At 63.5% G+C, this 57671-nt stretch carries 41 protein-coding genes (1 of these 41 running past the window's edge); 26 read left to right on the top strand and 15 right to left on the bottom strand.

What is annotated here, in order from left to right; translation table 11 throughout:
* Window positions 1-40: 40 nt before the first annotated feature.
* Window positions 41-877 (top strand): helix-turn-helix transcriptional regulator, encoded by an 837-nt coding sequence (locus OO12_RS07535; protein ID WP_034158066.1) that lies wholly within the window; start codon window positions 41-43, stop codon window positions 875-877.
* 18 nt (window positions 878-895) lie between these two features.
* On the opposite strand, the gene OO12_RS07540 is transcribed toward OO12_RS07535, so the two are convergent.
* Window positions 896-1633, bottom strand: a complete 738-nt coding sequence (locus OO12_RS07540) for an IclR family transcriptional regulator (protein WP_034158067.1) — start codon at window positions 1631-1633, stop codon at window positions 896-898.
* A 93-nt stretch (window positions 1634-1726) separates the two neighbouring features.
* Between OO12_RS07540 and OO12_RS07545 the strand changes: the two genes are divergently transcribed.
* Genes OO12_RS07545 through OO12_RS07570 form a run of 6 tightly spaced genes read left to right on the top strand, consistent with a single transcriptional unit; the run spans window position 1727 to window position 9068 of the window.
* Window positions 1727-2644, top strand: a complete 918-nt coding sequence (locus OO12_RS07545) for an SDR family NAD(P)-dependent oxidoreductase (protein WP_034158068.1) — start codon at window positions 1727-1729, stop codon at window positions 2642-2644.
* A gap of 11 nt (window positions 2645-2655) precedes the next feature.
* A complete protein-coding gene (locus tag OO12_RS07550) occupies window positions 2656-3837 on the top strand; it encodes an acyl-CoA dehydrogenase family protein (protein WP_034158069.1) in 1182 nt (393 codons plus the stop codon).
* A 6-nt stretch (window positions 3838-3843) separates the two neighbouring features.
* Window positions 3844-5055: a CoA transferase gene (locus OO12_RS07555; RefSeq protein ID WP_034158070.1), complete on the top strand. Its 1212-nt coding sequence runs from the start codon at window positions 3844-3846 to the stop codon at window positions 5053-5055.
* Window positions 5052-6263, top strand: coding sequence for an acetyl-CoA C-acetyltransferase (locus tag OO12_RS07560; RefSeq protein WP_034158071.1), 1212 nt, complete (start codon window positions 5052-5054; stop codon window positions 6261-6263). The genes OO12_RS07555 and OO12_RS07560 overlap by 4 nt, the downstream gene beginning before the upstream one ends.
* Window positions 6260-7858 (top strand): acyl-CoA dehydrogenase family protein, encoded by a 1599-nt coding sequence (locus tag OO12_RS07565; protein WP_034158072.1) that lies wholly within the window; start codon window positions 6260-6262, stop codon window positions 7856-7858. Before OO12_RS07560 ends, OO12_RS07565 begins: the two co-directional genes overlap by 4 nt.
* Before the next feature lie 34 nt (window positions 7859-7892).
* On the top strand, window positions 7893-9068 hold the full coding sequence (locus OO12_RS07570) for an acyl-CoA dehydrogenase family protein (protein WP_034158073.1): 1176 nt from the start codon (window positions 7893-7895) through the stop codon (window positions 9066-9068).
* A gap of 9 nt (window positions 9069-9077) precedes the next feature.
* On the opposite strand, the gene OO12_RS07575 is transcribed toward OO12_RS07570, so the two are convergent.
* From OO12_RS07575 to OO12_RS28480, 4 genes are all read right to left on the bottom strand, one after another.
* A complete protein-coding gene (locus OO12_RS07575; protein WP_034158074.1) occupies window positions 9078-9932 on the bottom strand; it encodes an FAS1-like dehydratase domain-containing protein in 855 nt (284 codons plus the stop codon).
* A 443-nt stretch (window positions 9933-10375) separates the two neighbouring features.
* Window positions 10376-10693, bottom strand: a complete 318-nt coding sequence (locus tag OO12_RS07580) for a DUF3325 family protein (RefSeq protein WP_034158075.1) — start codon at window positions 10691-10693, stop codon at window positions 10376-10378.
* The gene (locus OO12_RS07585) at window positions 10683-12287 is read right to left on the bottom strand and encodes a PepSY-associated TM helix domain-containing protein (protein WP_052215639.1); all 1605 of its coding nucleotides are present in this window, start codon (window positions 12285-12287) and stop codon (window positions 10683-10685) included. Before OO12_RS07585 ends, OO12_RS07580 begins: the two co-directional genes overlap by 11 nt.
* The gene (locus OO12_RS28480) at window positions 12284-12538 is read right to left on the bottom strand and encodes a hypothetical protein (protein ID WP_052215640.1); all 255 of its coding nucleotides are present in this window, start codon (window positions 12536-12538) and stop codon (window positions 12284-12286) included. Before OO12_RS28480 ends, OO12_RS07585 begins: the two co-directional genes overlap by 4 nt.
* 202 nt (window positions 12539-12740) lie before the next feature.
* Between OO12_RS28480 and OO12_RS07595 the strand changes: the two genes are divergently transcribed.
* Complete coding sequence (locus OO12_RS07595; RefSeq protein WP_160296757.1) at window positions 12741-15029, top strand: TonB-dependent siderophore receptor; 2289 nt, start codon at window positions 12741-12743, stop codon at window positions 15027-15029.
* A gap of 45 nt (window positions 15030-15074) precedes the next feature.
* Here OO12_RS07595 and OO12_RS07600 read toward each other — a convergent pair whose 3' ends face one another.
* The 6 genes from OO12_RS07600 to OO12_RS07625 all read right to left on the bottom strand — a co-directional run bounded on the left by OO12_RS07600 (window position 15075) and on the right by OO12_RS07625 (window position 24356).
* Window positions 15075-17525, bottom strand: a complete 2451-nt coding sequence (locus tag OO12_RS07600) for a TonB-dependent receptor plug domain-containing protein (protein ID WP_160296758.1) — start codon at window positions 17523-17525, stop codon at window positions 15075-15077.
* Between the two features lie 111 nt (window positions 17526-17636).
* A complete protein-coding gene (locus OO12_RS07605; protein ID WP_034158078.1) occupies window positions 17637-18053 on the bottom strand; it encodes a hypothetical protein in 417 nt (138 codons plus the stop codon).
* Between the two features lie 112 nt (window positions 18054-18165).
* Window positions 18166-20136 carry an SUMF1/EgtB/PvdO family nonheme iron enzyme gene (locus tag OO12_RS07610; RefSeq protein ID WP_034158079.1) on the bottom strand — a complete coding sequence of 657 codons (1971 nt, stop codon included), beginning with the start codon at window positions 20134-20136 and terminating at the stop codon, window positions 18166-18168.
* A gap of 55 nt (window positions 20137-20191) precedes the next feature.
* Entirely contained in the window at window positions 20192-21022 is an 831-nt protein-coding gene (locus OO12_RS07615) for a LysR substrate-binding domain-containing protein (protein ID WP_235364707.1), read from the bottom strand.
* 32 nt (window positions 21023-21054) lie between these two features.
* On the bottom strand, window positions 21055-23490 hold the full coding sequence (locus tag OO12_RS29085; RefSeq protein ID WP_052215641.1) for a sodium:solute symporter: 2436 nt from the start codon (window positions 23488-23490) through the stop codon (window positions 21055-21057).
* Window positions 23487-24356, bottom strand: coding sequence for an HpcH/HpaI aldolase/citrate lyase family protein (locus OO12_RS07625; protein ID WP_034158080.1), 870 nt, complete (start codon window positions 24354-24356; stop codon window positions 23487-23489). Before OO12_RS07625 ends, OO12_RS29085 begins: the two co-directional genes overlap by 4 nt.
* A 297-nt stretch (window positions 24357-24653) precedes the next feature.
* Between OO12_RS07625 and OO12_RS07630 the strand changes: the two genes are divergently transcribed.
* From OO12_RS07630 to OO12_RS07665, 8 genes are all read left to right on the top strand, one after another.
* Window positions 24654-26843: a TonB-dependent receptor gene (locus OO12_RS07630; protein WP_034158081.1), complete on the top strand. Its 2190-nt coding sequence runs from the start codon at window positions 24654-24656 to the stop codon at window positions 26841-26843.
* Between the two features lie 13 nt (window positions 26844-26856).
* Complete coding sequence (locus OO12_RS07635) at window positions 26857-27843, top strand: ribokinase (protein WP_052215642.1); 987 nt, start codon at window positions 26857-26859, stop codon at window positions 27841-27843.
* Complete coding sequence (locus tag OO12_RS07640) at window positions 27840-29999, top strand: formylglycine-generating enzyme family protein (RefSeq protein ID WP_052215643.1); 2160 nt, start codon at window positions 27840-27842, stop codon at window positions 29997-29999. The genes OO12_RS07635 and OO12_RS07640 overlap by 4 nt, the downstream gene beginning before the upstream one ends.
* Window positions 30000-30021: 22 nt before the next feature.
* Window positions 30022-31863: a glycoside hydrolase family 127 protein gene (locus OO12_RS07645; protein WP_034158082.1), complete on the top strand. Its 1842-nt coding sequence runs from the start codon at window positions 30022-30024 to the stop codon at window positions 31861-31863.
* Window positions 31864-31868: 5 nt separating this feature from the next.
* A complete protein-coding gene (locus OO12_RS07650; RefSeq protein WP_200887410.1) occupies window positions 31869-33041 on the top strand; it encodes a CaiB/BaiF CoA transferase family protein in 1173 nt (390 codons plus the stop codon).
* Window positions 33042-33280: 239 nt separating this feature from the next.
* Window positions 33281-35542 (top strand): TonB-dependent receptor, encoded by a 2262-nt coding sequence (locus tag OO12_RS07655; RefSeq protein WP_082006402.1) that lies wholly within the window; start codon window positions 33281-33283, stop codon window positions 35540-35542.
* Between the two features lie 25 nt (window positions 35543-35567).
* Window positions 35568-36770 carry a Ca2+-dependent phosphoinositide-specific phospholipase C gene (locus tag OO12_RS07660; RefSeq protein ID WP_034158084.1) on the top strand — a complete coding sequence of 401 codons (1203 nt, stop codon included), beginning with the start codon at window positions 35568-35570 and terminating at the stop codon, window positions 36768-36770.
* An 89-nt stretch (window positions 36771-36859) separates the two neighbouring features.
* Complete coding sequence (locus OO12_RS07665; RefSeq protein WP_082006403.1) at window positions 36860-38176, top strand: MFS transporter; 1317 nt, start codon at window positions 36860-36862, stop codon at window positions 38174-38176.
* Between the two features lie 6 nt (window positions 38177-38182).
* On the opposite strand, the gene OO12_RS28895 is transcribed toward OO12_RS07665, so the two are convergent.
* Window positions 38183-39367: a TetR family transcriptional regulator gene (locus tag OO12_RS28895; protein WP_052215644.1), complete on the bottom strand. Its 1185-nt coding sequence runs from the start codon at window positions 39365-39367 to the stop codon at window positions 38183-38185.
* 437 nt (window positions 39368-39804) lie between these two features.
* Here OO12_RS28895 and OO12_RS07675 point away from each other — a divergent pair, with 437 nt between their 5' ends.
* Genes OO12_RS07675 through OO12_RS07685 form a run of 3 tightly spaced genes read left to right on the top strand, consistent with a single transcriptional unit; the run spans window position 39805 to window position 44822 of the window.
* A complete protein-coding gene (locus tag OO12_RS07675) occupies window positions 39805-41091 on the top strand; it encodes an MFS transporter (protein WP_034158086.1) in 1287 nt (428 codons plus the stop codon).
* 43 nt (window positions 41092-41134) lie between these two features.
* Window positions 41135-42337: a M20 aminoacylase family protein gene (locus tag OO12_RS07680; RefSeq protein WP_034158087.1), complete on the top strand. Its 1203-nt coding sequence runs from the start codon at window positions 41135-41137 to the stop codon at window positions 42335-42337.
* Between the two features lie 13 nt (window positions 42338-42350).
* The gene (locus OO12_RS07685) at window positions 42351-44822 is read left to right on the top strand and encodes a penicillin acylase family protein (RefSeq protein ID WP_034158088.1); all 2472 of its coding nucleotides are present in this window, start codon (window positions 42351-42353) and stop codon (window positions 44820-44822) included.
* A gap of 33 nt (window positions 44823-44855) precedes the next feature.
* On the opposite strand, the gene OO12_RS07690 is transcribed toward OO12_RS07685, so the two are convergent.
* Window positions 44856-45761, bottom strand: coding sequence for a LysR family transcriptional regulator (locus OO12_RS07690; RefSeq protein WP_034158089.1), 906 nt, complete (start codon window positions 45759-45761; stop codon window positions 44856-44858).
* Window positions 45762-45862: 101 nt separating this feature from the next.
* Between OO12_RS07690 and leuC the strand changes: the two genes are divergently transcribed.
* From leuC to chrA, 7 genes are all read left to right on the top strand, one after another.
* On the top strand, window positions 45863-47299 hold the full coding sequence (gene leuC / locus OO12_RS07695; RefSeq protein ID WP_034158090.1) for a 3-isopropylmalate dehydratase large subunit: 1437 nt from the start codon (window positions 45863-45865) through the stop codon (window positions 47297-47299).
* A complete protein-coding gene (leuD, locus tag OO12_RS07700; RefSeq protein ID WP_034158091.1) occupies window positions 47299-47916 on the top strand; it encodes a 3-isopropylmalate dehydratase small subunit in 618 nt (205 codons plus the stop codon). Before leuC ends, leuD begins: the two co-directional genes overlap by 1 nt.
* The gene (locus OO12_RS07705; RefSeq protein WP_034158092.1) at window positions 47913-48806 is read left to right on the top strand and encodes an alpha/beta fold hydrolase; all 894 of its coding nucleotides are present in this window, start codon (window positions 47913-47915) and stop codon (window positions 48804-48806) included. Before leuD ends, OO12_RS07705 begins: the two co-directional genes overlap by 4 nt.
* A gap of 380 nt (window positions 48807-49186) precedes the next feature.
* Window positions 49187-51400, top strand: coding sequence for a TonB-dependent receptor (locus OO12_RS07710; RefSeq protein ID WP_034158093.1), 2214 nt, complete (start codon window positions 49187-49189; stop codon window positions 51398-51400).
* A 171-nt stretch (window positions 51401-51571) separates the two neighbouring features.
* A complete protein-coding gene (locus tag OO12_RS07715) occupies window positions 51572-53617 on the top strand; it encodes a S9 family peptidase (protein WP_034158094.1) in 2046 nt (681 codons plus the stop codon).
* A 297-nt stretch (window positions 53618-53914) separates the two neighbouring features.
* Window positions 53915-54745: a chromate resistance protein ChrB domain-containing protein gene (locus OO12_RS07720; RefSeq protein WP_034158095.1), complete on the top strand. Its 831-nt coding sequence runs from the start codon at window positions 53915-53917 to the stop codon at window positions 54743-54745.
* Window positions 54742-56139 (top strand): chromate efflux transporter, encoded by a 1398-nt coding sequence (chrA, locus tag OO12_RS07725; protein WP_034158096.1) that lies wholly within the window; start codon window positions 54742-54744, stop codon window positions 56137-56139. The genes OO12_RS07720 and chrA overlap by 4 nt, the downstream gene beginning before the upstream one ends.
* 102 nt (window positions 56140-56241) lie before the next feature.
* On the opposite strand, the gene OO12_RS07730 is transcribed toward chrA, so the two are convergent.
* Both OO12_RS07730 and OO12_RS07735 read right to left on the bottom strand, forming a co-directional pair.
* Complete coding sequence (locus OO12_RS07730) at window positions 56242-57588, bottom strand: sensor histidine kinase (RefSeq protein ID WP_034158097.1); 1347 nt, start codon at window positions 57586-57588, stop codon at window positions 56242-56244.
* A protein-coding gene (locus OO12_RS07735; protein WP_034158098.1) for a response regulator transcription factor crosses the window boundary here: on the bottom strand, window positions 57588-57671 show its 3' end. Its footprint extends 591 nt past the window's final position; only the last 84 of its 675 coding nucleotides appear in the window; its start codon lies beyond the right edge, outside the window — the gene reads right to left on this strand; it ends in the stop codon at window positions 57588-57590. The genes OO12_RS07730 and OO12_RS07735 overlap by 1 nt, the downstream gene beginning before the upstream one ends.

The following is a 57671-nucleotide window of genomic DNA, read 5'->3' on the forward strand; positions in this document are numbered from 1 at the left end:
GTAGTGATCTTATCATGGTATAATGAATAACAGGACCAGAATGCCCAACGACACCGACAATCTGCTGGGGATTTATCTGAAAGATCGCCGCACGCGCCTCGATCCGGCCGCCTTCGGTATCCCCGCGACGCGCAGGCGCACGCCGGGGCTGCGCCGGGAGGAGGTCGCCCAGCGCGCCCATATCAGCCCGACCTGGTATACATGGCTGGAACAGGGACGGGGCGGCGCGCCCTCGGCGGACGTGCTCAACCGCATTTCCGGCGCGCTGATGCTGACCGATGTGGAGCGCGAGCATGTCTTCCTGCTTGGGTTGGGGCGCCCGCCGGAAGTCCGCTACAAGGCGGCCGAGGGCGTCACGCCACGGCTGCAGCGCTTGCTCGATGTGCTGGACGCCAGCCCGGCGCTCATCAGGAGCGCCACATGGGAAGTCGTCGCCTGGAATGCCGCCGCGGCTGCGGTGCTCACCGACTATGGCGCGCTCCCGCCGGGGCAACGCAACATCCTGCGCCTTATCTTCGGCAACTCTCAGGTGCGGGCCGCGCAATATGACTGGGAAAGCGTGGCGCGGTTCGTGGTCGGCGCGTTCAGGGCCGATGCGGCGCGGGCCGGTGCGGTGTCGGAGGTCAGTCAATTGGTCGACGAACTCTGCACGCTCAGCCCCGAATTCGAGACCTTGTGGCGCGACAATAATGTCAACGTCCATGGCGAGGGGTTGAAGCGTCTCCGCCACCCGATCGCCGGGCCGATCGCGTTCGAATATTCGGCTTTCGCGGTTGATGGCCGCCCCGATCTCAGCATGGTCGTCTACAATCCGGCCACGGAAGAGGATGCGGCAATTGTCCGGTCGCTCGTCGCCACGCGGCAGAATCGGCGCTGAGCGCCGGGGTTCCTTTGCTCATGACCGCAACTGGTCCAGTTCGTCTGCCAGGTCCCGCAAGGCCTGGACGGCCCGTTGAATGACCGCATCTGTCCGCGCCGAAGAGAAGATTGATGCCGATACCAGGGCGTCGATCGGGGCCTTTACGGTCAGCGCCACCGCGATCGAACAGACCCCCGCATGCCCGAAATCATCGTCGATCGCATAACCCATCGCGGCAGCCTGGCTGATCTGATCGGCATAATCGGACAATGTCAGCGGCTGCTCCCAGCGTACCCCGGCATAGCGCCGGGCGATCTCATCCCGATCGATATGCTGACTTGCGGCCAGGGCACGGCCGGCGGCGCCGCTGCCGATCGGCTGGCGCTGGCCTTCGGTCATGTGGATCCGGGTCGTCGCGGCACTTTCGCCCAGCGCGGTAAGGTGCAGCCTGTCTCCTTTGGCGACGCGCCACAGGCCGATCACCATATTGTGATCGATCGCGCATCGGGTGAGCAGGGGCCGTGCCAGTGCGGTGAATTTCGCATCGCCATGGAACAGGGCGCCCGGCAGCACGGACCAGCCCGGTGACCAGGCGTAACGCTTGTCGACACGTATCTCGAGCACGCCCTCGGCGACGAGCGTCTTCAGCAGCCCGTGGCAACTGGAAGGGCTGAGGCCGCACAGGCGGGCGATTTCCGACAGGCTGAGCGCATGGTTCTGCGGGAGCATGCGCAGGATCGAAAAGGCGTGGGAGACGGATTTTACCAGGGCCATCGGCCCAGTGTATTTTTCATCATACTGAAAAGCAATTCGCTATATTGAATATCTCGGGAATCCCTTTAGGCGTGTGGCTATCGGGAGAACAACATGACGGGCATCCTGGAACACAAGGTCGTGGCCGTAACGGGCGCGGGACGCGGCATTGGCCGGGAAATCGCCTTGCTTTGCGCGCGCGAGGGGGCGGCGGTTGTCGTCAATGATCCCGGCGTGGCCGGTGATGGCGCAGGATCGGAGGCCGCTCCGGCAGAGCAGACCGTGGCGGACATCCAGGCGGCGGGCGGTCGCGCAATTGCCAATTTCGCCAGTGTTGCCGATCCCGCCGGCGCGGCGTCGATCATCGCGGATGCGGTGACGCATTTCGGCCGGATCGATGTGGTCGTGAACAATGCGGGAATCCTGCGCGACGCGATCTGGCACAAGATGAGCCATGAGGATTGGCGGGCGGTGATCGACGTGCATCTGAACGGCGCCTTCAATGTGTCGAAGGCGGCGACACCGTATTTCCGCGAGCAGCAATCGGGCAGTTTCGTCCACTTCACCTCGACCAGCGGACTGATCGGCAATATCGGCCAGGCCAATTATTCCGCGGCGAAGCTCGGCATCATCGGCCTGTCACAATCGATCGCGCTGGATATGGCGCGGGTCGGCGTCCGATCGAATTGCGTCGCCCCCTTTGCCTGGAGCCGGATGACCGGATCGATTCCGGCCGAAACGCCCGAGCAGAAGCGGCGGGTCGAGCGATTGCAGGCGATGAGCGCGGACAAGGTCGCGCCCCTGGTGGCGTTCCTTGCGTCGGACCTGTCGCGGGACGTCACCAACCAGATCTTCTCGGTGCGCAAGAATGAGATCATGCTGTTCTCCAAGCCACGCCCGATCCGCTCGATGACCAGGATGGAGGGCTGGACACCGCAGGCGATCGCCGACGAACTGGTGCCGTCATTTCGGCCCAGCTTTGCCCGCGCGGACGAAGTGTCGGCGCATGTCTTTCCCTATGATCCGATTTGAAAGCGCACGCGATGTCGACGATCAATTCGGGCATGGATGCCGAAACCTTCGATCAGTTCATCGATCAACTGCGCCGCTATGTGCGCGAGCGGCTGGTGCCGGCCGAGCGCGGCATCGTCGCCACTGACGATATCCCGGCCGAGATCGTGCAGGAAATGCGCGACATGGGCCTGTTCGCGCTGACCATGCCGGAGGAGTTTGGCGGCGCGGCGATGAACATCGCGCAATATGTCCGCACCATCCGCGAGCTGAGCTACGCGATGCCCTGCTTCCGATCGATCATCTCGATCAATATCGGCATGGTCGGATCGGCGCTGAAAACCGCGGGCACCGACGCACAGCGTACCGAATGGCTGCCGCGCCTTGCCGCGGGGGAGATCGCGGCATTCGGGCTGACCGAGCCGGGTTCGGGGTCGGATTCCGCGGCGATGCAGACCAGCGCGGTGCGGTCGGGCAATGGCTGGGTGTTGAATGGCACGAAGCGCTACATCACCAATGCGCCCCAGGCCGATGTGGCGCTGATCATGGCACGCACGTCGAAGGAACCCTTGCCGAAGAACGCCCATATCTCGGCATTCATCGTGCCGATGCGGACGCCCGGCGTGTCGGTCGGCAGCTCGGACAAGAAAATGGGTCAGGCCGGCAGCCATATCGCCGACATCATCATGGAGGATGTGCACCTTCCCGCCGACGCCTTGCTCGGCACCGAGGAAGGCAAGGGGTTCGTCACCGCCATGCGCAGTCTCGACAATGGCCGGCTGTCGGTTGCCGCCGCCGCCACCGGTTATGCCCGGCGCGCGCTCGACTCAGCGATCACCTATGCCAATGAGCGCAAGGCGTTCGGCGAGCCGATCGCCAATTTCCAGCTGATCCAGCAGATGCTCGCCGAAAGCGATATCGAGATCTACGCGGCGACCTGCATGCTGGAGGATGCCGCGCGCCGCGCGGATGCGGGCGAGAATGTGCTGCGCAAGGCCGCCGCCGCCAAGGTCTTCGCCTCGGAGATGTGCGGCCGCGTGGTCGATCGCTGCGTGCAGATTTATGGCGGTGCCGGCTATCTCGCCGAATATGAAGCGGAGCGCTTCTTTCGCGACGCGCGGATCTATCGCATCTACGAAGGCACGACGCAGATTCTTCAATTGCAGATCGCCAAGCATATGCTGCGCGACTTCACTGCCGGCGGAACGGCCTGAACGCCGATGTACGACCTCCTTTCCGGACTGTCGGTGGTCGAGGCTTCGTCCTTCGTCGCATCGCCCAGCGCGGGTCTGTACTGCGCGCAAATGGGCGCCGAAGTCATCCGGGTCGATCAGATCGGCGGTGGTCCGGACTTTCGGCGCTGGCCGGTCACGCCCGCCGGAGACTCGCTCTATTGGGAGAATCTCAATCGCGCGAAGAAATCGGTCGCGCTCGACCTGGGCCGGGCGGAGGGACGCGAACTGCTTCAGCGGCTCATTCGCGCGACCGGGCAATTGATCACCAACTTCCCCGCCACCGGCTTCCTCGCCCATGAGACACTGGTGGATGGCTGTCCGCAACTGGTGACGGTGCGGGTGATGGGCTGGGCGGACGGCAGCCCGGCATTGGATTATACCGTCAACAATGCGGTCGGATATCCGCTGCTGACCGGCACCGGGCCCGACCCCGTCAATCACGTCCTGCCTGCCTGGGACCTGCTGACCGGTTCCTATGCCGCCTTCGCGCTGCTTGCCGCGCTGCGTCGGCGCGACCAGGAGGGCCGGGGCGGCGAAGTGCGTATTCCCCTGTCCGATGTGGCGATCGGTACAGTGGCGAATCTGGGCGGCATCGCGGAATTCCTCCATGCACAACAGCCGCGCACCCGGCTTGGCAATACGGTCTATGGTCTGTTCGGGCGGGACTTTGTCACGCGCGACGCGGTGCGCACGATGATCGTTGTCGTCACCCCGCGACAATGGGCCAATCTGATCGCGCTGCTCGGCCTGACCGCATCGATCGCCCGGGTCGAGGCGGAACGCGGCGTGGATTTCGCGCGCGACGATGGCGTGCGCTTCACGCATCGCGACGCACTGTTCCCGCTGTTCGAGGCGGCGATTGGCGCGCGCGATCATGCCGACCTGGCGGCGGCGTTCGACGCCGGCGGCATTGTTCATTCCGCCTATCGCACGATGGAGGAAGCGATCGCCGATCCGCGGCTGGTGAGCGATAACCCGATCTTCGCCCGCGCCGACAATCCGAGCGGGATGGAGTATCCCGCGGCGGGGGCGTTCGCCACGCTGCCCGGCCGGAACCGCGGTGCACCGCAGCCCGCCCCACGCAACGGCCGGCATAGCGAGGAGATACTCGCCACGCGGCTCGACCTTTCATCGGGCGAGATTGCCCGCCTCATCGACACCGGCATTGTCGGTACAGCAGGAACCAGATCATCATGACTCTTCGCCGCGCCGCCATCGTGTCGCCGATCCGCACTGCCGTCGGCAAGTTCGGGGGTAGCCTTGCGACTCTGACTGCCGGCGATCTTGGCGCGGTGATCCTGAAGGCGCTGGTCGAGCGGAGCGGGATCGACCCCGCGCGGGTCGATGATGTCGTCTTCGCGCAGGGCTATGGCAATGGCGAGGCGCCCGCGATCGGGCATTGGTCCTGGCTGGCGGCGGGACTGCCGCTTGAGGTGCCGGGCTATCAGCTCGACCGCCGCTGCGGGTCGGGGCTGCAGTCGGTGATCAATGCGGCGATGATGGTGATGACCGGCGCGTCCGATGTCGTCGTTGCCGGCGGTTGCGAAAGCATGTCGAACGTCGAGCATTACACCACTGACCTGCGCGGCGGGGTGCGCATGGGCAATGTGACGCTGCACGATCGCTTGTCGCGCGGACGAGTCATGTCGCAGCCGGTGGCGCGGTTCGGGGTCATTTCCGGCATGATCGAGACGGCGGAGAATCTCGCAAAGGATTACGGCATCACGCGCGATCAGGCCGATGCCTATGCCGTCCGGTCGCACCAGCGTGCCGCGGCGGCGTGGGACAAGGGACTGTTCGACGATGAGCTCGTCGCGGTGCCGGTGCCGCAGAAGCGCGGCGAGCCGATTCCGTTCGTTCATGACGAGGGCTATCGCCGCGACGCCAGCATGGACACGCTGGGCAAGCTGAAGCCGATCGAGGGGGGCGTTGTCACGGCGGGCAATGCCAGCCAGCAGAATGATGCCGCCGCCGCCTGTCTCGTCGTCGCCGAAGACAAGCTTGCGGCGCTGGGTCTTGAGCCGATCGCATGGTTCCATTCCTGGGCGGCGGCCGGGTGCGATCCGTCGCGCATGGGCATTGGGCCGGTGGCCGCCGTCGAACGGCTGTTCGCGCGCAGCGGCCTGTCCTGGTCAGACATCGATCTGGTCGAGCTCAACGAGGCGTTCGCGCCGCAAGTGCTGGCCGTGCTCAAGGGCTGGGGATGGAGCGATGACGATTCCCGCCATGACATCCTCAACGTCAATGGATCGGGGATTTCGCTTGGACACCCGATCGGCGCGACCGGCGGGCGCATTCTCGCCAATCTGACGCGCGAACTGGTGCGGCGCGACGGCCGCTACGGGCTGGAGACGATGTGCATTGGCGGCGGGCAGGGCATCGCCGCCATTTTCGAGCGCGCATGACAGGCTCGCTGGACTTCGTGGCGGCTCTCGATGCCGCGCGGCGCTATGGCGCGGCCGCGCGCGCGGCGCTCGCGAAGCGGCTTGCTGACCGTCACATCGACGAGGAACAGCGCGCGGCGCATGGCTTCGCCTGGGTCGCCACGACCATTGCGGCGCTGGAGGCGGTGAATGATTGGGCCGGTGCGGACGCGGCGCGAGAGGTCGATCTGCTGGTGCGGCGGCTCGCATTCGCCGAACTGCTGGCACAATTGGTCGGCGGATTGCCGATGGGCCAGAATGAAATCTTCCGGCCCGCCGATCTCGGGCTCGGCGATGCCGCGCGCGATCTCGCCTCGACCTGCGCCGATCTGATCGAGGTCGATCTTGCTGCCGAACGCCGCACCCTGGCCGGGGCGCTGGCGCGCGGCGACTGGCCAGGCGAGAGCCTGGGCGACGCAGAGATCGACGCGGTCCGCGAACAGTTTCACCGTTTCACCGAAGCGGAGATCGTACCGCACGCGCATGGCTGGCATCTCACCAATGCGCTGATCCCCGATGCGACGATCGCCGCGATGGCTGACCTTGGCACGTTCGGTGTCTGCATCCCCGTCGAATTTGGCGGTCTCGGCCTGTCGAAACTGGTGATGTGCGTCGTCACGGAGGAATTGTCGCGCGGCTGGATCGGCGCGGGTTCGCTCGGCACGCGCTCGGAAATCGCCGGGGAGCTGATCGCCAGCGGCGGCACGCCGGCGCAAAAGGCCGACTGGCTGCCGCGCATCGCCAGCGGCGCGGTGCTGCCCGTCGCGGTGTTTACCGAGCCCGATACCGGCAGCGATCTCGGCGCGCTCCAGACCCGCGCGCGCCGCGACGGTGATGGCTGGGTCGTCGATGGCGCGAAGACCTGGATCACCCATGCCAGCCGCTCCGACCTGATGACATTGCTGGCGCGGACATTGCCCGATCGCAGTGGTTATGCCGGACTGTCGATGCTGCTGGTCCCCAAGGTGCGCGGCACGGTGGACGATCCATTCCCGACTGATGGGCTGTCGGGCAGCGAGATCGAGGTGCTGGGCTATCGCGGCATGCGCGAATATGCGCTGTCGTTCGATGGCGTGCGTGCGCCCGGCGATGCCCTGCTCGGCGGCGAGGAGGGGCAGGGGTTCAAGCAATTGATGCGCACCTTCGAAGGCGCGCGCATCCAGACCGCGGCGCGCGCTGTCGGTGTCGCCAGACGGGCGCTGGAGCTGGCGCTCGGCTATGCGCTCGACCGCAAGCAATTCGGCAAGGCGATCATCCATTTTCCCCGTGTCGCGGACAAGCTGGCGGCAAGCCTGGTCGACATGATCGTTGCGCGCGAACTCACTTATGCCGCCGCGCGGGCCAAGGATCGCGGCAAGCGTTGCGACATCGAAGCCGGCATGGCCAAGCTGCTCGCGGCGCGCGTCGCGTGGAGCAATGCCGACGCCGCGCTGCAAGTGCATGGCGGCAATGGCTATGCGCTGGAATTCGAAATCAGCCGCATCCTGTGCGATGCTCGCATCCTCAGCATCTTCGAGGGCGCGGCCGAAATCCAGGCGCAGGTCATCGCGCGCGGTTTGCTCGAAAGCCGGAATTGATGATGCGATTTGCGGCAGGGGAGTCGAAACGGGCATGAGCAAGCTGGACCGGCTGCAAGGCACGGATTTCCCCGATATTCGTGACGGGGTGGCGAAGCTGTGCGAGGCATTTCCCGACCCCTATTGGCGTGCGCTCGACCAGGAGCGGCGCTATCCGACCGAATTCGTCCAGGCACTGGGCGATGCCGGTTACCTGGCGGCGCTGATCCCGGAGGCATATGGCGGATCGGGGCTGCCGCTCGCGGCGGCGGCGGCGATCCTCGAGGAAGTCCAGCGTGCCGGCTGCAACGGCTCTGCGGGCCACGCGCAGATGTACATCATGGGAACGCTGCTGCGTCACGGCAGCGAAGAGCAGAAGCAGCGTTACCTGCCGGGGATCGCCAATGGCGCGTTGCGGCTGCAGGCGTTCGGCGTCACCGAACCGACCAGCGGCACCGATACCAGTGCGCTGCGCACGACCGCGGTCCGGCAGGGCGATCGCTTCATCGTCAATGGTCAGAAAATCTGGACGTCGCGCGCCGAGCATTCCGATCTGATGCTGTTGCTGGCGCGGACCACGCCGATCGATCAGGTCGTGCGGCGGACCGATGGTCTGTCGATCTTCCTGCTCGACATGCGCGACGCGATTGCCGCCGGTGGTCTGACGATCCGGCCGATCCGCACGATGATGAATCATTCGACCACTGAGATATTCTTCGACAATGTCGAGGTCCCCGCTGAAAATCTCATCGGCGAGGAAGGCAGCGGCTTTCGCTATGTCCTGTCGGGCATGAATGCGGAGCGGATCCTGATCGCCGCCGAATGCATTGGCGACGCGAAGTGGTTTACGGCGCGATCGGCGCGCTATGCGTCGGAACGCTCAGTGTTCGGCCGGCCGATCGGCCAGAACCAGGGGATCCAGTTTCCCATCGCCAAGGCCTATGCCGATATGCGCGCGGCGGAACTGATGGTGCATCAGGCGGCGGCTTTGTACGATGCGGGCGAACCGGTTGCCGAGCAGGCGAACATGGCGAAAATGCTCGCCGCCAACGCATCCTGGGCCGCAGCGGAAGCGTGCGTCCAGACGCATGGCGGTTTCGGCTTTGCCGAGGAATATGACGTCGAGCGCAAGTTCCGCGAGACCCGGCTTTATCAGGTCGCGCCGATCTCGACCAACCTGATCCTCAGCTATGTCGCCGAACATGTGCTCGGCATGCCGCGATCCTATTGATCGCGCGCGTCATACCCATCGGGCCTCCGCCTGCATCGCGACAGGCCCGTCGGGTGAGGCTGTCCAGAGCGGCATGATACCGTCCGCCAGATGACCGGCATGCAAGTGCAGCATCGTGCCGTCCGAGAGCGACGATACGCTACGGAAGTCGAAGGCGACGGGTATCGCTCCCCCGGCCTGATGGACCGCGTGATGGAAAAGCAGCGTGGCTTGCAGCGGGCCATGCACGACCAGCCCGGGATAACCTTCGACCTCCGTCGCATAGGGCCGGTCATAATGGATGCGGTGCGTGTTGAAGGTCAGCGCCGAATAGCGGAACAGCAGCGCGGCGCTCGGGTCGATGATCGAGACCGCTTCGCCTTGCGGCGCGGCCGGTGCGGCCGCCGGTGCGGATGTGCCGGCATCGAGCGTGCGATAGACGATCGTCTGGCGCTCCTGGACCGGGCAGCGATCACCCACCTCGAAACGATGGTCGACGGCGACGAAGCACAAGGTGCCGGACTTGCCTTCCTTGACGGTCAGGTCGGCGATCACCGATCGCCGGCGCACCAGATCGCCGACGTACAGGTTGCCGGTGAGGCGAAGGCTGCTGCCCGCCCACATGCGTCGCGGCAATGGCACGGGCGGCAGGAAACCGCCGCGTCTGGGATGGCCGTCGGTGCCCAATCCCGACATCGGCACCGCGGGCTGGCCCAGGCAGAAATGGATCAGGCCGGGCGCGATCGCCCCCGGCTCGGGCGGATCACCCGGCAGGCCCAGCGTTGCCTGGAATTTGCGCACCAAGTCGATCGTCAGCAGATCGTCGACGACGTCTTCGCGCCCGATCCATGATTTCAGATGCTCGATATCTAGTGGCTCGCTCATGCTTGTCTCGTACGATATCGAAGAAGGATCAGGGAAGAAATCTCTCCAATTCCCGCTCGTCCCGAAGCGCCGCGCATTTGGTTGGATTGGTTCAGTCCGATCGGAGATCGCGTAACGGCCGGTGAGGTTGGATACTCAATCAACTATATGATATATAATAATATTATATAAATCCTCGCCGAGGTCGCGGCAGAAAAGATACGTTACATACCGGTGTAACATATCTCTCGCCGCCAAACCCTTCAGCCTCCGTTCCCTCAACCCCGTCATCGTCACCGTCGGCGATTCAACCGTCACAGCGGATCGGGCAGGGCATCGCCTGCCGGATGGCGATCGGCGCGCTCTTTCTCACTGTCGGAAAACAGCATGGCCGCGGCACGACGCGCAAGATCCTGCGCGTGACCAGAGCCGCGATCAGCGCGTTCGACTGGGCGCTCGATGCTCTAGAAGAATGCCAGCGGCAGCGAGACGATCAGCGCCGGCAGCCAGGCTTGCAAGGCGCGGTCCGGCCAGCGCGACATTGCCAGGACCAGCAGGATGCCGCTGAGGCTGAGCAGGCCGATCCACGCAACACTGCCCTGGAACGGGCCGAAGCGCATGAATGCCGCGATGCACGAAGCGACGATCAACGCCCAGCCTGTGATACGTGCCGACAGCGGTGAGGTCAGCGGGCCGCGCGACGCGATATGACGGTGCCGCTGGCTCGCCCGCGCCAGACTGGCGAGGCCGGCATAGCCGAGACAGGCGATCTCAAGCGGCATCGACCATCTCCCGTGGTGCAGCGGCCTTCGGTCCGGACACGCGGCGTGTGCGTGACGCCGGAAGGGGTTTGCGTGCGGCGTGCCACGCAGCGAAGCCGAGCAGCGCGGCGGCGCACAGCATGACCAGGTCGACCGCGATGAACAGCCCATCGCCGACCATGATCGAATGTATCAGCCCGCGTCCCGTGGTCAGCGCATTGACCAATGGCACTGCCGCGCAAATGGCGGCGGCGATCGCCAGCGTCTCGATCCATGCCCGCCGTACCGGACGCAGCAGCGATGCCGCCGCCAGCCCGAACCACATCCAGAACATCGTGGAGACTTCCAAGTCAGCGCGGCCGGGCAGCGTGGCGGGGATCAACCGGTTGGCGAGCAGGAATGCGGCCATGCCCGCGGGCAGGCACGCGATGGCGCCGATATTGAGCCGTTGTACCAGGCGATAGCCGAAAAAGGGCATTGCGCCGGGCTTGCCGCGCTTGGCGGTCCACAGCATCAGCCCGGTGGCGACCATCGCCGCGCCGGTCAGTCCAAGCAGAAAATAACACCAGCGCAGCACCGGGCCGGCGAACCAGCCCATATGCAGGCCCAGCATCACGCCCGCGGTCGTGATCGCCGGACCAGGGGCGGGCGAGGCGGACAGCCGGTGTCCGTCGACTCCGGAATAGGTGATCGATTGCCCGCGCGCGTTAAGCGTGTCGGCGCCATCGCGGATAATGGCGACTGTCGCGGCCGCATCATTGGGATTGCGCACCACGATCCGCCCCGGCCGGCCGCCATGCCACTCGGCGGCGGCGGCGCGCGCCAGCGGCCCGATATCGGTCAATGGCGCGGGGCGTCCCGATGCCTCGGTCTCGTCCTCGCGGCCATAGGCATCGGCGGCGAAGGCGCTGGGCGGCTTGTAGTTCGCCGCGATCGGCCAGGGCATGTACATCAGCACCAGCGTGATCAGCCCGGTATAGGTAATCATCGCATGAAATGGCAGCGCGAGCACCGCCGAGACATTGTGCGCATCCAGCCAACTGCGCTGGCCTTTTTTCCAGCGCAGCGTGAAGAAATCGACGAAGATGCGTTTATGCGTGATCACGCCCGAGACGATCGCCGTCAGCATGAACATCGCGCACAGCCCGGCCAGCCAGCGGCCCCAGGGATGCGGAATCTGCAACTGGAAATGGAAGCGATAGAAATGCTCGCCGCCCCGCGTCTCGCGGGCGTTGAGCGTTGCACCGGTGGCCGGATCCAGCCGGATTTCGGGTGTGCGCGGGGGACGGGGCGCCTTGGGATCGGGGTTGTCGCGGGCGCGGGTGAAGATCCGCGTCGCGGTGGTCCGTTCGTCGGGCAGGTAGATGGTCCATTGCTCGTCGCGCGGGAACGCCGCTTGCATATGCGCGATCGCGGTCTGCGCGGCGTGTTCGGGCGAGACCCGCGACAGCGCGATCTCCGGCTGCATCCAGCGGGTGATTTCGGGCCGGAAATAGCTCGCCGTTCCCGTGAGGAACATGGCGAACAAAATCCATCCAGCCAACAGCCCGAGCCAAGTGTGGATCCAGGCCATCGACCGGCGCAGGCCGCTTTCCTTCGCCGCCGCCGGCGTCATGGCCGCACCCCAAGCAGCACTGCCGCGCCGATCGACAGGAGCGCCATTCCCCAGACGATTGCCGCCACGCGCCACAACCGCGCTTCGTGGAAACACCACAGGCCGATCACCGCATAGAGCAGGAAGGACAGGATCATCGCCCAGCCGGTTGCTTCCGCGCGTGCGATCGGCAGCAGCCGCGCGGACAAGGTCGCAACCCCAGCCGCCGCGGCATAGCCGCCGATCAGGGCCGTCAGGCAGCGCGCGGCCATTGCCGATCCGCGCCGGGCGGATGGTTGCCGCGCTTGCGCGCGCGATGTTCCGGCGTTCGTCAAAGCTTCGCATTCCCCATGGTTTCGACTCTTGCGCCGCGCGCCAGCCGGCCCTAGCAGCAATTGCGAATCGTTAGCAATAATAGGGTTGCCCCACATGATCACTAAATCCGATCGTCTCCGTCTGGCCGGAAATCTCTGCATGTCGCTGCTTATGGCCTCGGCGCTGTGCGCGCCGGTCGCCGCGCTGGCGCACGAGTCCGGCGATGCGACCGAAGAAGCGGAAAGTGATGATGCGATCGTGGTGACGGGGGTGCGCGAGAAGCAGACGGGCGCAGGGACCAAGACCGACACGCCATTGCTGATCACGCCGCAAAGCATCACCATCATCGATCGCGAGGAACTCACGCGCCGCAACGTCCAGTCGATCAACCAGGCGCTCGGCTATGTGGCGGGGGTCTCGCCCAACCAGCGCGGCGGCATGGTGACGCGCTACGACCAGCTGATCCTGCGCGGCTTCTCCCCGGGCGTCTATCTTGACGGAATGCGCTTGATCGCCGGCCCCTATTCGACGCCGCAGATCGACTTCAACCGCATCGACCATATCGATGTGGTCAAGGGGCCGGCCTCGGTCCTTTACGGTAACTCCACCCCCGGCGGCCTGGTCAATCTGACCAGCAAAACGCCCGAAGCCACCGCCTCCGGCCGGTTCGAGCTTCAGGGCGGAAACTTTGATACATGGCGCGCATCGGGTGATGTCAACCAGCCGCTCGATAGTGATGGCCGTATCCTCGCGCGGATCGTTGGCGGCTGGCAGAAAGGCGACGGGCTGACGTCCGGCACCTTTGCCGAGCGCTGGCATGTCAGCCCGATGCTGACCTTCGCACCCGATCCGGCGACCAGCCTGACGCTGATCGCTACCTATCAGCGGTCACCCAGCGGCGGCGGCTATTCGGGCGTGCCGGCCTATGGTTCGGTGCTGCCCAACCCCAAGGGCCAGTTGCCGCGCGACATCAATACCGGTGATCCGGGTTATGAGCGGTACGACCACCGCGCCAAATCGGTCGCGATGTTGTTCCGCCACGACTTCAACGAGCATCTATCCTACCGTTCGAGCGCGCGGTTCCAGAACAATCAGCTGAGCTATCGCCAGCTTTATATCGCGGGCTTCGCGACGACGGGCACGGATGCCGCGCGCAACAGCGATTTTGGCACGATCATTCGCGGCGGCGGCGGCGCGGACGAGGATTTCAACACGCTGACGCTCGACAACAGTCTCAATGCGAAGTTCGAAACCGGACCGCTTCGCCACAACATCCTGGTCGGAGTCGATTACCAGCATATTGCGGGCGAGAATGTTCAGCAGTTCAATACCGGCGTGTCGGCGAATCCGCTGACCAGCATCCCCAATCTCAGCCTGTTCGCGCCGGTTTATGGCCAGGCGCTGCCCAGCTTCGATCTGACCAAGCTCTCGCCTGCTTATGTCAACACTTTTGGCAAGCGCGATCAGGTCGGCATCTATCTCCAGGACCAGATCGCGATCGGCCGGCTCCAGCTCATCGCGAGCGGCCGTTACGACTGGTACGATCAGACGACGCTCAACAAGAATCCGACAACGGCGGCTGCCCGCGCCGCGCCGGTCACGACGCTGTCGCAGACCGCCTTCACCATGCGCCTCGGCGCGCTCTACGAATTCCCCTTCGGTGTCTCGCCTTATGTCAGCTATTCGGAATCGTTCGAACCGCAAGCGGGCACGACCTATCTCGGCGTGCCCTTCAATCCGGTGACTGGCCGGCAATATGAAGCAGGAATCAAATATCGGCCCGCCGGCACCAATGCGATCTTCACGCTCTCCGCTTATGATTTGAAGCGGCAGAACGTGCCGGTCGGCGATCCGCGCGCGGGCACTGGCGGGATTCCGACCAACGCCCAGATCCAGATCGGCGAGGTCCGCGTGCGCGGTGTCGAGCTGGAAGGGCGGGGTGAAATCGTCCCGGGCTTCACCGTTGTTGGCGCGCTGACCTATACCGACGCGATCATCACTCAGGGTACGCCGGCCATTGCGCCGACTGCGACCAATAGCGGCACGCCGACCACCACCGGCACGCGTCAGCTGGGTACGCCGAAATGGCTGGCCTCGTCGTTCCTTTCCTATGATTTCGGCAAGGGCGGGAATGTCGCCGGGGCGCTTGCCGGTCTCACGCTGGGCGCCGGCGCGCGTTATGTCGGGGCATCGGATGGGACGACCAATTATGCGGTGATCAGCAACGTCACCACCTTCCAGCGCTTCACCACGAAAGGCTTCATGCTGATCGACGCGCTGATCGGCTATGACCTTGGCCGCGCCGTGCCGTCGCTCGACGGCGTCACGCTGGCGGTCAATGCCGCGAACCTGTTCGACAAGCGCCATGTCAGCGCCTGCCCGTTCAACAACAGCTGTTATTTCGGCTCCGCGCGGACGGTGATGGCATCGGTGCGCTATGCCTGGTGACGCGCTCGCCCCACGCCGATCGCGGCGTGGGGCGCGTGCCTCGACTCAGAAGCGCTTGCTCAGGACCACGCCGATCGTGCGGGGATTGGGCGGGTTGTTGTAGGGATCATATCCGACCACCCCGTCGATGACGCGGGGTGGTTGCTTGTCGAAGACATTGGCGATGATGAACTGCACGTTGCTGCCGGCCAGCCAGGACGCCGATGACAAATGTCCCAGGTCGAAACCGAGGAACAGCGAAGCGGTCGTGAACGACCCGATCTCCCGGTTTTGCACGCCGGGCCGATCATCGGTGAAGCCATCGACATAATTCACTACCGAACCGATCGAAAAGCCGTCGCGTCCCCAGGCGACGGTGCCGTTCAGGCGCAAATCGACTGGCTTCGCATAGCCGTCGAGCCGCGAAATCGCGGTCGATCCCCCGGCTTTGAGCGTGAGGTTCAGAATATATTGGCCGGTCAGGTTGACGCTCGCCGTGCCGCCGAACAACTGGCCGCGATAGGCCAGGTCCAGGTCGAGGCCATCGGTGGATTCCACCGCGAAATTCTGTGCCCTGATATCGGCGATCAACTGCACCTGGGACAACAGGCTGGCGGGTACCTGGCCCGCATTGTCGAAGAAGGTCAGGTCGCCGTTATTGATCGAGGGGACTTCCGCGAACCGGCGGAAAACGTCCGGATTGTCGATGACTTGCCGCACCTGCGCCGAGCTGGGGTGGGCGGTGTTGAAGACTTGCAGATCGCTGACCGACAGGCTGTCGTCCGGCGATGGCGTGCCGACGCGGCCGGAAATCTTGATCCGGTAATAACCGGCCTTGATCGTCAGATTCGGAATGAAGGTCGGCGTGAAATCCATGCCGATCGTGAAGGTGTCGGCATTCTGGGTCTTGAGATCGGGATTGGCGCCGGCACGAAACATCACCAGCGCCTTGCCCGCGGGAAGTGCGGGATTCTGATCCTTCGGATCGAGGAATTTATAGTCATAGATTCCGAACGACACTTGTTCGGCAATACCGATCGTACTGCGGAATCGGGGCACGAGGAACGACCGGGCATAGGTTCCGCGCAACGCGATGGACCGGTCGATCTGCCAGCGGATGCCGATCTTGGGCGACAGCGCCGTGTCGAACCCCAGATCCTCATAGCGCGCCGCAGCCGACAGGGTCAGCGACCGTATCAGCGGTACGGCCTGGTCCGGCCCGACGATCGGTATATTCACCTCGCCGAAGACCGATTTGGCCTTTCGCGTACCGCCATTGCGGTTGAAGAAGATCGTCGCATCGGTACGCAGCGTCTCGGCGCGATATTGGACGCCGCCCGCCACCAGGATCGGTCCGGCCGGCAATGTCGCCAGCGCGGTCTGTCCGCGCAGCTCGGCGACGAAAAGGGTGTTGGTTTCCTGGCGCGTGCTGGGCGGGCGGGCCATCCGGCTGGAACTGCTGTCGGTGCGGTTGCGATGATAATCGACCGTCAGGTCCAGCGCGGTGCTGCCACTGCCTTGCCAGTGAACGCCATTATAGACTGACACCCCGGTGGTGCGGGTCCTGAAGACGCGGTTGAATGCGGGTTCGTCGAGGTAAATCTGCTTGGAATCCCGGTCGCGCTGAAAACGGGAGGCATCGATCGAAAAAGTGAAATCGCCGATTTCCTGCTGCCCGCCGGCATAAAAGCCGGTGAGTCGCTCGTTGGGAAGCTGCGTGATCTGCAGCGCCTCGCCCGAGACGTCGACCGGCGCGCCGACAAAGGGCGCGCGCTTCTGGTACATCGCCATGCCATAGACGCTGCCGCTACCCCATGAATGGCCGGCCAGCGCGCTGGCCTGCACATCCTTCTTGCCCGTCCGGGTCGCGGTCGCGCCGCGCACTTGCAGCTCAAGGCCATGGGTGGGCTTGCGCGTCACGATGTTGACGACCCCGGCGACCGCATCGGCGCCATAGGTCGCGGACGCGCCGTCCGGGATGATGTCGATTCGCTCGATCAGCATCGATGGAATGACCGACACGGTCGGGGCTTCGGTCATGCCGACAGAGGGCATGCGCCGGCCGTTGAGCAAGGTCAGCGTGGCGTCCGACGCAAGGCCGCGCAGCGCAAAACCCGAAAAGCCGTCGAACTGGTTATAGGTCGTCGCGTCGCCGAGCGGGCTGCCGATCCCCGCACCAGTGGTCGCGAACTCGCTCAGGTCGCCGGTGAAATTCTGCGGTATCGTCAGCATATATTCCGACACCGAACCCGATCCGGATTGCACGATGTCCGCCTGGCTATGGGAGAAGACCGGGCTGGCGACATATTCCTTCGGCAAGCCGCGGATCAGCGAACCGGTGACGACGATATCGCCTTTTTCCTTTTCGGTATCGCGCCTGTCACTGCGCTCGGCGCTGTCCGACAAAGCCTTTTCGTCGGTTTGGTCCGCCGGCGATATTTCCTGGGCGGCTGCGTGCGATGTGCAGGCCCCAACCAGCGCGACGACGGCAAACCCCTTGATAGCCGAATATTGCAAAACCATTCCCCCGATTTGATATGTTACACCATCACATAACCGGGCGCTCCTATTGGCGGCGGTTGGGGGTGTCAATCTTGCAGGGATGAACGTTTCGGCTTCGCCGCCCGCTTATGCTGGCCGTGGCGGCTGCGGGAACGGCATGACGACGCTTGCGGCTTCGCTTGCGACCGATAGCAGCATGATCCGCATCGACCGCAGCGCGATCCGCATCATCATGGCGAGGTTGGGCTGGAATGGCTCGGCCGGCGGTGCGGCGTCGTCATCTTCCAGCATGTCGAGCAAATGAAGTTCGTCGCGCGTGAAGGCGACATCCGATGGCCCGCCCGCCTGAAACCGTCGCCCGAACCGTGCCTCGAACAAGGTCATCAGGCTGTCGAGAACGGGGGCCAGCAAACCGGCGCCCAATGTTTCAAGGCGCTTGTACAGACTCTCCTGCACCGGTTCACCGGCATCGCGCGCGATGCGCCAGCTCCGTGCGCCTTCGATGATGGTCCAGACGGCGGAGGGGGCGGATGCGACACGCATGGGGAAGCCTTTGTTGACATTCCCCTTCAGCTGACTCGCTTTTTGCGACTTATTCTCAGACGATAGACCGGCTCTGTGACACCCGCAAGACAGAATGGCGGCATTTTCGTGCTCAACGCAGGTCTGTCGCGCTGCGAAAGCCGATATAAGGGGAGCGATTGAGTCCCGCGCCGCATTGCAACAGCTTCACCGCAAAATCCGCTGTGCGCGGACCCGATTCCACATACCAGTCGGAGGGGCTGGGCAGCGGTTCGCACCCGCCCTTGATGATATGGAAGCGGCTGCGGCCGTCATTATGCTCGCTGTCGGTCAGCTCCCACACCAGCGGCTGAGCCCGCTCGATCGCGCCGGCAAGTCCGGCGATTTGCCACTCGTCCTCGGTTGGTAGACGCACGCCGGCCCATGCCGCATAGGCTCTGGCGTCGGCCAGCTCGACACAGGTCACTGGCGCTTCCTCGCTGCCCGGTACCGGAAGGCCGTTCCGGAAATGCATGAGGAAGCGCTCGGAATGAACCGGCTGGTAAGAAGTGGCCGCGATGAAGCGGGCGAACTGAGCGTTGCTGACCTCATGTCGATCGATCGCGAAGCGACTGGCGCCGACATGGCGGATCACCTGTGCGCTCTGGTGCAGCCGTGGGGGCAGGGGCTTCCATTCGTCGACGAACGGCGCCTCGCCATAAAGGCCGGTTTCCCGCAGGCGATGGAGGATGGTGAGATCCCCACCCTTCCAGTCGACTGCGACCATCCCTTCAGGCGCGACTCCATGCGTTGAACGCGGGCCGGCCACGCGAACCGCGACGCGTTGCGGGAATGTGGAAGATGGCGGCGCGATCGGCGACGGGATCGATAGTTTGGCCTCGCCTGCGGTGCGAACGACCGCAGCGATAGCGCCCGATGGCAGCAAACCACCGACGGCGACTCTGTCGTCACCGCACATTTTTGTGCGCAGCATTTCTCCCGAAACTAGGTCGACGAAACCATCGTCCGCCGTGCCATCGACGACCAGCCAGTCGCCGTCTCGATCCATGCCGCGATTGACGACGCTCCACAATGGCGTGCCATCATGCGTCCAACGCGATGCGAAGATCGCCGCTGCATCGGGAGCCTGATCGGCAAGCGGTGTCCAGTCATCGCTTACGAACCAGTCGGCATGGCTTTGATAAATTCGCCGCATCGCCCGAAGCGTATCGCGATCTCGCTCGGTCCAGCCGACCCAGACGCCGAAGACAATCTCCCAGACCAGCACACCGGTACCGTTGAGCCAGGCCGAATGGAGTTCGTCGATATGGCTGCGGTTCCACCGCCTGACATGATGCAGTTCGTGGCGGCGTTCGAGCCATTTTGTGCGCAGCACGCCCGGTACCGCGCTGTCGGCAAACCATTGTGCCCATGACATTGGCTGGTCCGCGACGCGACCCAACGGCACGCGCGACTCACCCTCCAGTGTCAGCGTCGGATCGACCGTGTCGAGCGCGGCACGCAAGGCGGTGCTGCCTTCCTTGCTGCTGTCGAGGAAGACGCCATCGACGCCGAGCTTGCCAACCAGCCCCATCACCGTGCCGATCGCTTCGTCACCGATGCCGGTTTCCCACGGATAATAGCTGAGATAGACCCGCACGCCGCGCCGCTGAAAGGCCGCGACCAGATCCGGCAGGTCGGGAACGTCTTCGAAAAAGGCGAAGTGATTGCGTTCGTCGATGCCCAGCACCGGGTAAGCGTTCCACAGTGTCACGCCGTCAAAGCCGCCGAAATCGGCCTCGGCGGCATCGAGATAACGGTCGACCGTGAAGATGCCGCGCGCATGGTCGTAGAGCAGCTCGTCCCATAACCAGGCAATGTTCATGACACGCGCCAGCCGTCGGGGATCGGCATAGCGGTGCGCATCATAACCGATCCTGTGGCGGACTTCGCTACGCCAACGAGTCAGCGCCCCACGCCACGCCGGCCAGTCGGCGGGATCGTCGGGCGCCGCGAAGATCTTCGCCTCGTCGAGCACCGAAAGATCGGCATCGGGCGCGAGCGGCACGGCCATGGGCAAATCGATTGGCCGCGGCACATAAGGATTGAAGGCCAAGGAGAGCATGGGCGCCTTTTTGCGGATTGGAGGTGAGTAGCGGACTGGGAGCTGCCGTTCGGTCTCAGGCCTCGACAGGCGCACAGGCCGCCGCGCTTTCGTCAAGTAGCACGCTGACCAGACCCATGCGGATGGTGGCGCGCGACCAGACGATGCCGATGCGGCGGGCGACGCAGGGCGTGGGCAAGGGCAGCCGGACCAGATCGAGACCTTCGGGCCAGGGCGCGGCCCAGTCGGGAACGAGCGACACGCCCAGTCCGCGATTGACCATCACCGCGATCGGATTGAGCGCGTTGAGCTCGAACCGCTCCTGCGGTTTGATGCCGGCCTTGCGCAGATATTCTTCCGCCCGGCGGCCGCCCCATTGGTTGCGGTCATATCGGATCAGCGGCTCGTTCTCGAGCAGGTCGTGCGGGTGGCGATGGGCCAGGCGTCGGGGTGCGAGCAGGATCAGCAATTCCTCGCGCAGCATCGTCCAGTCGCACGTCTTGGGCAGCAGATAGGGTGCCTCCAGCACGAATGCCGCGTCGAGGTTTCCCGCTTCGACTTCGGCATAGAGCTGCGCCGAATTGCCCGACTGGATGTGGACGTTGATCTGCGGGCACTTGCCGCTCACGCGCGCCAGAATCTCCGGCAGCATCCCGACCAGTGCGGTCGTGCAAGCGCCCAGCCGCAACTCGCCGCTGAGTTCGTCGCCATTGGCGATCCGGCGCAGATCGTCGGCATCGCGGAGCAGCTGGCGTGCCTGATTCAGAATACGACCGCCCGGCTCGGTCATGCGAACGGTGCGGCCGACCCGGACGATCAGTGGTGCGCCAAGCTCGCGCTCGAGCGCGTGAAGCTGTTGCGCGATCGCCGATGGGCTGAGGTTCAGCGCACGCGCCGCCGCCGCCATCGATCCCTGATCAACTACGGCGACGAACGTCTTCAGGAAGTTGATGTCGATCGTCCCGCCTCCTGGTTTGCCGCGTCCTGGTCGCGCCCGGTGAAGATCGTCAGGCCTTGCAGCGAAACCTGAGGCGGCGGAAAGAACAGGCTCGCGGCATAACCAACCACGATCGACATCACGATCGCAATGGCCAGATAGAAATAGGGGTGAACCAGGCCGAGCGTCCAGGCGGCGAGCGTCACCAGCGACGCCGTGACGATGCCGATCGCGACTCCCTGCCAATTGGCGCGGCGGGTGAACATGCCGAGCGTATAGGCGCCGGCGCAGCTCCCTCCCAACAGGCCGAACAGTTCGATCGTCAGGTCGAGCAGCGAATGAATGTCGAGCGTCGACAGGATGATCGCGATGCCGATGCCGACCAGACCGATCAGCACGCTCATCCATTCGGCGAAGCGCACGGTCTTCTTCTGCGTCACGTTGCTGCCGAGCTTCTCGTAGAAATCAACCGACAGCAAGGTCGCGACGCTGTTGATGGTGCCCGAGAGCGAACCCATCGCCGCGGCGAACAGTCCGGCGATGATCATGCCGGTCACGCCGTGCGGCAGCTCAGTCCCGATAAAGGCGGGAAAGACCGCGTCGATCGGCAACAGCGGATCGAGCCGACCCGGATTCGCCCGGTAATAAGCGAACAATACCGTGCCCATCAGATAGAAGATGAAACCGCCGGGCAGCAGCACCGCACCAAACAGCCAGATCGACCGGCTGGCCTGCTTCGCCGAGGATGTCGACAGCGCGCGCTGCATCAGTACCTGATCCTTGGGAAAGGTCAGCACGGTATCGAATAGAATCAGGATGATGAAACCCCAGATCGTCGGCTGAGTGAAATCGAAGCTGACATTCACCAGATGCGTCTTGTCGAACTGCATTGCGGTTTCGTAGATCGGCATGACGCCGAGCGAATGGACGATATAGCCGATCGCGAAGATCGCCCCGCCCATCAGCACGATCACCTGGAAGAAATCGGTCCACACCACTGCCCGCATCCCGCCGAGCGCGGTATAGATGATGGTGCAGATGCCGAGGACCAGGATGCACAGCGCAACGTTGGTGCCGGTGATTGTGCCGATCGCGAGCGCGGGAAGGAACAGCACGATCCCCATCCGACCGCCGACATGCATCAGGATGCTCAGCGCACTGACCAGCATGCGGATTGCCGGGTGGAACCTCAGTTCAAGATAGTTGAACACCGATACCAGGTTCAGCCGCCGGAAGATCGGGATGACCCAGATCGCCACGAAAATGAGGCCCGCGACCGTGACGATCTTGGACATCATATATTCCCAGTTCGTATCGAACGCCTTCGCCGGAATAGCGAGATAGCTGATCGAACTGGTATTGACGGCGAACATGCTGACCCCGGCCGCCCAGAAGGGGATCGTGCGGCTGCCGAGGAAGAATTCGGTGGCCGAGCCCTGTTTTGAGCGGCGATAGAAATAGAAGCCGACCCCCAGCATCGCCACCAGATACAGGCCGATGACGGCCCAATCGAGCGGCGCCAGCGCGCGCCGTTTCAGCTGCAATTCGGCTGCGGCGAATTGCAGCCGGTCGCCGTGCCGCCAAGCCGAGAGCACGCCATTGCCGAATGGGAGCGTGGCGATCGCATTCCCTGCCTGGCGATGATCGAGCCGCGCCCAGGCGTCGGTTATCATGTTGTAGCTGTAGAGGTTTGTGCTGCCCGGTCCGTCGCCCAGCAGGTAAAGCATATTGGCCTGGCTGATCGGCCGTCCCGATCCCGCCATGACCGGACCAGGTGCCGGGGCACGCGATTGCCAGCCGTCCTTGGCGGTCCAGCGTAATTGGCGGCCGCCATGATCGAGCGCGAGGAACAGGCTGGTTCCTTGCGCGATCAACGTCACGGGCGCGCCCGTGCCGGGCCATGCCGGCCGCTCGACCCAGCCGGGAGACACGTCCGAAAGCGTCAGTCGAAGGAGTCGCGCTGCGCCGCTTCCGGTACGTCCGGCAACAAACAGGACGTCGCCCTGAATAGCGCCCTGTGCCGAGGACAATGGGACGGGAAGGGAAGGCAGTAGCCGCGCGCGCAATGCATTGCCGTCCAGCCGCAGCAGGGCGGCGCGATCGGCCCGGCCCGCCTGGTTGCCGAGCAGGAGCACCGAGCGCCGTCCGTCGGTAAAGCTGCCCGCGATCCGCAGGTCATGGCCGAGCTGGCGTCGGTCGAGCACAACCCATCCGCTTCTATCGTCTTTCAACACATGTGCCGATTTGTGCTGGATCACCACCGGACGGCCATCTTGCGCAACGAGTACCGCACCGGCTTCGCCACCTGACAGCGATGGGAAGCGTGCGCCGTGTACGGATGGGGCTTGCTCCGCGGCCCAGACCGGCGCGGCGGTGCAGGCGAGCGACAGCAAGCCGATGGCGATCAGCCGGTGGATGGCGCGGGTGATCGCCATCATTGCTCGCGCTCCACGTCAACGCTGTTGGCCAGCATGGCGCGCGCCTGGGTGATCGCCGGCTGGTCGATCATGCGTCCATCGAGCAGAAAGGCTCCCTTGCCCTCGGCGGCGGCCCTTTGCGCTGCGGCGACGATGCGCCGTGCCGCAGCGAGTTCCGCGCCGGGCCGCTCGAACACTGCGTTGGCGATCCCGACTTGCCGGGGATGGATGCAGCTCTTCCCAATGAAGCCCATGCTTCGTGCGAGTTCCGCTTCACGCCGGAAGCCCTCTTCGTCGGCAAGATCGGCATAGGCGCTGTCATAAGCGAAACAGCCGGCCTGGGCGCTCGCCAGCCGGACTGTCCAAAGCGCGGCATGGACATGGCTGATTTGGGCGCGATCGATCCCCAGTGGCTCGAACAGGTCATTGAGCCCGATCTGCAGTCCCGCGACAGTCGCATGCGCGCGGGCGATCTCGGCGGCACGGGCGAGTGCTTGCGGCGTCTCGATATTGACCAGCAGGCTGAGTGGTTCGGTGCGGCCGTTGCGCTTTCCGGCGGTATCGATCGCGCTGGCGGCGGCCCGCACATGGTCGGCTCGTTCGGCCTTGGGCACGTTGATGAAATCCACCCCGGGTGCAGCAATGGCAGCGATGTCGGCCGCGAAGTGCGCGGAGGCAAGGGCGTTTACCCGCACGATGATGCGTTTGTCCGGTCCGGCTCGCATCGAGTCCGAGGCGAGGAACTCGACCAGGCGTGCACGCGCCTGGTCCTTGCCGTCGTGGGGAACCGAATCCTCAAGGTCGAACGAAATGGCGTCGGCATCGCCGGCCAGCGCCCTGGCGAAGAATTCCGGGCGCGAGCATGGAACGAACAGCTTGCTGCGCATGGACCGATCCCCTTTTCTCCCCACGCTCTGGCGGCAGGGTGCGGGACTCTGATAGCGCCGGACGGCGCGCTTGGCCGCTGTCTTCAAACCACAGTAAATCTTCGGTCCCACGCGAATGCCGCCGATGCGCCGTGCACAATCGGCGGTTCTGGGAATGCGGGAGTTTATCGCCGGAAAAGGGGAGGAATGAACCGGAAACCACAAAAGCTGACGTCTGAACGCAGCACTGGGCCAATTTTATCGCGCCGTCGGTGGCCATTATTATTGGAGAGAAAATAACCGATAAGGGAGGGGAGAATGAGCAATCTTGCTCGCATGACGCTGGGGTCATTGTTACTGTGTTCCATGAGTGGCGCCGCTTATGCCCAACAGGCTGCGCCGGCTGAGCCTGTGCCGACCCAGGACATGACGACCGCCGATGCGCCCGACGAGAGCGGGGCCGATGTCATCGTAACGGCAACGCGCACTGCCAAGGCCGTCGACCGGATTCCCGGAGCGATCACGATCATCTCACCGGCCGAAGTCCAGCGGACGCTGGCGCTCACCGAAGATGCGACGGCGGTACTGGCGCGCATCGTGCCGGGTTATTCCGAATCGAACCAGTCGCTGAACACGCTTGGCGAAACAATGCGCGGGCGCACCGCGCTCTATCTGTTCGACGGCATCCCGCAAAGCACGCCGCTGCGCGACGGCAGCCGCAATGCGACCTTCACCGACATGTCGACGGTCCAGCGGATCGAAGTGATCGGCGGGGCGTCCGCTGCCGAGGGCATCGGTGCGGCAGGTGGCATCATCAACTATATCTCGAAGCGCGCGACTGAAACGGGCCTGCATTTCGGCGCGACCGGCCGCATCGGCAGCCAGTTCCGCGACGACAGCGAAGTGTGGAAGATCGGCGGCACCGTGGCGTACAAGCAGGGCGGCTTCGACGCATTCCTCGCCGCGGCTTATGTCGATCGCGGCATCACCTATGACGCGAGAGGCCGCCGTATCGGCCTGAGTATTTCGAGCTCGCTCGCCGATTCCACGCAACGCAATGTCTTTGCGAAGATCGGCACCAATTTCGGTGAGGGCGACACGCAGCGGCTCGAACTGGTCGGCAGCTATTTCAGGCTCGCGAGCAAGGGCAATTATCATTACGTCGCAGGGAGTCGGGCGCTTGGCATCCCTGATACCGCCGAGGCCGGTCCACCGCTCGGCACCGGTGGCGTGTCGCTCGCCGGAACCGAGTTCAACGATTTCAAGCAAGTCGCCCTCAACTACAGCAATACCGAGTTGCTGGGCGGCAGCCTGGTTGCGACCGCTTACTGGGCGCGGCAGGCGATGCGTTTCCCGGGCGATAACAGTGCCGACCGCCAGGATCCGGCGATCGCGCCGATCGGCCAGCTGGTCGATCAATCGGAAATCCTGTCGAAGAAATATGGCCTGCGCACCTCCTGGTCGCGGCCCGATTTCCTGCTCAAGGGGCTCGAATTGCGCATCGGAATCGACGCGGTGCATGACAACACGCAGCAGCGGCTGGCGCTGACCAACCGCATCTGGGTGCCGCCTTTGGATTATACCAGCTTCGGTCCTTACGCCCAGCTATCCTATGATATCGGCCCGGTGACGCTGACCGGCGGCTTGCGCCACGAGGACGGCAGAGTGAAGGTCGATGACTATACCACGACCTATTTCCGCAACGGCGTGGCGGTGAAGGGCGGTACGCTGAAGTACAAGAACGACCTGCTCAATGCCGGCGCGATCTGGCGCATCGGCGGCGGTTTTTCGGTGTTCGGGTCGTATAATGAAGGCTTCACCCTGCCCAATGTCGGCATTCCGCTGCGCAATGTGAACGTGGCGGGCAAGACGGTCGAAGGCCTGCTCGACCTGAAAGCGGTGATCTTCGAAAGCCGCGAGGCCGGGTTCAACTGGCGCGGCAAATGGGGTAGCGTCGGCGCATCCTATTATGTGTCGAAATCGCAGCTGGGTTCGACTCTGGCGATCGATCCGGTCACGCGCGATTATATCCTGAACCGGCGGCCGATTCGTATCGAGGGTATCGATTTCACTGCGGAGTTCCGTCCAACCTCGACCGTGAAGCTGACCGCGCTCTATTCGCACGTCAAGGGAACCACGACGGCGGCCAATAACGTCACGTCCCCGCTCGACGTGACGCTCGGCACGGTGAATATCAGTCCCGACAAGATCAACGGGGCTGTGGAATGGCGGTTCGTACCGAATGGTTCGGTGACGCTGGGCGCGAGTTCGATCCTCAGCCGTCATATCAACGAGGGCAAAGGGGCTCTCGAGGAGCGCACGCGCGGCTACACGCTGTTCGACCTGACGGTGAACTACAAGCTGGAGAATATCGGGAGGTTCGCGCTGGGCGTGGAGAATCTGACCAACCGGTTCTATTTCCTGTCCTCGTCGCAGGTCGACATCTTCCAGAACTATTTCGCGGGACGTGGGCGGACGGTGTCCTTGACCCTGCATCGCGATTTCTGATGATCGGCGCCGGATGACGATCGCCAGATCCCATGGTTCGGTGCTCGTTGCCGGTTCCGCCAATGTCGACTTCCTCGTCCGCGCGCCGCACATCCCGGCGCCCGGCGAGACGGTGCTGGGCGGCGACCTCGCGGTGGTGCCCGGTGGCAAGGGCGCCAACCAGGCAGTGGCGTGCGCGCGCGCTGGCGGTGCCGCAACCGCCATGCTGGTCGCGCTCGGCGGCGATCTGTTCGCGCCGCTGATCGAGCAGTCGTTGCGGGAAGCGGGGGTCGCGCTGCACATCGTGCGATCGGCGCGTCCGACCGGGGCGGCGCTGATTTGCGTTTCAGAGGATGCCGAGAACGCGATCACGGTCGCACCCGGCGCCAACATGGCATTGGCGCCGGACGACCTTCCCGATCTTGCTGGTATCGGCTGCCTGGTCCTGCAGCTCGAAACCGCATTGCCGACGGTTATCGCCTTTGCCAACGCCGCCCGCGCCGCGGGCGTACGGGTGATCCTCAATGCCGCACCCGCGCAGGCGCTTCCGGCGGAATTGCTCGGTGCGGTCGATATATTGGTCGCCAATGAAGAGGAGCTGGCCGCGCTCACCGGCCGCAACGGAACAATCGCGGATCAGCTCAGGGCAATCGGCGTGCCGGTTGCGGTCGCGACCTTGGGTGGGCGCGGCTGCTGCGCGTTGGCGGACGGCGCTTACTGGCTGCAGCCAGCGTTCCCGGTGACGCCGGTCGATACGACTGCTGCGGGAGACACTTTTTGCGGTGTCCTTGCCGCTGCCTTGTGCACAGGGGCCACACCGCCCGACGCATTGCGCAGAGCCAGCGCGGCGGGCGCGCTGGCGACCACCAGGCTCGGCGCACAGTCGAGTGTACCTAGGCGCGACGAGGTCGATGCCCTGCTTGCCTCATCCAAGCGGGATGAAGCTGCGCTGGTTCGGCTCGCTGCCTATTGCGGCTTGCCCGTGCCTCGCGCCCCGGACGATATTCTTCAGGACAAATGACCACCGAAATGAGCCAATCCCCGATCCGAACGAACAGCGCATATAAGGTTTCACACGCGCTGACCGGCCCCTATCTGCCGACTCCGGGCAAGGTGCCCGGCTGGCCCTTCGCCGAGATGGGGCGATGGAAGATCGACGTGAACGGCGCCGCCGACGACTGGATTCGCGGCTTCACTGAATGGCGGCACGAACATCTGATCAGGATCGGCTTCGACGACACGCTGTACCGGCGTCCCGAGCTCGCCTGGGCGCAGCGCAACTTCGTGCATGCGTTGTTGATGGTCGAGGATCGTTATTTCTTCGATCCGGCGACAGGCCGCTACACGGTCGATCGTTACCTCGACGATCTGGAGGCGCGTTTTGGTGGCGTCGACAGCGTGCTGATCTGGTATATCTATCCCAATATCGGGATAGACGACCGCAGCCAGTTCGACCTGATCGAGGCGTTGCCCGGCGGGATCGAAGGCGTGAAGGGCGCGGTCGCCGACTTCCATCGCCGCGGGGTCAAGGTGTTCCTGCCGACCATGCCTTGGGACAATGGCACGCGGGCGGATGATCGTCCTGACTGGGAACGGATGGCGGCGCTGGTCAAGGCGACCGGTGCCGATGGCATCAATGGCGACACCTATAGCGGTGTGCCGCGTGCGTTTCGGGACGCGTGCGATGCGCTTGACTGCCCGGTCGTGCTGCAGCCCGAAACGACATCGCAGGCCGGCGACCATATCCTGTCGTGGAACCTGCAAAGCTGGACCAAGCGCGTTCCCAATGAATCGATCCCGACCGTCCTCAAGCTCAAATGGCTCGAGCCGCGTCATATCATCAACATCGAGAATCGCTGGAGCCGCGACCGCAACAACGACCTCCAGCACGCCTTCTTCAACGGCGTCGGCTATACCGCCTGGGAGAATGTCTTCGGATTGTGGAATCAACTGACCGAGCGCGATGGCGAGACATTGCGCCGGGTCGCATTGGTCCAGCGGCGCTTCGCCGCGCTGATCGTCAGCGCCGACTGGCGACCCTATGAAATCACGCTGCAGGCCGGGGTCTTCGCCAGCCGTTTTCCCGGCGGCGGGACGACGTTGTGGACGTTGATCAATCGCAACGAATATGCCGTCGAGGGCGAGCAGCTCGCAGTGCCGCATGTCGATGGGTCGGATTATTTCGACGCCTGGAACGGCACCAGGCTGGAGCCGCGCATCGACGGCGATCGCGCGATTTTCACGATGGGTCTTGAAGGGCACGGGTTCGGCGCGATCTTTGCGCGTGAGCCAGGCGCACAGGTGGGCGACCTCCAACCCTTCCTCGATCGGATGCGCAACCTCTCGGCAACGCCGCTCAACGCATACTCCGCGGTTTGGACATCGGCGCAACAAGAGCTTGTGCACATTGGAAAGACCCTTCCACGAGCAGCGCTGCCGGAGGATATGATCGCGATTCCCGGCGGCGATTTCGACTTCGCCGTTCGCGGTCTGGTGATCGAAGGTTATGCGACCGACGGCGTCGATGTCCAATATCCCTGGGAGACGAGCGCGCGCCGAAGCCACCACCGGCGCATGTGGATCGATGCTTTCTGCATCGATTGTTTTCCCGTCACCAATGACCAGTTCAGGATATTCCTCGAAACCAGCGGCTATCGGCCTGATGATGCCGACAATTTCCTGCGCCATTGGCAAGGCGGTGCCCCCCCGGTCGGTTGGGAGAACAAGCCGGTCATCTGGGTGTCGATCGAGGATGCCCGCGCCTATGCCGCCTGGGCCGGCAAGCGCCTGCCGCGCGAATGGGAATGGCAATATGCCGCGCAGGGCACCGATGGCCGCTGCTATCCCTGGGGTAATGACTGGGATCCCCGTGCCGCGCCCGAACCCGGTTGCGACCGTGAAATGCCCGCACCAGCCGATGTCGATGCTCATCCTTTGGGCGCGAGCCCGTTCGGCGTCATGGATCTGGTCGGCAATGTCTGGCAGTGGACCGACGAATATGTCGACGCGCATCTGCGCGCGGCAGTGCTGCGCGGCGGCAGCAACTATCAGCCGCAAGGGTCGCACTGGTATTTCCCGCAAGCCTATCGGCTCGACGAGCATGGCAAATATCTGCTGATGGCGCCCTCGAAGGACCGCTCTGCCGGCATCGGATTTCGCTGTGCCGCTGACCTCTGAAACGCTCGAAACCCAACCGGTAATGCGTTTTCCCGATGCCGCCGCGGTCCGGCTGGGCGGGGTATTGGGCGAAGCGCTTGCAGCCAATCTTCGCGGGCGACTGTCGCACTTCATCGTCGATGAAACGAGCCCGGCGATCGCACTGTTCGCCCCCGATGTCGTGGCGCATAATCACGCCGGGGACTGGTATGGCGAACATGCCGGCAAATGGCTCGTCGCGGCGACACGCGCGGCGGTTCGGGCCGATGATGCCGAGCTGTTGTCACATGTGCGGCGCGTTGCCGATTATCTGGTCGACCTGCAGGGCGCGGACGGTTATCTCGGCAACTACGCCCCCGACCGCCGCTTCATGCACCAGCAACCGCCCAAGCCGCAGAGCTGGGATGGCGCGCCGGCCGAGCGGACCTGGGATATCTGGACGCATAGTTATTTGATCCTCGGGCTGGTCGAGTTGCACCGGCATGTCGGCGAGGACCGCTATCTGGCGGCGGCGCGGCGCATCGGCGATTTGTGCTGGCGGACGCTGACCGAGGGCGGGATCGACATCACCGATCTCGGCAATCATTTCGGCCTGTCCGCGACCGTGCTGATCGATCCGGCGATCGAGTTGTATTTCGCGACCGGCGACCAGCCTTATCTCGACCTTGCACTGCTGGTGCTGGAGCAGGCCGAGCGGGAACCGCGAAACGCATTGCTGTCGGCGGCGCTGGCCGGTGCGGATCCTTCGGAGATCGCGACCGGCAAGGCCTATCAGCTCCTCTGGAATCTGGTGGGGATCGCGAAGCTCTATCGTGCGACCGGTGAACCCCGTTTCCTCACTGCGGTTCGCAATTTGTGGAGCGCGGTCCGCGCGCATCATTTGACATTAGGCGGCGGCCCCTGGGGCGGGGTCGCGCATCGTTCGCGCGAAGTCTTCAATCCCGGCCATGTGTTCAGCCCGCAGGGCTATGTCGAGACCTGCTCGACCATGGCCTGGGTGCAATTGAACCGTGAGCTGTTCGCGATCCTGGGCGATGCCGACTTCGCGCAGGAAATCGAGCGCAGCGCCTATAATGACCTGCTCGGGGCGCAGGCGCCGAACGGCGAGGATTGGTGCTATTATTCCTTCCCCAATGGACGGCGCACGCACACGACCTATTGGCGCTGCTGCAAGTCGAGCGGCGCGATGGCCCTGGAGGAGTTGCCGGGGCTTGCCTATTCCCTCACGCGCGACGGCGGTATCGCGATCAACCTGTTCGGACCGTCCGAAGCCGATCTGGTCTTGCCCTCAACCGGCGCGGTTCGGATCGAGCAACAGACCGGCTATCCCTTCGATGGTGCCGTCGCGATCACGGTGACGCCTGGCGCCATCGCGTCTTTCCCGATCGACCTTCGCGTGCCCGATTGGGCTGAAGGTGCGAGCCTTAGGCTCAACGGTGCCGAGCATATCCCGGTGGCGCAGCCGGGTCGCTATGTACGGATCGAGCGCGTTTGGCAGTCCGGTGATGTTATCGCCCTCGATTTACCGATGTCGCCGGTCCTCCACCGCGCCATCGCGCGCAACGTCCAGGAATCATTTGCGCCCGATGGCGAACTGATCGCCCAGGAAGTCATGCATGCCGATTACCTGGCGGTCAGCCGCGGCCCGCTGGTCTATGCGACCGACCTGATCGATGGGTTCAAGGTCGAAGAGACCTTGCGCTTTGGCAGCGATGGAACGGATGCCCCACTCGACTGCGTGCCGGCGGCGGATGGCGGACCGGGCCCCGACATCCTGCTGCGGCCGGAAGGGCGGCCGGCAATCGCATTCCAGCCTTATTATCGCGCCGGCGGCCGACGCGATCGGAGCTGGCGACTGACCTGGATGACGCTGGCGCCGGAGTGATGGCTATGACGACACCGCCTTCGATATTCCGCAACCCTCAGCGCTCTGGTCCCTCGGGTCCGCTGAGCGGGGTGAACGTGCTCGACCTCAGCGCCTATATCGCTGGCCCTTATGGCTGCACGCTGCTCGCCGATCAGGGCGCAGACGTCATCAAGGTCGAAGCTCCGGGGGGCGACAATCTCAGGCAGTACCCTTCGACGCTCGCGGGGGAGAACCGCGCCTTTCTTGGCGTCAATCGCAGCAAGCAGGGCGTGGTCCTCGATCTGAAACAGGCGGAGGATATGGCGGTGCTGCTCGACCTCGTCGCCGAGGCCGATGTGCTGGTCCATAATTTTCGCCCCGGCGTACCTGAGCGGCTGGGCATTGATCATGATCGGCTGAGCGCGCTCAATCCGCGCCTGATCTATTGTGCGGTCACCGGCTATGGCGAGGAAGGGCCGTTGCGCACGAAGGCCGGTTACGATCAGGTGTTGCAGGCGATGACCGGCATGTGCGCGCTGCAGGGCAAGCGGGACGGACCGCCCGAACTGACCTATGGCTCTCCGGTCGATTATTATGCCGCCGCGCTCGTCGCGGCGGGCGTCGCTTCCGCCTTGTTCGAGCGCGAGCGCAGCGGGCAGGGGCAATATGTCGGTGTTTCCCTCCTGCGCAGTGCGCTGGCCATGCAGTCGGCGCGTATGATCGAGGCGGAAGGAGAGGGGCGCGATGTGCCTCGCGACATGCGTTCGGGTGGGATTACCGGGCTTTATCAGACCTCCGACGGCTATCTCTATCTCTCGGCCAATACGCGGCATTTCTGGGAGGCTTTGTGCGAACGGACCGGGCTCGCCGCGCTCGGCGCGGACCCGCGCTATGACAGCGTCCGCAAGCGCGCCGAGCATGCGGGAGAGATTGTACCCAGGTTGCGCGAAATCCTGCTGTCGCGACCCGCGGTCGAATGGGAACGCTTGCTCGAAGAGGCGGTGCCGTGTTCGATCGTACGGCCGGTCGAGGATATGTTCGACCACCCGCAGGTTGCGGCTGAAGAGATGATGGCCGAGATTTCTCATCCGACGCTCGGCAGCTATCGCGGCGTAACACGGCCGATCAAATTTGGCCGCACCCTAGGGCCGGAGCCCTTTGCAGCGCCGCTTCTGGATCAGGATACCGAAGCGCTGAAACGCAGCAAGATGCGATAGTTGGGCGATTTCCGGACCGGAACCTGCTGACGGCCGTGACGGTCGTCGGGCAGTACAAATGTTTCAATCCATGTTTTTGCCATAGGAAAATTACCGTACAGACGACTTAAATCCGTAACAGCCAGCAGCTAGTGCCCCGCCGACACCGATGGAAACGGATGGGGATTCTCATGTCAGCCGCTCTTCGCAAGACCGTACATTTGTTCTGTTGGGGCTCGTCGAGAGCCCTTGTCGCCGCCATGGCGCTCCCCGGCATCGCTGCCGCGCAATCGAACGATACTCAGGCCGTACCCGTTATAGCGGACTCGGCTGCGGCATCGACCGAAGATCCGAACGCACTGCCCGACATCGTGGTCACGGCGCAGCGCCGCAGCGAAAACAGCCAGCGCGTTCCCGTTGCGATCCAGACGATCACCGGCGACGCCATTACCAATGCAGGCTATACGTCGGTCACTGACCTTCAGTACCTGACGCCGGGCCTGCAATATGATCCGACCCAGGGTGCCGCGTTCCAGATTCGCGGCGTCGGCACCACCTCGTTCGACTTCTCCAACGCCAAGTCGGTCAATGTGGTGGTCGATGACGTGGTGATGGACGGTCAGCGCGCCAACGGGCTGATCGGCATGGTGGATATCGCCCGCGTCGATGTGCTGATGGGACCGCAGGGCACCTTGTTCGGCAAGAACTCCACCTCGGGCGTGATCTCGGTCGCCACGACCCAGCCGTTGCTGGGGACTACCTCGTTTCGCGGTAGCGCGAGCTATGGCCAGAATAACGACCGCATCCTCAACGCGACGGTCAATCTTCCGCTCGGCGATCTCGCTGCGCTACGCGTCTCGGCATTCGATCAGGGGCAGGACGGGTTCGGGCGCAACGTCACGCTCAATCGGCTGGTCGGCTCGACTCATGAATATGGCGGTCGCGCACGGTTGTTCCTGCAGCCCAATGAGCGTTTCGACATCACCCTGTCCGGCGATTATGCCCATCATTGGGACAGCAGCGTCCGCACCCCCGTGTCGGGTCAGCCAGCGGCTGTCACCGCGATCCTGAATTCGCTTGGCGTCTATCCCGGGCCGCGCAGCGCCGATACCGCCGACAGCCAGTTCGGCGAGATCGAGACCGAGGAATGGGGCGGGTCGGTCCGCGTACATGCAAAGATCGGCAGCAACGATCTCACCTCGATCAGCGCCTATCGCTCCACGCTCTACAACAACAATACGCCGGCAGACCTGACGCCGATCGATAAGTTCGCTTATATTCCGTATAATTACGGCCATCTCTATACTGACAAGATCAGCCAGGAGGTCCACCTCGCCTCGCCCCAGGGGCGGCTGATCACCTATCTGGTCGGCGCCTTCTACAACCGGCTCGAAGCGACCCAGACCCAGTTGCAATGGGCGACCCTGGGTGCGCCGGTGTTCACCAATGGCGTCCCGATCAAGACGCTCTATGCGCTGACCGGCGCGATCGGGAAAAGCGGCAACACCTCCCTGTTCAAATCGGTCAACGAAACCGGGGCGGTGTTCGGCCAGGTCCAACTCAACCTGTCGACGCAGTTCCGCATCGCGCTGGGTGGCCGCTATACCCATGACAATAACTCGCAGAGCCTGTCATACATCTATACCGATCCGGCGCGGGTCACCGGATTCACCCCCAATTTCATCGCGACCAGTGCGCCACCGGTCGTTCCGTTCGGCCGGGTGAAGGGCGACAATTTTTCGCTGCGCGTTTCGCCTGAATTCCAGATCACGCCGGATGCGATGGTCTACGGCACCTATACCACCGGCTATAAGCCGGCCGGGATTGCCTTTGTCGGCAATATCTACAGCCCGTATTTGCCGGAAACGGTCAAGGCATGGGAGTTCGGCCTGAAGTCGGAATGGTTCGGGCGCCGGCTACGTTTCAACATCGATGTTTTCCGCTCCGACTTCACCAATTTCCAGGCGACCATCCTGACAAAGGTGCCGGATGGCGGTGGTGGTTTCCTTCTCACCACGGCGATCGGCAATGCGGGTGGTCTGCGCAGCCAGGGCGTGGAGGCGACGATCGCACTCAAGCCGAGCCGATCGCTCTCGCTAAGCGTTTCGGGCGCTTATACCGACGCCCATTTCACCAACTACGTCTATAACGCGACGACCAATTATACGAATACGCGCCTGCCCAACTCGCCCGAATGGGCCGGAACGGCGTCGGCTGATTACGATCGCCCGATATCATCGGCCCTGCGTGTGCGCGCTCATGCTGACTACGCCTATCGCAGCAGTTATTGGACGGTGGTCGGTCAGCCGTCCTACTCCTTCGTGCCCGCCTATGGCCTGGCCAATGCCCGGCTGAGCTTCGTCAGCGAAAAGACCGGGATCGAGGCGGGCGTCTACGCCCGCAACCTGTTCGACACCCATTTCTCGACCGGTTGGCAGCTCTACGGCGCGCTTGGCCTGCTGCACTATACCTCGCCCAATGCGCGCCGGACCGTGGGCGGTTTCGTCAACTTCAAATTCTGACCCTATGCACAGGAGAGGGTATTTCATGGTCCGCCATTCCCTTCATATCGTTTCTGCCGTGGCGCTCGCCACGGCCGCCTTCACCGCCGCAGCCGCCGGGCAACAAAAACCCGAGGCGAGCGAGATTCCCGATTCGACCCCGATCAACCGCCTCCAGGTGCTGGGAACCCACAACAGCTATTCGGCCGGGGTCGATCCGCGCGTGCTCGCTCTGCTCGACCAGCGCTTGCCATCGATGGGCAAACTCCTGACGTCCATGCCGGAGGACAAGCGCAGGGAATTCCAGATCGCGCATCCGAACGACGTTACTTTCTCGGAGGCATTGAGCTATCGCCACCCGGGTCTCACCGAACAGCTCGATCTGGGCGTGCGTGGGCTTGAGATCGACGTTAACGCCGACCCGGATGGCGGCGCTTATGCCGATCCGGCGGCCTATCGCTTGCTCCGGTCGCAGGGCGTCAAGGACCTGCTGCCATTCGATCCCGCCGCCCTCAAGGCGCCGGGGCTCAAGGTGCTGCATATGGCCGATGTGGATTTCCGCAGCCATTGCCCGACCTTTCGCGGCTGTCTGGCCGAGATCAGGGCCTGGTCGGACGCGCATCCCCGCCATGTCCCGATTTTCGTGATGATCGAGGCCAAGGTCCAGTCGCTGCCGATCCTGCCCGGTTCGACCAAGGCACCGCCATTTACCGACGCGACCTATGACGAGATCGATCGCACGATTGCCGAGGTGATTGGCGAGAAGAAGCTGATCAAGCCGGATGATGTACGGGGCAGATACTCGACGCTGGAGCAGGCGGTTCTCGCCGGTAACTGGCCGACGCTGGGTCAGGCACGGGGCAAGATCATCTTTCAGCTGATCACCGCCACCGGGCATGAGGGCGCGTCCGACTATCTGAAGGGCCATCCGGGACTGAAAGGGCGGCTCGCCTTTCTCGATTCGCAACCGGGCCAGCCCTATGCCGCGTTCATTCTCGACGACAATGCACTCGCGCGCGGCGCCGAGATCCGGGACGAAGTCCGCAAGGGATATCTGGTCCGCGCCCGTTCGGACATCGAGAGCTATGAGGCGAAGATCAACGACATGACTCGCGCGAACGCCGCCTTCGCCACCGGCGCGCAAGTGGTGTCGACCGATTTCGAGAAAGCCGGCAATGCCTATGGCACCCCCTATGTCGTGCGTCTGCCCGGCGGTAGCGCCGCCCGGATGGCGCCGGCAGCGAAATAGCGGCCGATTTCCGACAATGGGCCCCAATATCGGGGCCCATTGTCGGCGGAGTCGCCAGCCTGTCATCACTGGTCGATAACGGCGCAGGCATGGCCTTGCCTGCAACACCTGGTTCCGGCGGCTGGCCGATGCTTCTTGGCTATAGCTGCGTCCATGTCGGCAAGAGCTTGCTCTGGGTCGGTGAGGACGCGCTTACCCTCTACATCTTGGTCCGCTTTCTCGCGCTGCCGCCAGCGTTGGCGGGCATGATCTTCCTTGTCAGCGCCTTGTGGAATGCGCTGTGCGACGGGTTGATCGGAACGGCGCTGCACCGCTCGGCATGGCTTCGGCGCTGGATACCGCTATTGTCGGTGCCCGCGATCCTGACCAGCGCCCTGGGGTTTGCGGCATTGCCGCTGGTGGCCGAGCATTCAGCCTGGATGGCGGCCGGTTTGCTGTTGTTGTTCCGCACCGGCTTCAGCCTTGCCGATGTGCCGCATAACGGGCTCACACGGCTGCTTGCGGAAGGCGGGCAGCATTTGCGCGCGGCGCGCATCCGAGCGATCGGCTCGTCGAGTGCGGCATTGATCATCGGCCTGGTATGTCTCGCCATGCTCGATCCCGGTAGCAACGCGCGATCGATGGCGGTGATGCTTGCTGGCGGTATCGCGATCGCGGCGCTCGTGCTGATGAGCCCGCTGCCTTTCCTCCTGGTGGCCGATCGCAGAATCCGGGAGGCATCGTCGGTCGACGAACAAACCGGTTCTTTCGGCAATCTCCCGCTCTGGATCTATTGCGTTGCCACGATGCTCGGACTGGCGGGGCTGGGTGCGACCGGCAAGGCGCTGCTTCATATCGACTTCGTCGCCAGCAGCATTGGTCCGGCGGCGTTGCTGCTCGCGACCATGGGGCGGCTTGGCGCCATCTGGGTCTGGGCGCCTGTCGCGCGACGGATCGGCAACCGTTCTGCGCTGGGCCTGGCCTATGCCATAAGCGGTGCGACGGCGCTGTGCCTGCCATGGCTTGCGGGCGGGGAGGGCATGAGCGTGGTCATCCTGCTGATTCTGTTCGGCGCGGCAGGCGGCGGCGTGGCGTTTCTGGGTTGGGCGGTATTGACCGAGACAATCGGCGCTGGCCACGCATCCGGCCCGGCTGCGTTCACGGCGGGGTTTGGCGTCTTCACGATGAGCATGAAGGTCGCGCTCGGTCTGGCGGCCGCGCTGGTGGGCGGCTGGCTCTCAGCGAGCGATGCGGGCGTCCATGCCGACCCGGCCACGTTCCGATCGCTGGGTATCATGATCGCTGTGGCGTCGGGGCTGGCCGGAGCGATCATTGCACTTTCAGGCACCGTCAAGTGGCGCGGTTCGCGTTCGCCGGTTCTGGTACCCGGATCGCTGGCGCGCATGGCTCAGGACGGCTCGGCCTGAAGGCCCTCAGGCTGTGGCGAAACTTGCCCGCAATGCCGCCAACCGGTCGAGCGAGAAGGCATTCCGATCGTTACCGCCATGTGCCTGTACCGCGAAGGATGAGCCGATCATCACCAGTATGGCTGCCTGGGTCGCTGCGTCGTCAAGCCCCGCTGGACCGCCAATCGTCGCGCCGACCAGCGAGCGCACATTTTCTGCTCGGCGACGGCGCATATCAAGCGCAAACGGAACCAGCGCGGGATCGCGCGCGGCCGCCAGCGCAATCGAATGGGTTGCGCGGATGACCGCCGGGCCGTGACGGCGCGAGAGATCGCGATCGACGCCGGAACTCAGTTCTTGCCGCATGTCCAGGACCAGCGCCCCCATGCCGGCATCGAGCAAGTCGACGCGTGTGCGGAAGTGATAGGCGATGCTTGAATTCGGCACGCCGGCCCGCGCCGCGACCAGACGGTGGGTAACGTTCGCGACGCCCCGATCGGTGATGATCCCGGCAATATGGCGGGCCAGTTCCGCTTTTTTCGAGCCCATGGGCAGGTCGATCGTCAAGGGCGTCATTGCCTGGGGACTGCCGCAGGCAGCGACGAGCGTTTCGAAATGGCTGGCGAGGCCGGTGCCGCTTCCCGCCAGCCCGGCGGCGAGCCGATCAATGGTCGCCGCGCGCAACAGGCGATAATTGGGATCATGGGGTGCCGCGATCGAAAAGGGCAGTTCGTCGCGGCAGTAACAGGCGATGGCCTGACCGAACGCCTGCGCCCGCACGCCATGGTCGCGCGCCAGGCATGTGCTCCAGAAACCCTCTTCTTCATCAAGCAGGTCGGCGATTCCCGGGTAGCTCGCCGGATCCAGGCCCGCTTCGAGCAGGAGCTCGCAGCCGGTCAGCGCGGCGTCACGCCGCATGGTCGCCGCTTCGTCGAGATAGGCCGCGACGATCGCCGACAATGTCTCCGGAACGGCGAGATCGAGCTCTTCCGTGCGTTCGAGCCATATGCCGTGCATGGCGCGGCGCTCTGCCCGCTCTTCGTCGATGAGTTGGGCAATCAATGCCGCCTTGTCGCCAATGCTGTAATTGAGCGCACCGAGTGAAGTCCCCGCATCCTGTGCGACCGAACGCAGGCTGAGCCCCCGAATGCCGCTGGCGGCGATCCGTGAACGGGCTGCATTCAGGAAAGGAAGGGTCGACCGGCCCCGCATCTGACGGCCTATGCCCGTGGGATAGTGGAAATACAACGCCAAGCCGCAGGAGCGCCGTCACGACCGACGTCTTCGGAAGCACCTGCATGATATTAACAAACGGAGCTACCACCGGCACCCGGCGTCGCGGTTAGGCGATGCCGGGTGCCGATCTATTCTTGCTTCATTCAGCAGCGGCGTCGGCTTTTTCATGCTGAAATAGCGCGGTGCCAATCCGATCCGAGCGCGCTGGAGCAGCCCTGAACACTGGACCCAAAGACGATCCGGTCGTTCGGCGATCACTTGTCGGTCAGCGCTGCCGCATCTGGCGCGCGGACCCCACTTCGCCCTGCTCCACGGCGAGAATATATCTATGTCAAATGGGCATTGGAACAATCAGGGCAGTTTTTGGACAGTGTGGATAGAGCGGCCCGTCGAGCCGGCAGGGGAGACACGTAATGGGACAGGGATTCTTCCAACCAGCTGAGGCCAAGCTGAAAACGTCTCATCTCGCCGGCCTGGTCGCTGGCAACACGCTCGAGTTTTACGACTTTACGATCTTTCTGTTCTTTGCCCCGCAAATCGGTGCCAGTCTGTTTGGGGGGAAATCGGATGGCCTGCTCCTGGCCCTGGCGGCGTTTGCGGTGGGGTTTCTCGCCAGGCCGCTGGGTGCTGCGGTCATCGGCCGCTACGGCGACAGGGCGGGCCGCAAGCCGGCCATGCTGCTCAGCTTCTCCCTGATGGGCGGGGCGCTACTGGTGATCGGCTTGACGCCGCCTTCTTCCGTATTGGGCATAGGGAGCGCAATCATCGTCGTGCTGGCGCGCCTCGTTCAGGGGTTTGCGCTCGGTGGTGAAGTCGGCCCCACGACAGCCTTGCTGATCGAGGCTGCTCCCGCCAATCGTCGAGGCTCCTATGGCGCATGGCAAATCGCAAGCCAGGGCGTGGCGGTGCTTTCCGCAGGGATTATCGGGCTTGTCATATCCTGGATTCTGCCGGCCAGCGCAGTGACGGACTGGGGATGGCGTATCGCAATCCTGCTGGGGGCTGTCCTTCTGCCGATCGGCTTCTATTTGCGCCGGATCATTCCGGAAACGCTTCACCAAGGCTCCACGTCCGAACTGGAAAGCGAGGAATTGCCGTTTGCCCGCGTCGTGACCGCCGGGCTGGTCCTGATCCTTTCGGGAACCATCACCAATTACACGCTGCAATATTTCAACACCTATACGGTCAGCATATTGAAGCTCGATACCGTCACCGCCTTTACCACCACGGCCATTACCGGATCCTGCCTGTTCGTATTCGGATTGCTGGGTGGGTGGCTTTCCGATCGCCTGGGCCGGCGGCCGTTGATCGTGTGGCCGCGGATCGGCCTGTTGCTGCTCATCTATCCGATCTTCGTTCAGATCACGCGATATCCGTCGCTTACGACGCTTGCGGTGGGGGCCTTCATCCTGACTGCGCTCTACGCATTGTGCACCGCGCCGGCCAATGTCTGCCTGGCGGAAGGATTCCGTCGCGATCGCCGCAGCCTGGGTTATGCGCTGACCTATACGCTGGCCGTGTCGATCTTCGGCGGCAGCGCGCAGTTTCTGATCGCATGGATGCTCAAGGTAACGGGGGACCCGCTGGTTCCGGCCTGGTGGTTGATTGCCGCCAGCCTGGCCGGTGTGGTGTCGGGTCTGGCGATGCCGATAGCGTCGCGTCACCAGGAAATACGGGAAGGGGCGCACGCCACGGCGTGATAGTCATCCGCACCCACTAACTCATCGTCGACGAGGCAAGGCTTTGACCATCGATCTTTCCATTCTCGAGCCGGAACTGGCACGCTGGCGCCAACATCTCCACCAGCATCCCGAGCTTGGTTTTCAGGAGCACGGCACCGCAGCGTTCATCATCGGCAAGCTGCGCGAGTTCGGGATCGAAGACATTCATACCGGTATCGGTGGAACCGGCATCGTCGCCACGTTGCGGGTGGGGCAGTCGGACCGCGCGATCGGCATCCGTGCCGATATCGACGCGCTGCCGATGACGGAACTGCGCGCCTCGGACCATGCATCGGTCGTTCCGGGTGTTATGCATGCATGCGGCCATGACGGGCACACCACGATGCTGCTCGGCGCTGCCAAATATCTCGCCGCAACACGCAATTTCGATGGCGCGGTTCATTTCATCTTTCAGCCCGCCGAGGAAGCGCTTGGCTATTCGGGAGCGGATGGCGACCCGGCCGGCGGCGCCAGCGCCATGATCCGGGATGGCCTGTTCGATCGTTTCCCGATGCAGGCCATCTTCGGCATTCATAATCGCCCCGGTCTGGCCGCCGGCAAGCTGGCCGGCCGGGCGGGGCCGATGTATGCGGCGGCCGATCGTTTCGAGATCGTCATTACCGGCCGTGGTGGTCACGCTGCTCGCCCGCACCTTGCGGTCGATCCCGTGCTGGTCGCGGCGCATATGGTGATCGCGCTGCAAAGCATCGTGTCGCGCGGGGTCAATCCACTCGACAGCGCCGTAGTGTCTATCTGTACGGTAGCGGCGGGCACGGCGTTCAACGTCATCCCCGAAACCGCCACATTGGCAGGAACCGTTCGTACCCTGTCCAGGGCGACGCAGGATATCGTGCAGTCGAGGCTGGAGGAGATCGTGACCAGCGTCGCATCGACCTTCGGTGCCCATGCGGAACTGAGCTATGACCGGGGCTATCCCGCGATGCACAACCCACCCGATATGTTCGCGCGCGTCCGCGAGATCGCCATCTCGCTTGTCGGCGAAGACGGCTTCGTCGATCTCGACGAACCGACGATGGGGGGCGAGGATTTCGCACGGTATCTGGAGGAGAAACCGGGCTGTTTCCTGCTGATCGGCAATGGTGACCAGGGGGCCGGCGCCGTGATGCTGCACAACGCGCATTATGAATTCAACGACACAGTCGCGCCGGTGGGCGCAGCGCTGTGGGCGACACTTGCCGAACGATTTCTTTCAAAAACATCCTGACGAAGGGCGCATCATGCGACTGGCAAATTTCGTGACCGTAACCGGCAAAAGCACGGCTCTTCTTGCGGCCCTGTTCCTCGCCTCGGCGGTCGACGCTCAACGGCAGTCGGCCAATGCCGACAGTGCTCAGCACGATCAGGTGACGATCTACCGGGATGCGAAGGGCGTGCCGCACATCTTTGCCAAGACATCAGCCGAAATCATGTTTGGCGCAGGTTATGCCGAAACGCAGGATCGCCTGGCGGCAATGGAGCTTGCCCGGCGTGGCGCGACCGGTCGGCGCGCCGAAATCCTGGGTAAATCAGCGATCGAATCGGACAAGACCGGCCGCGATCGGCAGCTTTCCAGCGCCGAACTGATGCGCATGTACCGGGCCATTCCGATCGAGCATCAGTTGATGATCCAGGCGTTCGTCGATGGGGTCAATCGCGCGATCGGCGAGGTCAACGCCGATCCCGAGCACAAGATGCCGTTGGAGTTCATCCGCTGGGGCATCAAGCTGACGCCGTGGACCCTGACCGACTATCTCGGTTACATCGCGTCCGTCCCGAGTGGGCGCGAAGGCTCCGAGTTACAGAACCTCCAGTTTCTGAACGCGATGACCACTCGTTATGGCGAAAAGGTCGGACGCCAGATTTTCGACGACGTCGTGCCGATTTCGGATCCTGATTCACCCACGGCGATACCCCGGGGCGAGGATTTGGCGCCGGCCCGGCCAATGCCCGTCGCAACCCATTTGTCGTTACAGGCCGGAGCGGTCGATCTCCGATCGCTGCAACAGATCGCGACCGTTCCGGCGGAGCTGCCCAAGGAAGCCAGCCGCTGCCTGGTCATCGGCCCGAAAAAGTCGGCGAGTGGTCATGTGCTGATGATGGAGGCCACCGCCGATGGTCCGGAAATCCATCTCAATGGCGGCGGGTTCGACAGTACGGGCTTCAGTTTCAACGGCTGGGGGCCGCCGTTCATGGGACGTGGCGTGCAGCATGGCTGGCTGCTGACATCGGGCGTGGCGCAGGCGAATACGATTTTCGCCGAGCGCCTGAACCCGGCGAACCGATATCAATATTGGTTCAAGGGCCGCTGGAAGACCATGGAGCATCGGACCGAGACCATCATGGTCAAGGGCGGCGATCCGCTCACGCATGAGGTCGCCTGGACGATCCATGGCCCGATCGTGAACTGGGATGTGGAACATGGCGTCGCCTACTCCCATCGTTTTGGTCTCCGCGGGAAGGAACTGGATACCTGGGTCGGGATCGTCGAAATGGCGCGGGCGAAGAGCTTGTCGGATTTCGAAACGAAGGGCGTGGATCGCGTCGGCTGGAATCTGGGCATCTGTTATGGTGGCGAGGATGGCCAGATTGCATTCTGGGAAGCTGGTAACTTGCCGAAGCTGGCACCTGGGGCGGATCCGCGCCTGCCGACGCCAGGCACCGGCGAGTATGAATGGGCCGGCTTCCTGACGCCGCAGGAGCGGCCGCACATGCTCAACCCGCGCCAGGGCTATATCCATAGCTGGAACAGCAAGGCCACGAGCTGGTCGACCGAAGGGAATGATGCCCGTATCGGCGCGACATTCCGGACCTGGCTGGGCAATCAACTCGCCGCCTCGAACAATGCGATCACGCTGCTGGACATGCGCGAGTTCAATCGCAAGATTTTCAATGCGATGGGCGCGCAGGATCGGACGCAGACGACACCGGCATTCTTTGCGCCTTACATTCGCGCGGCGATTGCCGCCAGCGACGATGCGGAGGTGAAGCAGGCCGGCGAGCTCATGCTGTCCTATAACGGCCTCTACGAAGACCTTGATGCCGACTATCGATATGACAATCCCGGGCTGACCTTGTTCCGGACCTGGCTGAACGTCGCGCCCGCCATGGTCTTTGGCAAGGATCTCGGCGACTGGTGGAGCAAGGTCGATGAAGGACGATATCTGCGATATCAGACCAGCCTGTTGTTGCGCGCATTCCAGGGCGACAAGGCCGGTGCTCCGCTTGCGTTCGATTATTTCCACGGCCGCGATCGCAATGCCGTGCTGGTCGAGACGATCAAGGCGACCGTCGGGCAGATCAAGCCGCAATTTCCCGGCAAGGCGATGACCGATTGGCGGATGCCGGTTTTCTGGAAATATTACGATGTAGCCGCGAAAAGGGCTGATCGTCCGGAACTTCCCGATGACGACAACCCATCGAACCGTTTGTCAGCCATCCTTCGGATCGGGCCGACAATGGCCCCGCACAATGGCGGTGAGGGCTGGGTCGGATTGATGGAGCTTAACCCCGATCACCCCGCGCTCTATTCGGTGGTCGATGCCGGCGGGCAAAGTCGGTTCATCGATCCGCATGGGGTCGGCAACCCGCACCTCTCGGACCAGACGATGATGCACGAGACCAACGAGTTGAAGAAGATCGTCATGAATCCCGACGATGTGCGCGCGGCTGCCGTGTCGACGCAGATACTGGAGTATAAGCCGGCAAGATAGGGCAGGATCACGACGGGCTCCGCCCGGCCCCGGCTATGCGCTTCGGGCTTTCAGCATGTCCCAGAATGCCTCGACTCTCTGGCTCCGTCTCGCTCGCGGCCTGAATATCCGTATTTCGATTGGGATATGCCAGCGATCGTCGCCGGCCAGCGCCAGTCGTCCTTCGTTGAGGTCGGCTTCGGCGAGGCTCAGCGGGGTCCAGCTGACGCCGCGTCCATCGCGCGCCATGGTCAGGAGAACGCTGGCCATATGCGATCTGAAGACCGGTTGCAGCGCGGTGATCCCGCTGCCGACCACTTTCGCCGCCTGTAAAATCCGCCCCATGCCTGACCGGTCCTCGAGCTCGAGATAGGGCAGTGGATTGGCGTCGGTGCCCGGCAGGCGATGAATCGGGGCGCCATCGGATGTCGTAGCAGAAACGGGCAGCAGGACATCGTCACCCAAATGCAGCGATGAAAAACCCGAGGGATCGAGCCGATGGGATGCGGCCGGATGATGGTGGCACAGCAGGAAGTCGGCCTTACCTTCGAGCATGAAACGCTCGCACGCGGTCATATGGTCGGCAACGAGCGTGACGGTGCCCACATCCCATCCGTCCTCCAGGCTGCGAAGCCAGGATGGGAAGAATGTCACTGAGAGAGCGTGAGTGGACGCGAAACGCAATTCGCTGACTTGCGCCCGCCCGATCTCACGGACCTGATCGCGACCGAGCGACAGCCTGCGCAGGATTTCCTCGGCAATGCCGCGAAAGGCGAAACCCGCTTCGGTCAATGCGATCCGGTGCGTGTCACGATCCACCAATGTCGCACCGATCCAGTCTTCAAGCGCGCGGATCCGGCGACTGAAGGCGGGCTGAGTCATATTGCGCGCTTCGGCCGCCCGCGAGAAGTTCATCTCATCGGCGAGCGTGATGAAGTCTTCGAGCCACATTGTGTCCATGTTACCGCGTGTGTCGCATGGTTTGATAAATTCCCGGCATTGGTAACGGACGTTACGCGCACTGTAAGTCCCGCTTTCGCAAACCGCCAAGAGGGAATGATATGCCAGCGTCGCGAACGCTCTACGACAAGATCATCGATCGGCATCGGATCTTGTCCTTCGGCGAGGCCGAAGGCGCCGGAGAACGGATGCTGCTGTATATCGATCGGACGGTGTTGAACGAATATACCAGCCCGCAAGCGTTCAGCGGGCTGCGCGATGCCGGACGGCGGGTCTGGCGGCCTGAAGCCGCATTGGGCGTGGTGGATCATGTCAATTCGACCGATCCCGCGCGCGGTGCCGGCAGCAGCGACGGCGGTGCGCAGCGGCAGATCGATTATTTCGTGCAGAACGGTCGCGATTTCGGGATCGAGATCTATGACGTGCTGCATCCTCGGCAAGGCATCGAACATGTCGTCCTGCCGGATCTCGGCTGGGTTCTGCCCGGACTGGTCATCGCCGCCGGGGATAGTCACACCACGACTTATGGCGCGTTCGGCACCGTCGGGTTCGGCATCGGGACGTCGGATATCGAGCATCTGCTGGCGACACAGACGCTGATTTACCACCGGCTGAAGAATATGCGCGTGACGATCGACGGGCGCCTGCCAACGGGTGTGACCGCAAAGGATGCGGTGATGGCGGTCATCCGGCTGATCGGGGCGGGCGGAGCGGCCGGTTATGCGCTGGAGTTCGCGGGCGAAGCCATTCGCACCCTGGGGGTCGAGGCGCGCATGACCATGTGCAACATGGCGGTCGAATGTGGCGCGCGGGTGGCGTTGATGGCCCCCGACGACAAGGTGCTCGACTATATTTCGGGCCGCCCGCGCACGCCTCCGGCGGCGATGTTGGAGCGGGGGCGTGAACAATGGGCGGAACTGGTGACCGATGCGGCGGCGCATTTCGATGCCGAAGTCGTGCTGCGCGCCGAGGATGTCCCGCCCATGGTCAGCTGGGGAACCAGTCCGGATCAGGCTTTGGCAATCAGCGATCGCGTCCCTCATCCCGACGATATGCCGATCGACCGCCAGGCGGACGTCGCGCGCGCGATCGCCTATATGGGACTGGAGCCGCATATGCTGCTGCAGGGTATATCGATCGATCGGGCCTTTATCGGGTCCTGCACCAATGCCCGGATCACTGACCTGCGCGATGCCGCGCGCATTCTCGACGGACGGAAGGTCGCACCTGGGGTTCGCGCGATGATCTCGCCGGGCAGCAGCACCGTGCGGCGTGAGGCGGAGGCCGAGGGCCTGGACCGGATTTTCATCGATGCCGGTTTCGAGTGGCGTCAGTCGGGATGCTCGCTGTGTCTGGCGATGAACGATGACATGCTGGCGCCCGGCGAGCGGTGTGCGTCGAGCACGAACCGAAATTTCGAGGGGCGGCAAGGCATTGGCGGACGAACGCATCTGATGAGCCCGGCAATGGTGGCGGCTGCGGCGGTCACCGGCAAGCTCGTCGATGTGCGGCGCTTTCCATCGCCGGAGACAATGTGATGGAGCGCTTCACGCAGTTGACCGGGCGTATCGCCGCGATGCCCGCAGCGAACATCGACACTGATGTGATCATGCCGAAAGCATTTCTGAAGGGCATCGACCGCGCCGGTCTGGCACTGGGTCTGTTTCACGATCTGCGGTTCGATGCGGAAGGCCGACAGCGTCCGGAATTCCTGCTGCATCGCGCAGATATGGCGGATACCCGCTTCCTGCTGGTCGGGCCGAATTTCGGCTGCGGCTCATCGCGCGAGCATGCCGTGTGGGGGATGCTGCAATATGGGATACGCGCCATTATCGGCACTGGCTTTGCCGGCATATTCGCGGACAACGCCGCCAATAACGGGCTGCTCCTGATCATACTCGATCCGATTGAGATCGCGTCGCTCGGGGCCTGCCTGTCCAACGATACCGGCCTGATCTCCATCGATCTGGAAAAGCGGATTATCATCGCCGGGGACGTGTCGATCGATTTCGGGATCGACCCCGATGTCCGGCGTGCGCTGCTGCTCGGGCTGGACCGCATCGGCGATACGCTCACTCATTCGGCGCGAATTCATTCCTTTCAGCAAGCCTATCTTGCCGAACATCCCTGGCTGGTCGAGGAATCGGCCCGATGACCGGGATCGTCGGGTATCCCGCCCTGATGCCAGGGTTTCGCTGGTATGACATCGACGCGGAAGGGGTCCGTATCCGCACGGCAATTGGCGGCTCCGGCCCGCCGCTTCTGTTGCTGCACGGGCATCCGCAGACTCACCTCACCTGGCATAAGGTCGCGCCGGCGCTCGCCGAACGATTCACCGTGATCGCGACGGATTTGCGCGGCTATGGCGACAGCGCAAAGCCGCCGGGTGGCGACAATCATGTGAATTATTCGAAAAGGGCGATGGCCGCTGACCAGGTCGCGGTGATGCGATGGCTGGGATTCGACCGCTTCGCCGTGGTTGGTCACGACCGGGGCGCACGCGTGGCGCACCGTATGGCGCTGGATCATCCCGAACAGGTGAATCGTCTCGTCCTGATCGACATCGCGCCGACCGCGACGATGTATGATCGGACCGACAAGGAATTCGCGACACGCTATTTCTGGTGGTTCTTCCTGATCCAGCCCTTCGATCTTCCCGAACGGATGATCGCAGCCGATCCGGACTTCTTTCTCGATCGCCATCTGACCGGGCAGATCAAGGTCAAGGGCGTCGTCGATCCACGGGTTCTGGCGGAGTATCGGCGCTGCTATCGCGATCCCGCCACGCGTCACGCGATCTGCGAGGATTATCGCGCCGCCGCCGGCATCGATCTGGAACATGATGCCGAAGACTGCGATCGCCGGATCGAAGCCCCGCTTCTGGCGCTATGGGGTGGCCGCGGTACGGTTGGCGCACTGTATGACGTGCTCGCCACCTGGCGCGACAAGGCGCGTGATGTCAGCGGCCGTCCGATCGACTGCGGACACAGCCCGCAAGAGGAGGCGTCGCAGGATTTGCTGCAGGCGCTTGGCGCATTTCTTTGATCCGTGACCGGTGACCGCGTGCAGCAAAGGCCGGGCATGGCAGCTTTCCGCCACAGCGAATTCAGCCGCTGCCCTGCATGATTATATGCCGATCCGGCATTGGGCTGGCATGATCACTTATCCTAATGTGCTTTATCGAGAATGGATTTCGTCAAAGTATAATGGCAACACCAGTAAGTAATGTGGCGCATATTTCTGTAAAATACGTGGGCTTGGTTGATAGAAGTAAAATTAAACAACCATAAAAATGGTGTTACGGTCGGCTTGAGGGAAAGTGATAGCCGTTCCGCGGGATTTTTAATTCAGTGAGGATGCTAGGGATGTCAAAGAGGATTTGTACTCCGGTCCGATTGCTTAAAATTGTCGGGTCGACGATGGCCATGGCGGTCTTCTTGCAGAGCGGCGTCGCGATGGCGCAGGATGTTGCGAGCCAAGGTCAGGACGAGCCTGCGGCCCCGGCCGAGCAGGGGGACATCGTCGTCGTCGGCAAGCGCGCGCAGAATATCCGCGACGTTGCGGGTACCGTCAATGTCGTGTCGTCCGAGGATCTGACAAAGGCGGGCGCCAAGGACGCCGAAGACATCTTCAAACTGACCCCGGGCGTTCAGTTCAACAAGGGATCCGCTGATGGCTCATTGCTGTCGATCCGCGGTATCGGCACGAGCACGTCGTCCGACAATACCAGCGTCGGGCAGTTGCCGACCGGAATCTATATCGAAGACGTGCCGTTCACCGATCCGTTCCAATATGTGTCGACGCCCGATATTTCGGCGTTCGATCTTGATGCGGTGAAAGTGCTGCGCGGGCCGCAGGGCGCGCTTTATGGTTCCGGTTCGCTGGGCGGTGCGGTCAACTACACGTTCAAGAAGCCTGACCTCGCCGACACGGGCGGTTCGATGATGGTGACGGCGGATGTCGCGCAGGGCGGCGAAGCTCAGGCCTCGGTTTATGCCGCGCTGAATCTGCCGGTCGTCTCCGACACGTTCGCACTGCGGTTCGTCGGGCAATATCAGAACGACCCCGGCTATCAGGACAATATCGGCACGAACGAGAAGAATGTGAATGGCCGATCGGTAAAGGGCGGCCGCGTTCTCGCGCTATACCGGCCCGACGACCGGCTGACGATCGACGGCCTGTATATCTATCAGGAATCGCATCAGGGTGATACGTCGGCCTCGGTAGGGCCGGATGTGCGCTATTATAACTCGCGCCATCCCTCGTCCTACAATTCGCGCTTCAGCATGGCGAAGCTTGAGGTGAATTATCTCCTCGGGCCAGTGAAGCTGACTTCGTTGACGGCGCATCAGAGCAAGACGAGAAATGCGAACGGCGATCTCACCCGGCTCCTCGTGCCGGATGTCACCACCGGGATCGATGTTCCTTCCGAAGATTTTCTGGGCTTCGGGCCATTTCCGCAAGTCACCGAAGCGCGCAACATCGAGGCCCGCAACTCCAACGGTTTTTCGCAGGAATTTCGTGCGGCCTCAGCAAAAAAAGGTCGTTTCAACTGGTTGATCGGCGTTTTTGGTCAGGATGTGAATTTTCACCGGACGCAGAACGTCTTCCTGGTTGGTGCGAACGATCCGGTCCATGACGATTTATACTTCAACGTCTCGCGCGACGGCATCGCGAAGGAGCGTGCCGTTTTCGGAGAGGTCGAACTGGATATCGGCGGGCTGGAACTGGGCGCGGGCGGACGGTATTTTCATACCAGCGTCAGTTTCGATCAGGTCCGGACCGCCGCGCTGGCATCCAGTGCCAATACCCGGTCGCTGACGCACACCGAGAGCGGCTTTACGCCGAAGTTCCAGGCCAGATACCGGCTGCCCGGTGACACGGTGCTTTACGCGCTGGCCGCGAAAGGCTTCCGGTTCGGCGGGGTGAATACTGCGCCGGGCGCGGCGGAATACAAGTCCGACAATCTCTGGAATTATGAAGCGGGCATTCGCCTGGCCCCGACGTCGACGCTCAATGTGGATGTCGGCGCCTTTTATATCGACTGGAAGAATCCTCAGATCACATCGGCCGATCGGAATGGCTTTCTGGTCATCTCGAACGTGGGCAAGGCTGTGTCGAAGGGGGCTGAACTCGCGATACGCTGGCGCCCGGTCGAGGGTTTGCGGTTCAACGGCAGCATGACCTACACCGATGCCAAGACCAAGGCGCCGTTCCAAAGTACGCGCAACTTCGCGACGGATGTCGCGGGCGGCTACACTGGTAATTTCGAGGTTCCGGCGGGCACACGCTTGCCGGGCACGCCGAAGCTGCAGGCAAGTTTTCAGCCGGAATTCGTCACGGCGGGGCCATCCGGTACGGAACTGAGCTTGTCCGGCACGCTGACCTATACCGGCAAGCGCCAGGCCCAGATCGACAGCGCGCTCATGTTGCCGGCTTACACTACGGCCGATCTGCGTGCGAAAGTGTCTAAGGGGCGCTTCGAGGTTGGATTGGGTGTTTCGAACCTGTTCAATTCGAAGGGCGTTTCCCAGGCCAGCTATGGCTATTATTCGACCGGAACCGGGACGGACGGGTATGCGGATTATTATCTCATCCGGCCGCGGGTCTACTCGCTCTCGCTTCGGGTCGATATGTGAACGGCATTCCAACCCGGGCATCGCCGTGATCCCCGGAGCTTGCTGGATTGCGTCTATAAAGGCGGGGCGTCATGTTCTCGGATCGGGTGTTGCGCAACCCGGTCAAGAGCCGCCTGCCTTGCGGGATCGTCATTCATTGACGGTATCGATGCGCGTATGAGGGGAAGATAGATGGCGGCGTTGCGCACACTGGTTGCGACGGGTTTGGCTGCGATGTCGGGGGTGGCGATGGCGGGAGCGCCAGCGGCGCCGGTCAAGTTTCAGGCTCAGGACATTTTTCGCCTGACCCAGGCGAGCGATCCGCAAATCAGTCCTGACGGCAATCAGATCGCCTATGTCCGGATCAGCAACGACATCATGGCCGATGAGGGGTTGGAATCGATCTGGCTGGTCGACACGCATAGCGGCGTGCAGCGGCCGCTCGGCGGTGTAGCTGCCACCGGCGCGCAGCCGCGCTGGTGCGCGAACGGCAAGTTGCTGGCATTCACGGCCGCGCCGAAGGGGCAGGCGCGGGGCCTGTTCACCTATGCGCTGGCCTCGCGCAGCATCGTTCGTATCGCCACGCTGGTCAGCCCGGCCTCGGCTTTGTCCTGGTCGCCGGATTGTGCGAAGATCGCTTTCATCATGCATGCCTCGGCGCCGCCCGAGACGCTTGGAACGACACTGGTCAAGCCGGTTGGCGCCGACTGGGCCAAGCCGATCACGCTCACGACCCGCGCCATGTACCACAAGGACGGGAAGGGCGATCTCGATCCCGGTTATGATCATGTTTTCATGGTGCCTGCAGCTGGCGGGACGCCCCGGCAACTGACCTCTGGCCCATATGATGACGCCGGACCCGTGTCATGGGCAAGGGATGGTCTGTCGCTGGTCTTCACCGGTCGTCGCGACAAGGGTTGGGAAACCGACAGCTATCGCAGCGCGATCTATCGGGTCTCGCTTGCCGCACGCGCGCTGACACGATTGACGCAGCTTGACGGTCCGGCGGCCTCAGCGGCTGTCTCGCCCGATGGCCGGACAATCGCCTTTAGCGGTTATGACGATCACCGCCGCCGTCCCTACGAAAATCGCAAGATCTACGTCATGGATGCCGATGGCGGTCATGTCCGCGTCGCGCACGAAGATCTCGACCGCAGCCTGAACACCCCGGCCTGGGCGGCGGACGGGCGCAGCCTCTTTGCTGCGCTGGAGGACCGGGGCGTCAACAAGGTGGTCCGGTTCGAATTGGGCGGCATCGTTCGCCCTCTCGCGGAAGGGCTGGCCGATAGCGGCCTCGATCTTCCCTATAGCGGTGGTGCGTTCTCGGTCGCGCGGGACGGCACCGTCGCCATCCCGCAGGGCGGTTTCGATCACCCCGCCGACGTGACGATCGTTCGCGACGATGTGGTCAAGCGGTTGACCCGGCTCAACGCTGCATTGCTGGACAAACGATCGCTGGGCGCGCTGGCGCCGCTAAAGGTGACCGCATCCGACGGCACACCGATCGACGCCTGGGTATTGATGCCGCCGGGCTTTGACCGCTCGCGTCGATATCCGATGATCCTGGAGATACATGGCGGCCCGTTCCTGCATTACGGACCCTATTTCTCGACCGACGACCAACTCTACGCGGCGGCCGGTTATGTCGTCGTTTATGCCAACGCGCGCGGTTCGACCTCCTATGGCGAGAGGTTCGCCAATGCGATCAGTCGCGACTATCCCGGTATCGACTATAGCGACCAGATGAGCGTTGTGGATGCTGCGGTCGCGCAAGGATTTGCCGATCCCGACCGCCTGTTCGTGACCGGAGGGTCCGGGGGTGGAATCATGACGGCCTGGATCGTTGGCAAGACCGACCGATTCCGCGCCGCCGCGTCCCAGCGCCCGGCGATCAACTGGACCAGCCTCGCGCTGACGTCGGATGCCGGATACAAGGTGATGAGCAACTGGATCGGCAAAGCACCCTGGGAGGATCCGGAGGGCTATTGGAAGCATTCGCCGCTGTCGCTGGTCTCCAATGTCAAAACACCGACTCTGGTGGTGGTTGGGGAGAAGGATGTGCGCACGCCGATCGCGGAAGCAGAGCAATTCTACGGCGCGCTGCAATATCGTGGTGTCCCGACCGGCCTGCTCAGGGTTCCGGGCGCATTCCACGAAATGGCCGCCCGTCCAAGTCAGTCCGCGGCCAGGGTCGAGGCCATTATCGGGTGGTTCAACCGATATGATCGACAACCGTGATACGCTCTGGCCGGGGGCGTCGGCCAATGAATGAACCTCCGTATTGGAGTGGGCGTTCATATTTTTCCGTGAGGGCGAGGCTGACATCATAGCTGAGTAAGCCGCTTCTGCGGATGTTTTCCGATAACGAACTTGGCAGGTATCAGGCGACGCTAGACCATCAGGATGATTGTGACCATTGTCACGCCGTGGCTTGACAGAAGCACGCCAAGGCACTGTAATCAGGGTATGGGGATTGCGATCTCCCCACGAGGCGGCACGCCAAAGCATCGCGTCCCAACCGTATGAGGACGCACCATGCCCGCCATTAATTCGATTTCTCCTGACAAATTGCTCAAGCTGATCGGGACGCCTGGCGGCCCCGCGATCATCGACGTTCGGACCGCCGAAGATTTTGCCGCGGATGCCCGGTTGGTGCCGGGCGCGGTCCGCCACGATTTCGCCACCGTCGCCGAATGGGGACCCGCATTCGCCGGACAGAGCGCGGTCGTCATTTGCCAGAAGGGTCAAAAGCTCAGCGAGGGCGTTGCCGCATGGCTGCGTCAATCGGGGGTCGGGGCTGAGGTGCTGGATGGCGGCGCGCTCGGCTGGGGCATTGCGGGCTATCCGATGGTGCCCGAAGCGGCGCTGCCACCTCGCGATGCGCGAGGCCGAACGATCTGGGTGACAAGAGCAAGACCCAAGGTTGATCGCATCGCCTGCCCGTGGCTGATCCGCCGCTTCGTCGATCCTGACGCGGTGTTTCTGTTCGTTACGCCATCGGAAGTCCCGGGGGTTGCCGAGCGATTCAGTGCGACGCCGTTCGATATTGAAGGTGTTCGGTGGAGCCACGATGGCGACCGATGCACTTTCGATGTGATGGTTGAAACGTTCGGATTGGGAACGCTTCCCGCTCTTGCACATCTGGCCACCATCGTGCGCGGGGCCGACACGGCGCGCCCTGACATCGTGCCGGAAGCGGCGGGGTTGCTCGCCATGTCGCTGGGCTTGTCGCGCATGTATGCCGACGACCTCGAACAACTCGATGCCGGAATGCTGATGTATGACGCGCTCTATCGCTGGTGCCGCGATGCGCGCGGGGAAACGCATGACTGGACGGCGCATAAGGCGCGCGGAGAGCGCCCGTGACCGCCGTGGTACTCGACGCCGCGCCCCAGCGTCCGCAGCCGGTTACACTCGGCGAAGCCTTCTGGGTCTGGCTCAGAATTGCCGCGCTGTCGTTCGGTGGTCCTGCCGGTCAGATCGCGGTGATGCACCGCATATTGGTCGAGGAGAAACGCTGGATCGGCGAGCATCGTTTTCTCCATGCGCTGAACTATTGCATGTTGCTGCCCGGGCCGGAGGCGCAGCAGCTTGCCACCTATATCGGCTGGCTGCTCCACCGGACGCGTGGTGGGATCGTCGCGGGGGTGCTGTTCGTATTGCCCGGCGCGCTGTCGATCATGGCGCTCAGCTGGGTCTATGCCCTCTACGGTAAGCTGGGGATCGTCTCCGCTCTGTTCTTCGGCCTGAAGGCGGCGGTGCTGGCAATCGTGCTTCAGGCGGTGATGCGCATCGGAAAGCGCTCGCTCAGGAACACCACCATGCGCGTGATCGCCGCGTCCGCCTTCGTCGCGATCTTCTTCGCGGGTGTTCCGTTCCCGGTGATCATTCTTGCGGCAGGTATCATCGGCTTTGTCGGCGGGCGGCGCGGCGCCACAGCATTCAAGGCAGGCGGCGGCCACGGATCCAGTGGCGGCGAGATTGTCGCCGACGCCGATACCTTGCTTGGCGAAGAACTTCCCGCCCACGCCAATCCGGGATTCAGACAATCATTGCGGGTCGCGCTGATCTGGCTGGCGCTCTGGCTGTTGCCGGTCGCAGCACTCCTGCTGCTGCTTGGCTCCGGCAGCGTGTTCAGTCAGATCGCGACCTTCTTCTCGACGATGGCAATGGTGACGTTCGGCGGAGCCTATGCCGTGCTCGCTTATGTCGCTCAGGAAGCTGTGCAGTCTTACCACTGGCTCTCTCCCGGCGAGATGCTGGACGGGCTGGGCATGGCGGAAACGACGCCGGGTCCACTCATCATGGTGCTCCAGTTCGTCGGATTCCTCGGGGCCTATCGTCACCCCGGATTGCTCCCACCGTTGCTGGCGGGAACGCTCGGCGGGTTGCTCGCGACGTGGGTGACGTTCGTGCCCTGCTTCCTGTGGATTTTCCTCGGGGCCCCCTTCATCGAACGGCTGCGCGGCAATGCCGCACTTGCCGGTGCGCTATCGGCGATCACGGCGGCTGTGGTTGGCGTTGTGCTCAACCTCGCGATCTGGTTCGCGCTTCACACATTGTTTCGGGCCGTCACCCCGTTGTCGGTCGGTGCGCTCCGTTTCGACTTGCCCGTGCCATCAAGCCTCGACCCCTGGGCGCTGCTGCTGTCGGCCGGTGCCATGGTCGCGATGTTCAAATTCAATACCGGCGTGATCGTCACGCTTGCGACCACCTCCGCGCTTGGCGTGGCTTTCTACGCCGCTGGTTTCATTGGATAGGAGAGGGACGATGATCGATCTTGTCGCGCGAGGACACGCGCCGCCGTCACCCGATCATAGTCCTACGGTGATCGTATAGCCGCCCTATGGAAACGGTAATGTTCAGCGCGGCGTCGAAAGCCGGACCTCGACCGCAAAGCCGCGACCATCGCGCAGGCGCGCGGCGCCATGATGCGCTGTCGCGATGGCCTGGACCAGTGCAAGACCAAGTCCGTGGCCGTCCGACGACCGGCTGCGTTCGGTGCGGCTGAAGCGCTGGAACAATCGACCTGCATCGTCCGCGCCGACACCAGGGCCGTCATCGGCAACGGTCAGGATTACGCCGTCATCGTCGGTGGTCAGCGCGACGCTGATCGTCGTGCCGGGCGGCGTATGCCGCAGGGCGTTGTCGAGCAGATTACTGGCCAGCTGGAGAAGCAGTCGGCGGTCGCCGACCAGGGTGACCGCACGATCGACCGAATCCACCAGCAGATGGCCGCTTGCCTCGACGTCGGGACGATAGGTGTCGAGCAGGTCGCCGATCGCGTCACCCAGCGCGACACGGCGGAAATGACGCCGCACACCCATCGCCTCGACCTCGGAGATACGCAGCAATGCCGCGAATATCTCGAGCAGTTCTTCGGCCTGTGCGGCGGCTGCGGTGATTGCGTCATCGCGCGCCGCGCCGTCGCCGGTGGCCAGCGCTTCGTCGAGTCGATGGCTGAGCCGGGTAAGCGGGGTACGCAGGTCATGCGCGACGTCGCTCGACACCTGGCGCAGATTGTCCATCAGTGCGCCGATCCGGTCGAGCATGCGGTTGAGCGTCGTCGATACGCGATCGAATTCACTGCCCGATCCATCGACGGGCATGCGTCGCTGCAAGTCTCCGCCGATGATCGCGAGCGCTGCACGATCGATTCGGTTGAGGCGCGAGGCGGTAATGGCACCGACCGTCCAGGCTCCGCCCGCGCCGAGCAACAGCATCGCGCCGAATGCGACCGCGAACAGGATCAGCAGGTTGCGGTCGGTCTGGCCCAATGCGCCGCGATCGGCGGCAACCACCAGCCGCCCGCCTCCCGGCACGGCGGTGGTCAGCGACTGTGCGATCCGCCCGTCGGCATGATGGAGAAATTCCTCATATCCAAGCCCTGTCGGCGCCGCGGCATCAAGCGATCCGGCGATCCGACGGCCATGCGCATTGATCAGTATATAACCGAGATGGTCGATCTCGGCGACAGCTTCGCGCCGGCGAATCGCGGCGGCCAGTGCGGCGAGCCGATCGGCGCCGGGTTCGGCCAGCAGGGCGCGTGTCTCGGTTGCGGTGCGATGATCGAGCTGCTCCTCCAGCGCTTCATGCGTCACCTGATAGGCGATGCCGCCGATCGCCAGCGTTGCCAGGGCGAGCACCGCGCTGACGATCGCCGCCAGCCCGAAGGTCGAGCGCCAAAGCCGGCTCAACGAGCGCCGCATCAGCCGCTGCGGATCATGTAGCCGGCACCGCGGATCGTTTCGATCGCATCGTCATCGAAACCGGCGTTGAGCTTGGAGCGCAG

This window comes from Sphingomonas sp. ERG5 (genome assembly GCF_000803065.1).
In the GTDB taxonomy this organism is placed as follows: domain Bacteria; phylum Pseudomonadota; class Alphaproteobacteria; order Sphingomonadales; family Sphingomonadaceae; genus Sphingomonas.

Bases quoted from the DNA above. Each gene is read 5' to 3' on its own strand.
- OO12_RS07555 (WP_034158070.1), top strand. From the start codon at position 3,844: ATGTACGACCTCCTTTCCGGACTGTCGGTGGTCGAGGCTTCGTCCTTC.
- OO12_RS07705 (WP_034158092.1), top strand. From the start codon at position 47,913: ATGACCGGGATCGTCGGGTATCCCGCCCTGATGCCAGGGTTTCGCTGG.
- OO12_RS07595 (WP_160296757.1), top strand. From the start codon at position 12,741: ATGTCGCTGCTTATGGCCTCGGCGCTGTGCGCGCCGGTCGCCGCGCTG.
- OO12_RS07550 (WP_034158069.1), top strand. From the start codon at position 2,656: ATGTCGACGATCAATTCGGGCATGGATGCCGAAACCTTCGATCAGTTC.
- OO12_RS29085 (WP_052215641.1), bottom strand. From the start codon at position 23,490: ATGATGGCGATCACCCGCGCCATCCACCGGCTGATCGCCATCGGCTTG.
- OO12_RS07635 (WP_052215642.1), top strand. From the start codon at position 26,857: ATGACGATCGCCAGATCCCATGGTTCGGTGCTCGTTGCCGGTTCCGCC.
- OO12_RS07570 (WP_034158073.1), top strand. From the start codon at position 7,893: ATGAGCAAGCTGGACCGGCTGCAAGGCACGGATTTCCCCGATATTCGT.
- OO12_RS07615 (WP_235364707.1), bottom strand. From the start codon at position 21,022: ATGGCGGCGGCGGCGCGTGCGCTGAACCTCAGCCCATCGGCGATCGCG.
- OO12_RS07545 (WP_034158068.1), top strand. From the start codon at position 1,727: ATGACGGGCATCCTGGAACACAAGGTCGTGGCCGTAACGGGCGCGGGA.
- OO12_RS07690 (WP_034158089.1), bottom strand. From the start codon at position 45,761: ATGGACACAATGTGGCTCGAAGACTTCATCACGCTCGCCGATGAGATG.
- OO12_RS07560 (WP_034158071.1), top strand. From the start codon at position 5,052: ATGACTCTTCGCCGCGCCGCCATCGTGTCGCCGATCCGCACTGCCGTC.
- OO12_RS28895 (WP_052215644.1), bottom strand. From the start codon at position 39,367: ATGCGGGGCCGGTCGACCCTTCCTTTCCTGAATGCAGCCCGTTCACGG.
- OO12_RS07650 (WP_200887410.1), top strand. From the start codon at position 31,869: ATGACGACACCGCCTTCGATATTCCGCAACCCTCAGCGCTCTGGTCCC.
- OO12_RS07645 (WP_034158082.1), top strand. From the start codon at position 30,022: ATGCGTTTTCCCGATGCCGCCGCGGTCCGGCTGGGCGGGGTATTGGGC.
- OO12_RS07605 (WP_034158078.1), bottom strand. From the start codon at position 18,053: ATGCGTGTCGCATCCGCCCCCTCCGCCGTCTGGACCATCATCGAAGGC.
- OO12_RS07675 (WP_034158086.1), top strand. From the start codon at position 39,805: ATGGGACAGGGATTCTTCCAACCAGCTGAGGCCAAGCTGAAAACGTCT.
- OO12_RS07630 (WP_034158081.1), top strand. From the start codon at position 24,654: ATGAGCAATCTTGCTCGCATGACGCTGGGGTCATTGTTACTGTGTTCC.
- leuC (WP_034158090.1), top strand. From the start codon at position 45,863: ATGCCAGCGTCGCGAACGCTCTACGACAAGATCATCGATCGGCATCGG.
- OO12_RS07720 (WP_034158095.1), top strand. From the start codon at position 53,915: ATGCCCGCCATTAATTCGATTTCTCCTGACAAATTGCTCAAGCTGATC.
- OO12_RS07610 (WP_034158079.1), bottom strand. From the start codon at position 20,136: ATGCTCTCCTTGGCCTTCAATCCTTATGTGCCGCGGCCAATCGATTTG.
- OO12_RS07585 (WP_052215639.1), bottom strand. From the start codon at position 12,287: ATGACGCCGGCGGCGGCGAAGGAAAGCGGCCTGCGCCGGTCGATGGCC.
- OO12_RS07535 (WP_034158066.1), top strand. From the start codon at position 41: ATGCCCAACGACACCGACAATCTGCTGGGGATTTATCTGAAAGATCGC.
- OO12_RS07640 (WP_052215643.1), top strand. From the start codon at position 27,840: ATGACCACCGAAATGAGCCAATCCCCGATCCGAACGAACAGCGCATAT.
- OO12_RS07655 (WP_082006402.1), top strand. From the start codon at position 33,281: ATGGCGCTCCCCGGCATCGCTGCCGCGCAATCGAACGATACTCAGGCC.
- OO12_RS07580 (WP_034158075.1), bottom strand. From the start codon at position 10,693: ATGCCGCTTGAGATCGCCTGTCTCGGCTATGCCGGCCTCGCCAGTCTG.
- OO12_RS28480 (WP_052215640.1), bottom strand. From the start codon at position 12,538: ATGGCCGCGCGCTGCCTGACGGCCCTGATCGGCGGCTATGCCGCGGCG.
- OO12_RS07625 (WP_034158080.1), bottom strand. From the start codon at position 24,356: ATGCGCAGCAAGCTGTTCGTTCCATGCTCGCGCCCGGAATTCTTCGCC.
- OO12_RS07660 (WP_034158084.1), top strand. From the start codon at position 35,568: ATGGTCCGCCATTCCCTTCATATCGTTTCTGCCGTGGCGCTCGCCACG.
- OO12_RS07685 (WP_034158088.1), top strand. From the start codon at position 42,351: ATGCGACTGGCAAATTTCGTGACCGTAACCGGCAAAAGCACGGCTCTT.
- leuD (WP_034158091.1), top strand. From the start codon at position 47,299: ATGGAGCGCTTCACGCAGTTGACCGGGCGTATCGCCGCGATGCCCGCA.
- OO12_RS07715 (WP_034158094.1), top strand. From the start codon at position 51,572: ATGGCGGCGTTGCGCACACTGGTTGCGACGGGTTTGGCTGCGATGTCG.
- OO12_RS07565 (WP_034158072.1), top strand. From the start codon at position 6,260: ATGACAGGCTCGCTGGACTTCGTGGCGGCTCTCGATGCCGCGCGGCGC.
- OO12_RS07710 (WP_034158093.1), top strand. From the start codon at position 49,187: ATGGCGGTCTTCTTGCAGAGCGGCGTCGCGATGGCGCAGGATGTTGCG.
- OO12_RS07730 (WP_034158097.1), bottom strand. From the start codon at position 57,588: ATGCGGCGCTCGTTGAGCCGGCTTTGGCGCTCGACCTTCGGGCTGGCG.
- OO12_RS07575 (WP_034158074.1), bottom strand. From the start codon at position 9,932: ATGAGCGAGCCACTAGATATCGAGCATCTGAAATCATGGATCGGGCGC.
- OO12_RS07665 (WP_082006403.1), top strand. From the start codon at position 36,860: ATGGCCTTGCCTGCAACACCTGGTTCCGGCGGCTGGCCGATGCTTCTT.
- OO12_RS07540 (WP_034158067.1), bottom strand. From the start codon at position 1,633: ATGGCCCTGGTAAAATCCGTCTCCCACGCCTTTTCGATCCTGCGCATG.